The organism is Microbacterium sp. bgisy207 (genome assembly GCF_965345035.1).
In the GTDB taxonomy this organism is placed as follows: domain Bacteria; phylum Actinomycetota; class Actinomycetes; order Actinomycetales; family Microbacteriaceae; genus Microbacterium.
Window position 1 is genome coordinate 1 of sequence record NZ_CBDRMG010000006.1, and the last position, 55,736, is coordinate 55,736.

A 55,736-nucleotide genomic window follows, 5' to 3' on the forward strand; every position below is an offset into this window, starting at 1 on the left:
CCTAGGCCTCGATGACCAGCGGCACGATCATCGGGCGTCGTCGGAGCGACTGGTTGACCCAGCGCCCGATCGTGCGTCTGACGACCTGGGACAGCGCATGGTTGTCGCGTACGCCGGATTGCGCGGCATCCGCGAGCGCCGCCGCGATCTTCGGCTTCACGCTCTCGAACACGGCCGCGTCCTCCGCGAACCCGCGCGCGTGAATCTCGGGGCCCGAAATGATGCGGCCCGTCGCGGCATCGACGACCACGATCACGGAGATGAACCCCTCCTCGCCGAGGATCCGCCGATCCTTGAGGTCGGCATCCGTGATCTCGCCGACGCTGGAGCCGTCGACGTACACGAATCCCAGATCGAGTTGGCCGACGTTGCGCGCGACGCCGTCGCGCAGATCGATGACCGACCCGTTCTCGGCGACGATCGTGTTCTCGGCCGGAACGCCGGTCTGCTGCGCGAGCTGGGCGTTGGCCATGAGGTGTCGGTACTCACCGTGCACGGGCAGGACGTTGCGGGGCTTGAGGATGTTGTAGCAGTAGAGCAACTCCCCTGCTGCCGCGTGCCCCGACACGTGGACCTTCGCATTGGCCTTGTGCACGACGTTGGCGCCGAGCTTGGTGAGCCCGTCGATGACCCGGTAGACGGCGTTCTCGTTGCCGGGGATGAGGCTCGAGGCGAGGATGACGGTGTCTCCGGGCCCCGGCTCGATCTCGTGGTCGAGGTTGGCCATGCGCGAGAGCACCGCCATCGGCTCGCCCTGCGAACCGGTCGACATGTAGACGATCTGATCGTCGGGGAGGTTCCGCGCCTTCTTGTAGTCGATGAGCAGCCCGTCGGGCACATGCAGATAACCCAGTTCCTCGGCGATCGTCATGTTGCGCACCATGCTGCGCCCGAGCAGGGCGAGCCGGCGCCCGTGCGCGGCGGCGGCATCCATCACCTGCTGCACCCGATGGACGTGGCTCGAGAAGCTCGCGACGATCACACGCCGCGGCGCCTTGCCGATCACCTGGTCCAGGACCGGGCCGATGTCCTTCTCGAGCGGGGTGAACCCGGGGACGTCCGCATTGGTCGAGTCCACGAGGAACAGGTCGACACCCGCTTCGCCCAGCCGGGAGAACGCTCGCAGGTCGGTGAGCCTCCCATCCAGCGGGAGCTGATCCATCTTGAAGTCACCCGTTGCGAGCACCGTGCCGGCACTGGTGCGGATCGCGACGGCGAGCGCATCGGGAATGGAGTGGTTGACCGCGACGAACTCGAGCTCGAACGGTCCCAGCCTTTCGACCTGACCCTCTTTCACGGTCAGGGTGTACGGGCGCAGCCGGTGTTCCTTCAGCTTGGCTTCCGTGAGCGCGAGGGTCAGACCGGACCCGATGAGCGGGAGGTCCCCCTTGAGTTTGAGCAGATACGGAACGGCGCCGATGTGGTCCTCGTGACCGTGCGTGAGGACGACACCGACGATGTCGTCGAGGCGCGCCTTGAGCGGTTCGAAGTCGGGCAGGATGAGGTCGACTCCCGGCTGGTGCTCCTCGGGGAAGAGCACTCCGCAGTCCACGACGAGGATCTTGCCGTCGAGCTCGAAGATCGTCATGTTGCGGCCGACCTCGCCCAGGCCTCCCAACGGGATGACGCGAAGTGTTCCCCGCTCGAGCGGGGGCGGGGCCAGAACGGCGTTGGACATACGACTCCTATCGGCGCTGACGGTTCAGCGCGTGGTGCCCGAGACCTTGGGCAGAGCGCCGCCCGCGGCGGCATTGCGGTCGGGGCGGAAGTTGGAGAAATCGGCGCCGGGAACTCCCGAGACGAGCGCGAGTTCGTCCTCGATCTTGGCGGCCTCCCATTCCTCGGGCCCCACCAGGGGCAGGCGCACGCGGGGGCTGGTGATCCGGCCGAGCCCGTGCAGGATGTACTTCGCGGCCACGGTGCCCGGGACATGCGTCATGACAGCGCGCACGAGCGGCTCCAGTTGTCGATGCGCGGCGGTCGCCGCAGCGAGATCTCCGGCGTTGACGGCATCCACGATCACCCGGTACGGCTGGGCAGCGATGTTGGCCGTCACCCCGATCAGCCCCGTCGCCCCGATCGACAGGTGGGGCAGCACGTTCGCGTCGTCGCCGGAGAAGTACATCAGATCCGTCTGATTGAGCACGCGGCTCACCTCGCTGAAGTCGCCCTTGGCGTCCTTGATCGCGAGGATGTTCGGGTGCTTGGCCAAGCGGAGGATCGTCTCGTATTGGATGGGCACACCCGTGCGTCCCGGGATGTCGTAGAGGATCACCGGAAGGTCGGTGGCGTCGGCGACGAGGCGGAAGTGGGTGAGGATGCCGGCCTGCGTCGGCTTGTTGTAGTACGGGGTGACGATCATGATGCCGTCGGCGCCGACCTTCTCACTGGCCTTGTACAGCTCGATCGCGTGCGCCGTCTCGTTGGACCCGCCGCCGGTGATGATCGCCGCGCGGCCGGCCGCGACATCCTTGCCCACCTCGACGAGGCGTATCTTCTCGGCATCGGTGAGCGTCGAGGTCTCGCCGGTGGTCCCGGTGACCACGATGCCATCGGCCCCGGCGACGATCACGTCGTCGATGTGCTTCTCGACGGCAGGCCAGTCGACCTCGCCGTCGGCGGTCATCGGAGTGACCAGCGCGACCAGCACCTGCCCGAACGGGTTTGTCGAGTGCGTCATGGGTTCAGGCTATCGGTTCGTCATCCGCGGCAGCCCAGAGGTGGCGCCCACTCCCTCTAGCCTGGTGACATGGCGTGGCGTACCGAGTCCTCCCGATCCGTGTACGAGAACCGGTGGATCGCCGTCCGAGAGGACCGTGTCGCCGGGCCCGCGGGCGAGGGTATCTACGGCGTCGTGCGGATGCAGCATCCCGCGGTCTTCGTCATCGCCGTCGACGAGGACGACCGGGTCTGCCTGGTCACCCTCGACCGCTACCCGACCGGCAATCGATCGATCGAGGTTCCCGCCGGCGGTACCGACGGTGAGAGCCCGCGCGAGGCGGCGGAACGGGAACTGCGCGAGGAGACGGGGCTGCGAGCGCACGCGCTCACCGAGATCGGCTTCATGTACGCCCTCAATGGCATCGCCGACGCCCCCGAGCATGTGTTCCTCGCGACCGGGCTCGCGCCGGCACCGGGCGCCGACACCGCGGATCGCCAAGACGAGGGGATCGACGAGGTCTCGTGGGTGCCCTTCACCGAGGTGTTCGAGATGATCCGGGACGGCCGGATCACCGACGGCGAGACGATCGCCGCACTGATGTTCGCCGCGATCGAGCGGGGACGCGTGTCCTGAGGCGGCCGCCGGTCACCGTCCGCGACGGCCGACCGCTGCCGAGACGGATGCCGGGAGCACGCGGGCCACCGCGGTGATCGCCTTCCATCTGATCGAGGGGATGGACACCGCCTTGCCGCGCGCGGCATCGCGCAGCGACTGGGACACGACGTCGGAGGCATCGAGCCAGAGCCAGTCGGAGACCCCTTCCTTGCCCGGCGGGAGGCCCATCCGTTCGTGGAAGTTCGTGTGGGTGAAGCCGGGACACACCGCGGTCACGGTCACGCCCCGGGGCGCATAGGCGGCATTCGCCCACCGCGAGAACTCCACGACCCATCGTTTGGCGGCTCCGTAGGTCGAGCGGGGGGTGTACGCGGCAACGGAAGCGACGTTCACGATCCGCCCGTGCCCCCGGCTCAGCATCGGGCCGAGCGCAGCATGCATGAGGCGCATGGGCGCCTCGACGTGGAGCGCGAGGTGGCGCGCCTCGTCCTCGATGTCATTGCGCTCGAAGTCCAGCGGGAGCCCGAATCCCGCGTTGTTGACCAGCACCTCGATGGGACGGTCTGGCTCGGTGAGACGTCGCTCGACCTTTGCGCGCTGCCGCGGTGTGGTCAGATCCGCCGTGATGATCTCGGCTCGCACGCCGTGTCGCTCACGGATCTGCGCCGCGACCGCCTCGAGCGCGGCCGAGTCGCGTGCCACCAGAACGACGTCCGCGCCGCGCGCGGCCAGACGGCGGGCGTACTCCGCGCCGAGGCCCGAACTGGCCCCGGTCACGAGTGCGGTCTTCGGCATGCGTGCTGAGCCGGTCAGGGGGCGACGCGACCGCCGGCCACGAAGGCGGCGTGGGTCATCGGCATGAGCGTCGCCCACAGCTGTTCCATTTTCTCGGCGCACATCTCGATCTCCCGCTGCGGGAAGGACGGAAAGCGCGAACCCTCGACCTTGGTGCGTAGCGAGAGGAAGTTCATGAGGGAACGGGCGTTCATCGTCACATACATCGACGAGTAGGTGTTCAGCGGCAGCACGATCCGCGCCACCTCGCGCGCGACACCTGCGTCGAGCATCCGCTGGTAGGCGGCGAATGCGTGCACGGATGCCTCGCGCGTCGCTTCGTCGACCAGCGCCGTCTGCTCGGCGGTGCCGTCCACGAAGTCGTAGGCTCCCGGCTTTCCGACCTGCACCAGCTTGCGCTCGGGCGCGGGTACATAGAACACGGGCCGCAGTTCGCGGTAGCGTCCCGACTCCTCGTTGTAGGAGGCGATCCGGTGGCGCATGAACTCACGGAAGACGAAGATCGGCGCCTGCACGTAGAAGGTCATGGAGTTGTGCTCGAACGGAGACCCGTGTCGATCCCGCATGAGGTAGTTGATCAACCCTCGGTCGCGATCGGAGGCCTCCACGCCGGAAGCCGCGTCGCCGAGAGTCTGCTCCCCCAGGGTGGACACCCGCGCGGCGAAGAGGACGTCGGAATCTGCGGCGCTGGCTCGGACAAGCTCGACGGTCACGTCGCTGCGGAACTCGATGTCGGTCACGGCTCACACCCTACTCGCGCAGGCGGTTCCGCACCCGCCGCCGCCGGGCGCGTCTTGCGTCCTGTCGCGTCGCGTCATACTCCGTCACGCGCGCCGACCCGGCGACGACGTCGCCTAGTGTGGGATGCCGTGGAACCCGTCTCCGCCCTCCTGAGCGTGGCCGCGCTCGTCGCCGTCACCGCCGCAATCGGCGTGCTGCTGCGTGCACGACAGGGACGGATGCGACGCGACGTGCATCACGAGGTCGTCGACCCCGCACGGCTCGGCGCTGACAGACTCGGCGACGCCGCGACCCTCCTCCAGTTCAGCACCGAAATGTGCAGCAGATGCCCTGGCGTCCACCGCACGCTCGCCGAGATCGCCGCAGCCCACCCCGGCGTGCGGCACCTGGATGTCGACCTGACCCATCGGCCCGATATCGCCCGCCATTTCCATGTGCTGCAGACCCCCACGACTCTCGTGCTCGATCGGAACGGCGCCGTGCAGACGCGCTTCGGCGGCGTCCCGAACCGCCACGTCCTCGAGCTGGAACTGTCGCGACTGACCCGGGAGAACGCCAATGCCTGAGAACCCCCGCGGCATCGACCCTCGAGGTCCGCGCTTCGCGGCCGCCATCACCTCGGTCCTGCTGCTCGTCGACGTCTTCCTGGCACTGATCGGGGCGTCGGTCGCGGCATTCATCCTGCTCGCGGTGATCACCCTGCTGTTCGTGTGGGGCGTGGTGTCGCCGCGCACGGCGCCGTGGGGCGCGCTCTACCGCGCGGCCGTCCAGCCGCGACTCGCGCCTCCGGCCGAGCTCGAGGACCCGCGACCGCCTCGTTTCGCGCAGGGCGTCGGGCTGCTGGTCACCGCCGTCGGGATCGTCCTGTTCCTGGCGGGGGTGTCGTGGGGCGTCCTCGCCGCGGCGGCCGCTGCCTTCGTGGCGGCCTTCCTCAACGCCGCATTCGGGCTGTGCCTGGGGTGCGAGCTGTACCTCGTGCTGCAGCGCGCGGGGGTTCTGGGCCGTCGCCCTGCCGGCGCCGCGTGACGTGCGCATCCGGTCGCGGCACGAGTTTCGTCACGACGCTGCCGTCGCCTGCGAATCGCCGTTAGGCTGACCGCGGAAGCGCCCACCCGGGGTGCATGACGACCAGGGAGGTCCCCATGTCCGTGACGAGCGAAGCCACCACTGTCTGGAGCGGAAGCCTGACCGAGGGGTCGGGAACCGTCACATTCGACAGTTCGCATCTGGGCACCTTCGATGTCAACTGGAAGGCCCGGAGCGAGGGCTCCTCGACGGTGACGACGCCCGAGGAACTCATCGCGGCAGCGCACGCCTCGTGCTTCAGCATGGCCTTCTCGCACGAGCTCACCCAGAACGGCACCCCGCCGGAGTCGGTGCGTTGCTCAGCGGCGGTGACGTTCATCCCGGGCACCGGCATCACCGGGAGCCACCTGAACGTCCACGCATCGGTTCCCGGCCTCTCACAGGAGGACTTCGACCGCATCGCCAACGCAGCCAAGACCGGTTGCCCGGTCTCCGCTGCTCTCGCGGGCATCGAGATCACCCTCGAGGCCACGCTTGCCTGAGTCGCAGCTGCGACATGTCGTCATCGGCGGAGCGTCCGGCCTGATCGGCCGGGCGCTCGCCGAGAGCCTGCGCGCGGACGGGGTCCGCGTCACGACACTGGTCCGCACCCGCGAGACCGGCGCAGACGAGGCCGCCTGGCTCGTCGACTCCGACGTGCTCGACCCCGCCGTCCTGGCGGGCGCGGATGCTGTCGTCGGCCTCAACGGCGCGAGCATCGGCCGGTTCCCCTGGAGCCCCTCCTACAAGCACACGCTGCTGTGGTCGCGCATCACGCCGACGCGCGCGATAGCACGGGCGGTGCGCGAGCTGGGCGAGGATGCACCGCATTTCGTGTCCGCGTCGGCCGTCGGCTACTACGGTGCGAAGCCGCCGGGTGCCATCGGCGAGGACGCGCCGCGCGGAGACGGCTTCCTCGCCGATCTGTGCGGCGAGTGGGAAACCGCCGCGCACGGGGCGGGTGATGACGCGCGGGTCACGACGCTGCGGACCGCACCGATCATCCACCGAGACGGCGTTCTGAAGCCCCTGATCGCGCTCACCACGCTTGGACTCAGCGGTCCGATCGGGCGCGGGACACAGGTGTGGCCCTGGATCTCGCTGGATGACGAGGTGCGGGCGATCCGCCACATCCTGGACCATGGCATCGCCGGACCCGTGAACCTGTGCGGACCCACGCGCGCGTGCGCCAACGACATCGGCTTCGCCCTCGCCCGGGAGCTGAACCGGCCGTATCTGCTGCGCGCACCCGAGTGGGGACTGAAGCTCGTGCTCGGCTCCGACGCGACCGAGTCGCTGTTGACGACCGACGCCTACGTCATCCCCGAAGTTCTCGCGGCATCCGGGTTCGAATGGTCGCACGAAACCGCCGAGTCCGCCGTCCAGGCGGCCGTCGCGCGGGCCTGAGGCCCGCCCAGCTGCCTACCGCGAGGATCGCTCGCGTCGCTCGAGCCGAATCGCGGCGCGCACCGCGGCACGAGCGCGGCGTCTGTCCCCGGCCGCGTCGTAGACGACGCCGAGGCGGTACCACACCCGCCAGTCCCCCGGAGAGTCCTCCGCGTCGGCTTTGAACCGCGGGAACAACGCGTCCCCGTCCTCCCGCACGACCCGCCCACTGGGCCGAACCGCGACCAGGTCGTCCGGCACACCGCCCTCCGCCTCGAGGCGACGCCCCAACTGCTCGGCCCGCACGCCGAACCACAGCTCGCGGCCGAGCGCCCAGACGGCGATCACCGGCAGAACGACCAGCACCGCCCCCATCGCCACGCCGATCGGGTCGCCGCTGATCAACAGCAGCCACGCCCGCTGCGCGACGAGCGCGATGTACAGCAGCAGCAGCGCCGCCATCACCCCGACGGCGATGCGCGAACTCATGCGCCGGTGGCGCGGGCGACCTGCCCCGGCACGCCTCCCTCGTCGATGGACGCGGCGTCCGCGAACGCCGGCAGACGGATGCCGATGTCCAGGAAGCTGTCGAGGCCGACGACGATGCCCGGCTGCCTGCCCGCGTCGCGGTGTGCGACCACGCCGAGCACAAGACGGATGCCCGGCGCGTACGCCGCCGCGGGATCGACCGTGTCGTGCGTGACCGTCAGCGTCTCACCCGGCCCTGACAGCAGAACGCTTTGGCTCGCGATCACTCCGGGGCGCCGCAGCGAGTGGATCGGGATACTCGCCACCTGCTGACCCCGGGCTCGTTGATCCACGTGCGGTGCCGCGACAGGTCCGGCATCCTCCCGCGCAGCGGCGATGAGCTCGGCGGTGCGCACGGCCGTTCCGGACGGCGAATCGACCTTCGTTTCGCGGTGCGCTTCGATGATCTCGATCGAGGAGAAGAACGGAGCGGCGGCGGCGGACAGCGCCGAGCCGATCACCGAGCCCAGCGAGAAGTTCGGGATGAACACGGCCCGGATCCCCGCCTGGTCGATCTCCGGCCGGATGCGCGCGATCCGCTCGGCCGACCAGCCCGAGGTCCCCACGACGATGTCGATGCCACGCTCCGCGGCCGCCCGCACGACATCGGCCGAGACGGCGGGCGTGGACGCGTCCACGACGAGATCCGCGCCATCGAGCGCAGAGAACGGGGAACGCGAATCCAGCTCGGCGTGCACGGCGAACCCCGGTTCTGCCGCGACGACGTCACGGATGATCCCGCCGAGCTTTCCGGTGGCACCGACGATGGCGACGCGTGTGGTCATGGCCTCCAGCCTATCCGGGGCATTCGATGCCCCGGATAGGCGGTCCGATCAGAACGCGTACGATTCGGGCAGCCCCGTGCGGTCCTCGACGGGCAGGTGGGCGAGGTCGTTGTGCGAGAGCAGCGTCCACGGTCTCCCGTGCTTCTGCGCCAGCACCGTCAAGCCGCAGTTGGCCTGATTCAAGGTCATCCACTTCCACTCGGGAGCCTGGAGGACCTCCCGCACGAACCAGCCGATGACGAAGTTGTGGGTGACCAGCAACTCGTGCACCTCACCGGACTTGCGGACCAGGAAGGCGTTGACGGCGTCGGCCATCTGCGCTCGACCTGCTTCGATCTCCTCCTCGGTCACCGCACCGAAGAAGGGCTCGAACACCGACGGGGTCTCCTCGACCATGCCGGTGGGGACGCAATCGAACAGCAGCGCGGAGGGGGTCGGCGTCAGTGACGGCATGCGCTGGGCGATGACCCGCGCCGTCTCCGCCGCCCGGTCCAACGGCGAATGCCAGAGGGCATTGAAGGGAATCCCCGACAGCCGGTCGGCCAGCAATGACGCCTGCCGCGTTCCGCGGGGGGACAGGGGCCCGTCGACCAGGCCATGCTCGGCATCCAGGTGTTCACCGTGGCGAACGAGGTAGATGTAGTGGGTCACGGGGCCGCTTCCTCGACGTGCAGGGAACAGTCCTACCCTAACCGCTCGGGTTCGGCCGCAGGGGTCTCAGTCCGCAGCTCGCGCGATCTCGGCCAGCTGGGCGCGAGTGAGCCGCACTCCGACGCCTTGCACGAGCTCGTCCACTTGATGCGGGGCGTAGGCGTTGACGATCGGTGCGGTCACGATGCGCTGCGCGAGAAGCCATGCGACGGCAACTGACGCGTTGGTGACTCCGAGCTCTGCCGCGATCGCGTCCATCGCCTTGAGCGTCCGTGTGCCGCGACGATTGACGTTCGCCGTGATCTGCTTGGCCCGCACCGACAAGGGACCGTTCATGCGGTCGCGGTGCAGTCCCGACAAGAACCCGTGCTCGAGCGCATGAGAGGGCGTCACGGCCATCGACTGCGCGCTGGCTACGAGCCGCAGATCTCCGTCGAACTCATGCCGACGCAGCACATTGAACGGGACGTCCAGGACCGATATCCGCGGATACCCCGCCGAGCAGAGAATGCGCGCCTCGACCAGCTGCGCCGCCTGGTAGCCGATCGCCCCGATCGCGCGCACCTTGCCTGCACCGATCAGCCATTCGGCAGTCGCGAGCGTCTCCTCGACCGCCGTGGTGGAATCGGCGCGGGCGTCGAGGTAGAGCACGTCGATGCGATCCGTACCCAGGCGGGTGAGCGATGCCTCCGCGGCTCGAACGAGATCGACCGGTCCCAGGCCCGGGTGGTCGGGGTGAGCACCGACGCGGACGGCGAGCACGATGTCGTCGCGGATGCCGCGCTCGGCCATCCATCGACCGATGATGTGTTCGCTGCGTCCGCCGGAGAAACTGTCAGCGGTGTGGATCGCGTTGCCGCCCGCGCGCACATAGGTATCGAGGATCTCGTGGCTGGCCGCGGTGTCGACGGTCCACCCGAACTCCCCACCGCCGAGGATGAGCGGGAATACCGACATCCCCGTCTCGCCGAGAGCGACCCGGACGGTGGATCCGAGAGGCTGACCGAGCACGGGAATCGGAGCAGAAGGATGTGCGGGACTCACCGCTCCGGCTCCCGCGGTGACCGCGGCCCCAGTGCCGAAAACAGCCATTCCCTCACCCCCTTCACGGTATCCGCTGTGGTGAGCGACGGATGCCGACGCGCTCCCCGGCGCGTGTTTCGAGGTTACGGCGTACCGGCCGTCGCCAGGCGACGCCAGGCGACACAGGCGTGAATATTACATAACGCTTCGATCACGCCCGCACACGAGAACGCCCGCCCCGGGTCGGGGCGGGCGTTCTCGTCAGGGAATCAGCCTTCGGCCGGAGCCTCGGGACCGGGGTTGGCCGCGTCGCGACCCTCCTGGTCGGCTGCCTCCTCGAGCACCGGCTCGAGCGAGAGCTTGCCGCGGTCGTCGATCTTGGTGATCCGCACCAGCAGCTTCTGGCCCACGCCCAGGACGTCTTCGACGTTCTCCACGCGCTTGCCGCCGGCGAGCTTACGCACCTCGCTGACGTGCAGCAGGCCGTCCTTGCCGGGCAGCAGCGACACGAACGCACCGAACGTCGCGATCTTGACGACGGTTCCGAGGAACTGCTCGCCGACCTCGGGGTTGGTGGGGTTCGCGATCGCGTTGACCTGCGCACGAGCCGCCTCCGCCGAGGGGCCGTCGGTCGCGCCGATGTAGACGGTGCCGTCCTCCTCGATCGAGATGTCGGCGCCAGTGGCGTCCTGGATGGCGTTGATCGTCTTGCCCTTGGGGCCGATGAGCTCGCCGATCTTGTCGACGGGGATCTGGACGCTGATGACGCGCGGCGCGGTGGGCGCCATCTCGTCGGGGCCGTCGATGGCGGCGTTGATGACGTTCAGGATCGTCAGTCGTGCATCCTTGGCCTGCGTGAGCGCGGCCGACAGCACCGACGACGGGATGCCGTCGAGCTTCGTGTCCAGCTGGATCGCCGTGACGAACTCGCTCGTGCCCGCCACCTTGAAGTCCATGTCACCGAGCGCGTCCTCCGCACCCAGAATGTCGGTCAGCGCCGCGTAGCGGGTCTGACCGTCGACCTCGTCGGAGACCAGACCCATCGCGATCCCGGCGACGGGGGCGCGCAGCGGCACGCCCGCGTTCAGGAGCGAGAGGGTCGAGGCGCAGACCGAGCCCATCGACGTCGATCCGTTCGACCCGAGAGCCTCGGAGACCTGACGGATGGCGTACGGGAACTCCTCGCGCGGCGGCAGCACCGGCACGAGCGCACGCTCGGCCAAGAATCCGTGACCGATCTCGCGACGCTTGGGGCTGCCGACTCGGCCGGTCTCACCGGTCGAGTACGGCGGGAAGTTGTAGTGGTGCATGTAGCGCTTGCTCGTCGTGGGCGAGAGCGAGTCGATCTGCTGCTCCATCTTGAGCATGTTCAGCGTCGTGACCCCGAGGATCTGGGTCTCGCCGCGCTGGAAGATCGCCGAACCGTGCACGCGCGGAATCACCTGAACCTCGGCATCCAGCGGACGGATGTCGGCAAGCCCACGACCGTCGATACGCACGCCCTCGGTGAGGATACGGCCGCGCACGATCTTCTTCGTGACCGACTTGTAGGCAGCGGAGAACTCCGCCACGGCCGACTCGGGGAGCTCCCCCGCCTCGACGGCGGCGAGCAGCTCGGCCTTGACCGCGTCCTTCAGCTCGTCGTCGGCGTTCTGGCGCTCGACCTTGTCGGCGATCTGGTAGATCGGCACGAGCTTGTCGTACGCGCGCCCGGCGACGAAGTCGTAGGTCTCGTCAGCGTAGGCGGGGAAGACCGGGTAGGGCTGGATCTCCTTGGCCGCGGTGTTCGCAACGACGTTCTGCGCGGCGACGAGTTCCTTGATGAAGGGCTTGGAGGCTTCCAGTCCCTGCGCGACGATCTCTTCGCTGGGCTTGGTGGCCCCGCCCTTGATGAGGTTCCAGCTGTTCTCGGTGGCTTCTGCCTCGACCATCATGATCGCGACGTCGCCGTCAGGCAGCACGCGACCGGCGACGATCAGGTCGAAGACGGCATCCTCGAGCTGCTCGGCCTTCGGGAACGCGACCCACTGGTCCTGGTGCTCGCCATGCCCGGGGATGAGCGCGAGGCGGACGCCGGCGATCGGGCCCGAGAAGGGCAGACCCGAGATCTGGGTCGACAGTGATGCCGCGTTGATGGCCAGCGCATCGTAGAACTCGCCCGGAGCGATCGAGAGCACCGTGACGACGATCTGTACCTCGTTGCGCAGCCCCGACACGAAGGACGGGCGCAACGGCCGGTCGATGAGGCGGCACACCAGGATCGCCTCGGTGGAGGGGCGACCTTCGCGACGGAAGAACGACCCGGGGATCTTGCCCGCGGCGTAGGAGCGCTCTTCGACGTCCACCGTCAGGGGGAAGAAGTCGAAGCCCTCGCGAGGGTGCTTTCCGGCGCTCGTGGCCGACAACAGCATGGTCTCTTCGTCCAGGTAGGCGGCAACGGCGCCTTGAGCCTGCTGGGCCAGGCGTCCGGTCTCAAACCGGACGGTGCGGGTGCCGAAGCGGCCGTTGTCGAGGACGGCTTCGGCGGCGGTGATTTCAGGACCTTCCAAGAGGTCTCTCCTTCTTTGTTTCGACTCGCGTACCCGTGTGGCGCGCGAGCGCGTGCGAAGGAGCAGGAACAGGCAGTATCGAGCGCGCGACATATGACGCGTGATTCGCCTGCGCTGGCCACCAGTAGAAGACCACCCGGCGCACCGACGGGGAATCCACCACAGGGGACCAGCTTCCTGCCGGCCTGCTCCATGAAGCTCACTGTGAAGTTGAGCGGATGCCGTAAGGCAACCCGAACGATCTTATCAGGGCCGCGAACGCGGCAGCGGATCGGCAACCGGGCGCTGCGGGTCCGCGCCGGCGGAGGAGGCCGGAACCCGCGCGGTGCGGGCGGGCGTGGCGGGCGGCGCCGAGCGGCGGGAGATCGTCACGTAGTCGGCGTGCTTCGCCGTCATGCCGTCGCCGGCCGTGCGTCCGCGCAGACGCCGCCAGAGCCACGGAAGTGCGTCTCGCCGGATCCACCCCCGGGGATTGGGTTCGTCGTCGTCATGGAACGCCGAGTCGAGCGTGGCGAGTTCGTCGGCATACGGCACGCCCAGCGCCTCGGCGGCCCGGTACGCGACGAAGCGGTGCCCCTTCGAGCGCAGGTGCACCTTGTCGTCGGCCCACATTTCGAGCTCGCTGATCGCCGGCTGCGCTTCGAGATCCAGCAGCATGCAGCCCGTCTGCGCGGCGATGCGGCGGATCTCGGAGTTGTACACGGCAACGCGGCGGGCGAAGATCATCGCGGCGGGCCGCTTGGGCAGCATGATGCTCACCAGCAGCACATCGATACCTCGAGACCGCAACTCGACGATCGCCTTCTCCAGTCCGTGCGCGAGGGTCAGCGGATCGGCGCCACGGCTGACCAGGTCGTTGGCCCCCATGAACACCGACACGAGGTCGGGCGACATCTCGAGCGCGCGGGGAAGCTGCTCATCGAGCAGATCGCGAATCTTGCGGCTGCGCACCGCGAGGTTGGCGTAGCGGAACGGCTCGGCCGTGGCCGGCAGGGTCGCCTCCCGCGCACCCGCCAGCAGGTCGGCGAGGCGGTCGGCCCACCCGCGGTACTGTCCCTTCCGCATCCGCGATGTGTCACACAGCCCCTCCGTGATCGAGTCGCCGAGCGCGACGTAGCGGGACCAGCGCGGAGTTCCTTCGGTCGCGGGTGCGGGCGGAGCGGCAGGACGCGTCGCAGCGCGCGCGAACAGCGAGTCATCGATCGGACGCAGCATCCGCGCCTCCTCGTAGTGGCCGACGAGCTGACGTCCGAGGGCGTCCCACGTGCGATCGCGCACGGACTCCCGTGCGGCCGCTGCGAACGCGCGCCGCTTGGCGTCATCGCCCACGAGGTCGGACACCCGCGCACGCATGTCAGCAAGATCACCGGGACGGTACAGCCATCCGTCGACGCTGCTGCGCACGAGATCGACCGGGCCGCCTGTCCCGGTCGCCACGACCGGGACCCCTGCCGCGAGCGCTTCCTGGATCGTCTGACCGAAGGTCTCGCTCTCCCCGGGATGCACGAAGACATCGAACGAGGCCATCGCCTCGCCGAGCGCATCGCCGGAGAGGTGGCCGAGGAACACGGCGCGGGGCAGGGCACGTTCCAGCGCGGGGCGAGAGGGTCCATCGCCGACGATGACGAGTCGGGTACCGGGCAGATCGTGAAGCGCCGCCAGATCCTCAACTTGCTTCTCGGGGGCGAGGCGCCCGACGTACCCGATGATCGTCTCCCCCGGAGCCACGCGCTGACGCCAGGCACCACTTCGGCGCTCGGGGGTGAAGCGCACGGCATCCACTCCACGTCCCCACCGACGAAGACGATCGATACCGAGATCCTCGAGCTGCCTCATGCTCGCCGAGGACGGCACCAACGTCAGAGTCGACCGACGGTGAAGCCGGGTGAGGTGCGACTGGACGATCGATGTAGCAGCCGGCAGTCCGTACTTCTGCGCGTACGCGACGACATCCGTCTGGTAGACCGCGACGACCGGGACCCTGAGGGCGTCGGCAGCCGCCGTTCCCTGCCAGCCGAGAACGAAGGGCGAGGCGAGGTGCACAACATCGGGCCGAAACTCGCGCAGATGCGCGGCTAGTTTCGCGGCACGCGCGAACACGACACGCACCTGGGGGTAGGAGGGCAACGGCACCGAACGCAGCATCGCCGTGCGGGCCCCGTGCAGGTCGGCATCCACGTCACCGGCCTTGGGGGCGATGACGAGGGTCTCGTGTCCCTCGTTAGCGAGGTGACGAAGGATCTGGAGCACCGAGCCGGTGACCCCGTTCATGTGGGGGAGGAACGATTCCGCCAGTACCGCGACTCTCACGCATCCAGCGTGACGCGTGTGCGCGCGGCCGACGTGCCGACGCAGGCCCTGTCCCCGAGAGTTCACCGGATGCACGCATGCGCGTCACCGGACGTGCCCCGTTCGGTCCCCGTTCACCCTCGGGTGTTACCCAATGGGGGTGATCGATGAGGTGCTGACGCAGGTTGCCAGCAGCGTATGGGCCCTTCCCCTGATGTTCGCCCTCGTCCTGGCAGACAGCCTTCTGGTCATCGTTCCGGGAGAGGTCGCCGTGACCGCGTTCGGCGCCCTCGCGGTGACCGTGGGCTCTCCCCCGCTCGCGGGAGTCGTGCTGCTGGCCGCACTCGCGGCCTTCCTGGGCGACATGATCGTTTACATCATCGGGCGACGAGTGGGTCTCGAACGGTGGGCGTGGATGCGTGGGCGACGAGTGAGCGCCGCGATCGGGTGGGCGCACCGCCGTCTTCACCGGTCAAGCGCGACGGTCGTCTTCACCGCGCGGTTCATCCCGTTCGCCCGACTGGCCGTGAACCTCACCGCCGGCGCGGCGAGGCTCCCGGCGCCACGATATCTCGCCCTTGTGGCAGCGGCGGCGACCGGGTGGGCGATCTACCAGGCCGCGGTGGGCGCCATCGTCGGCCGGCTCGTCCCGGGCGGACCTGTCGTCGCGGTCCTCATCTCGATCGCTGTCGCGATCGTGCTCGGCGTGGCGATCGACCTCGTCGTGGCCCGGGTGTCCGCTTCGCGCGGCACGACTCCCCCCGCCTCCGCGGACTCCTCGGACTGAACTGCGCGACGCGGGGCCCGTGCGGGCGCGTGGCGTGCGCACGCCCCCTCATCCCCGGGTCGCGCCCGAATCACAGAGGAGACTCTTGTCATCTCACACATTCCCACGTAATCTCACACATACACAGATTTCGATGTCACGGACGACGTCGGGTGGGAGAGCACAGCACTCATGTACGCGACGGAGCGCCAGCAACGTATCGCCGGGATTGTCATCGACGAAGGCCGCGTCTCGGTCACCGGACTGTCGGCCCTGTTCGGCGTCGCGCAAGAGACGATCCGCCGTGACCTCGACCAGCTACAGGCCGATGGCGTGCTCCTGCGGGTGCACGGCGGCGCGGTGCCGGCAAGTCGCACCAGCTCTGCCGAGCAGAGCCTGGCAGCGCGCGAGGCCACCGCGACAGAGGCCAAGGAGCGAATCGCCGCCGCCGCGATCGACCTGATCCCCCGAGGGCTGGGCGGGGCCGTGCACATCGATGCCGGAACGACGGCGGCCAGGGCCGCTCGCCTGCTCGCGGTTCGCGAAGACGGAAACGCATCCCTCACGCTCATCACCAACTCGATCACCACTGCCGCGGCGCTGAGCCATCTGAGCGCTCCCGCCGTCCGCGTCATCGGTGGGAGGCTCCGCGCGCTCACAGCCGCCGCCGTCGGCGCCGGCGCCATCGAGCAGATCACGGGACTGCGGCCGGATGTCGCGATCATCGGCACCAACGCCGTGCATGCCGATTTCGGGCTCAGCACACCGGATGAGGCCGAGGCCGAGGTCAAACGCGCCGCCGTCAGCTCTGCCCGGCGGGTCATCGTCGTGGCCGATGCCTCCAAGCTCGGGGAGGAATCCCTCGTGCGATTCTGCTCCCTCGAAGACATCGACGCGCTCGTGACCGATGGCGAACCCGACCCCGAGCTTCGCGACGCCCTCCGCGCCGCCGACGTGGACCTGGTGCGGGCATGATCGTCACGGTCACGATCAACCCGAGCGTCGATCGCACCATTCAGCTTCCGTCTCGCCTGGAACGGGACGCGGTGATTCGCGCGACGGCCGTCACGTCGCAGGCAGCAGGCAAGGGTGTCAACGTCTCGCGAGCACTGCTGCAGGCATCCGTCGCCACGCGAGCCGTCGTCCGCGCCGACTATCACGACCCGTACGTGCGGGAACTCGTCGAGAGCGGGATGGCCGTCGTCGCCGTCGACCCCGCGGCCACGGTGCGCACCAACATCGCACTGGCCGAGCCCGACGGCACCACCACGAAGATCAATGAGCCCGGCTCGCCCCTGAGCACTGCGGCCGTGTCCGCGCTTCACGACGTCGTCGCAGCTGAGGCCCCGAGGGCGGACTGGATCGTCCTCGCCGGCTCCCTGCCACCCGGAGCGGACGTCGAGCTTCTCGCCGACCTTGCCCGGACCGCCCGGATCGCGGCCCCGCAGACGCGCATCGCAGTCGACACGTCGGGCCGGCCCCTGACCGCGCTGCGCAGCGCGGGCGTGCGCATCGATCTCATCAAGCCCAACCTCGAGGAGCTCGCCGAACTGACGGGGACCGAACCCCGCGCGCTCGAGGCCGACCCGCGAGCGGTCGCGCGCGCAGGCGACGCTCTGCGCGCGGACGGAATCGCCGCGGTCCTCGCGACGCTCGGCTCCGGCGGGGCAGTGCTGTCCACGGGCGAAGGAGCCTGGCACGCCACACACCCGCCCGTGCTCGCCCGCAGCACCGTCGGCGCCGGTGACTCCTCCCTCGCCGGCTACCTCATCGCCGATAGCGGCGGACATCCCGCCGCCGCGCGGCTGGCGCACGCGGTGGCCTACGGCGCCGCTGCGGTCGCCCTGCCGGGGACCACCATCCCCCGCCCCACAGACACCCGCCCTGACCAGGTCACGGTCACCGAACTACACCTGCCCGCCACGGTCGCCACGCCGTGACGTTCTTCGAAGGAGAGAACATGTCCATCATCATCACGGAGCTCGTCGCTCTCGACGTCGCCTTGGGGGCGACATCCGGCGACGTCATCGATGCGCTCAGCACGATCGTCGCCGGCGCGGGGCGAACCGCCGATGCCCACGCGCTCGCCGCGGACGCGCACGCCCGCGAGGCGCAGACGTCGACCGGGATGCCGGGAGGGATCGCGATCCCGCACTGCCGCACGGCCGCGGTGACCGAGCCGACACTCGCCTTCGCGCGGCTGTCCGATCCGGTCGACTTCGGCGACGACGACCCGAGTGATCTCGTGTTCTTCATCGCCGCACCGATCGGTGCCGACACCGACCACCTCGCGATCCTCTCCACGATCGCCCGAGCTCTGGTGCGCGAGGAGTTCGTGGCATCGCTGCGCGCGGCCACCTCGGCACCGGAGGTCGTCGCGCTGATCGACCAGGCTCTCTCGCCGGCTCCCGCCGTGAGCGCGGCTGCGCCGGAGGCATCCGACCAACGGCTCTTGGTCGCGGTGACCGCCTGCCCGACCGGCATCGCGCACACCTACATGGCCGCGGATGCCCTGGTCGCCGAGGCCAAGAAGCGCGGGATACGACTGGAGGTCGAGACCCAGGGCTCGAGCGGCTCGACAGCACTCGACCCCGCCGTCATCGCCGCGGCGGACGCGGTGATCTTCGCCGTGGACGTCGATGTGCGCGATCGCGCTCGCTTTGCCGGCAAACCGGTGGTTCAGGGCCCGGTCAAGCGCGGTGTCGAAGCTCCCGGGCAGATGATCGACGAAGCCCTCGCCGCCGCCGCAGACCCGTCGGCACCGCGCGTGTCCGCCGAGGCACGTCCTGCGCACGCCGACGCCGCGAGCGAACACGCGGGGCGCAAGCTGCAGCGCTGGCTGCTCACCGGCGTGAGCTACATGATCCCCTTCGTCGCCGGCGGCGGTCTGCTCATCGCCATCGGGTTCGGCCTCGCGGGCTATGACATCAACGAGACCGCCGGTGACATCGTGTCGTCGTCGTCGCTGTGGAACCTGCCCGACGGCGGGTTCTGGACCTACATCGGCGCCGTCGCCTTCGTGATCGGTGCCGCCTCCATGGGCTTCCTCGTTCCCGCCCTCGCGGGGTTCATCGCCTACGCCATGGCCGACAGGCCCGGCATCGCGCCCGGATTCGTCGTCGGCACGATTGCCGTCATGATGAACGCCGGGTTCCTCGGCGGCATCGTCGGCGGTCTCCTCGCGGGACTGGTCGCTGCCTCCCTCACCCGAATCCCGGCACCACGGTGGCTTCGCGGTCTGATGCCGGTGGTCATCATTCCGCTGCTGGCATCGATCGCGGCGTCCGGTGCCATGATCCTGTTCCTCGGCGGACCGATCGCGTGGCTCATGACGACGCTGACCGACTGGCTCAACAGCCTGACGGGCGTGGGCATCGTGCTTCTGGGCGTGATCCTCGGCCTCATGATGTGCTTCGACCTCGGCGGCCCGGTCAACAAGGTCGCCTACTCGTTCGCGGTGGCCGGACTCGGTGCCGCGTCGCTTGCCAACCAGGTTCCGCTGGAGATCATGGCGGCGGTCATGGCCTCGGGTATGGTGCCTCCGCTCGGACTGGCTCTGGCCTCCACGGTCCTTGCTCGCGCACAGTTCACGCCCGTCGAACGCGAGAACGGCGTCGCGGCGTGGCTGCTCGGCGCATCCTTCATCTCTGAGGGCGCCATCCCCTTCGCGGCAGCCGACCCGCTCCGCGTCATCCCGGCATCGATGCTCGGCGGCGCAGCCACCGGCGCACTGTCGATGGCCTTCGGAGTGACGTCGCAGGCGCCCCACGGTGGCCTGTTCGTGTGGTTCGCGATCGGCAACCTCCTCTGGTTCGTCCTGTCGATCGCCATCGGCGCGATCATCACGGCCCTTGCCGTCATCGGCTTCAAGCGCATCGGACGTCGGCCGAGCGCCGCGACGGTCGAGGCCGCCGGCGCCGCCGACGACACGGAGGCAAGCGGGGTGCTGGCCTCCGGCGCAGCACGGGCCTGAACTCGGATGGCGTCCTGGTCGTCGGGTGCGGCCAGGACGCCATCCGTCTCAGTGGGTCGTTTCGCTCGGCGCCACCCGGCCGAGCAGGCTTGCGAACGAACGCCCCTCGCCGAGGTAGGCGGCCGGGTCGAACGGATCGGTGACAGATTCGCGGGTCCGCCCGGCGATGGCGGTGACAAGTTCCCCCGCCGCGCGGTCGATGCGGGATCGAAGCGACGACGCGCCCTCGCCCGACCCGGCCCAGTCCTCGGGCGCCGCGAACACCGAGGTCGGTACCGGCTCGGCGCGAAGGTAGGCGAACAACGGGCGCATCGCGTACTCGAGCGCGAGGGAGTGTCGCGCAGATCCGCCGGTTGCGGCGAGGAGAACGGGCTTTCCCGTCAGCGCCCCCGGCTCCAGCACGTCGATGAACGACTTGAACAGTCCGGAGTAGCTGGACGAGAAGACGGGCGTCACGGCGATGACGGCGTCAGCCGACACGATCTGGTTGATGGCCGCCTCGAGCGCGGGCGGCGCGAAACCGGTGAGCAGGTTGTCGGTGATCTGGTGCGCGTGAGTGCGCACCTCGACGATGTCGACGGATGCGTCGATCCCGCGATCCGCGAGCCCGGCCACGGTGGCCGTCGCGAGGCGATCGGCCAGCATCCGGGTCGAGGAGGGCGTGGACAACCCCGCCGTGACGACGGCGACACGACGCTCAGACATGTCAGGCTCCCTTCCGGCTCGCGGCACGACCGAAGGCGGATCCGGCCGGTTCCGCGTCACGGTACGGAGACCCACCCGTCACGTTGTCGCCGCGATTGGGGCGGGGTCGCGCCTCCCGGGGACCACCGGCGGCGGCGACCCGAGCCGCGTGCGTCGGCGCGTCGGGCACCTCGGCGGGACGGTTCTCGGCGAGTTCCCGCCGGAGCACCGGGACGACCTCGCCGCCGAGGATGTCGAGCTGCTCGAGGACGGTCTTGAGGGGCAGTCCCGCATGGTCGATGAGGAACAGCTGACGCTGATAGTCACCGAAGGTCTCTCTCATGGCGGCGTAGCGGTCGATGACCTGCTGCGGAGAGCCGACGGTCAGGGGCGTCATCTCGGTGAAGTCCTCGAGGCTCGGACCATTGCCGTAGACCGGGGCCTTGTCGAAGTAGGGGCGGAACTCTCGCACCGCATCCTGTGAGTTCGCACGCATGAAGACCTGCCCGCCAAGACCCACGATCGCCTGCTCGGGCGTGCCGTGCCCGTAGTGGGCGAAACGCTGCCGGTACAGGGTGATGAGGCGCTGGAAGTGCTCCTTGGGCCAGAAGATGTTGTTGGCGAAGAAGCCGTCGCCGTAGTAAGCGGCCTGCTCGGCGATCTCCGGAGTGCGAATGGACCCGTGCCAGACGAACGGCGGCACCCCGTCGAGGGGACGCGGGGTAGATGTGAACCCCTGCAGTGCCGTCCGGAACTGTCCTTCCCAGTCGACCACATCCTCGCGCCAGAGCCGGTGCAGCAGGGCGTAGTTCTCGATCGCCAGCGACAGGCCCTGGCGGATGTCCTTGCCGAACCACGGGTAGACCGGACCCGTGTTGCCCCGGCCGAGCATGAGATCCATGCGGCCTCCCGCGATGTGCTGGAGCATCGCGTAGTCCTCGGCGATCTTGACCGGATCGTTCGTCGTGATGAGGGTCGTCGCGGTCGAGACGATCAGCCGCTGCGTGCGCGCGGCGATGGCCGCGAGCGCCGTCGTGGGAGAAGACGACCAGAACGGCGGGTTGTGGTGCTCCCCGAGGGCGAACACATCGAGTCCGACGTCCTCGGCGTGCGTGGCGATCGTGATCGTGTCACGGATGCGCTCCGCCTCACTCGGGGTGCGCCCGGTCGTGGGGTCCTCGGTGATGTCACTGACGGTGAAGATCCCGAATTGCATCTGGGTCATCGTGCTCTCCGCTCTCGGCCGCGGGGTCTGCGGCCGATCTATGCAAGTGAATGTATCCTCGTCAACGCAGGACGGGTCGATCTATTCCCCACCGTCGCCCATCGACGGTTCGGTGCCCGGCAGCGGCCCGTCGACCTCGGCGAACATCGCGAGCATGTCGCGGACGAGCTGGTGCGGAGCTGTCTCGCACGGACTGTGCCCTGTCTCGTACACGGCGACCTGCGCCCCGATGCGCTGGGCGTAGGCGACGTACTGCTCGGTCGGCCAGAGATCATGCGCGCCGGTGGCCACGAGCGTGGGCACCGATGCCGCGCGCACGGCGTCGGCGACATCCGGCATCCGCATCATGAGGCCCACGATGTCATCGACACTCTCGCGCCTGGTCAGAGCGAACCGCTCACGGACGAACGCGATTCGCTGGGGCGGCACCCGGTTCAGGTTGTTCCGGATGCCCCAGAGCATGAGTGAGGCACCACTTCGAGGCCCGGCCAGGCTGCTGAAGCGGCCGATCCGCTTGACCCCCCGGAAGACCTGGCCTGTCGCGGGAGGAGTGGACAGCAGGGTGAGGCTGGCGAACAGCTCGGGGCGACGCGAGAGCACGAGCTGCGAGACGAGTCCCGCGAATGAGTAGCCGAGCACATGCGCGGGTGCGGGTCCACTCTCGATCACCGCGGTGAGGTCGTCGATGAACAGTGGGTAGTCGTACCGCGCCCGCGGCGGACGGAGATTCTCGGGGCCGGCGTCGCGCGATTCGTACTGGCCCGCAAGATCGTACGCCTCGACACCGTATCCCGCCGCCGCCAGCAGCGGCAGCATCAGGGTGAAGTCCTCTTTGGATCCCGTCACGCCGGGAAAGAGCACAACCCGGCCCCGGGCACCGGTTCCGAGCGTCACGCGGGCCAGAGGGCCGCTCGGCGCCTCGAACTCGTCTCGCACGGTGCCCACCGGGAACACGCGCCAGTCCAGATCAGGAATCGCGGCGTCGCGTTCGCGAGCGTCATCGGTAAGCGTCATCGACGCCCGAGACTACTCCACGCGATCCGTTGCTGGCGGCATTCGGGCTACTCGAACAGCGCCGCACCGACATACGAACCCTCGCTCGGCGCCGGCGGAACCGCCCAGAGCCCCGACCCGATCGTCAGGAGGTACTCCATCATGAGGTCTGTCGCAACCGACCTCTGCACGGTGACGAACCGCTCGGGTGAGCGCACATAGGCCAGGAAGAACAGACCGGCGTCGAGCCTGCCGAGCGCCGTGTTCCCATCGACGTAGTTGTAGCCCCGGCGCAGCATCCGAATCCCGTCGTTGGCGTCGGGATGCGCGCGCGCCACGTGGGATGCGGGATCGATCGCGGGGATGCCGGATCCCGACACGGCGGTGAAGTCAGGAGGGGTGAACTCCTCTCCGCCACTCAAGGGGGCGCCGCTGCCCTTCGTGCGGCCGGTGATCTGCTCCTGCTCGGCCAAGCGGACCCGGTCCCACGTCTCGATCTTCATCGCGATCTTGCGGGCCACCAGATACGAGCCGCCGGCCAGCCATGCGGGACCGTCCTCGGTCGAGACCCACACGTGCTCGGCGAGGCCGTGCTCGTCGGTGGCGAGGAGGTTGGCGGTGCCGTCCTTGAACCCGAAGAGGTTTCGCGGGGTCTGCTGCTGCGCAGAGGTGCGGGATGTGCGGCCGAAGCCGAGTTGCGGCCAGCGCAAGCGCGCCCGACCGAACGCGATGCGACTGAGGTTGCGCACCGCGTGCACGGCGACCTGCGGGTCATCCGCACACGCCTGAATGCAGAGGTCTCCCCCGCTGTGGTCGGGGTCGAGGTCGTCACCCAGGAACGGCGGCAACGTCGCGAGTGCGGCGGGCGCCCGGTCGGCGAGCCCGAAACGATCGCTGCCGTCGGCCGCGCGGAACAGGGTGGGGCCGAACCCGAAGGTGATGGTGAGGTTGCTCGCGGGCAACCCGAGCGCCTCGCCGGTGTCATCCGGCGGCGCTTCGGGGGAGCCACCCACCGCCCCCGACGCACTCACCTCGAGGCCGAGCATCATCCGCGAGGCGGCGTAGCTCCAGTCCTGGAGCAGCTCGACGAGCTCTTCACGACTGGTCGTGTCCATGATGTCGAAGGCCGCGAAATGCAGATGGTCCTGCACGGGGGTCGTGATACCCGCCTGGTGCTCCCCGAAGAAGGGCTGCGTGTCGGCGCGGGGCGCCGCCGAGCCGTCCGAGGCGCGCCCGACCAGGGCGGCTCCGCCGACGCCGACCGCCACCCCCGCCGCGCCGGCGCCCAGCGCCAGGCCGAGCAGGCCGCGCCTACTCAGCCCCGCGGTGGCGTGCTGCTGCGATGCCGGATCGGTCATTCTCACTCCAGAACGGTCACTGTCAGCTGGGACAGCGGCTCTGCGAGGGCGTTGATCTGGTCCGACAGCGCACGCTTGTCCGCCTCGGTCAGCGCGCCGTACGCAACGAATCCGTCGCTGAGCGACCCGAATGCCGCCAGTTCCGCGTCCAACCGAGCGTAGCCGTCGTCGATCTGGGAGACGAGCTCCTGGCCGTCCGGACCGCTCGCGACCGCGAAGTCGCGCACGAGCGAGAAGGCCATCTTCGAACCCTCGACGTTGGCTGCGAAGTCGTACAGGTCCGTTCCCGACCACCAGTCCTCTTCGCCGCTGATCTTGCCGGTCGCGACCTCGTCGAGCAGCGCGATGGCACCGTTGGAGATGCCCGCGATGCCCTGCGATTCGAGCGTGTCGACGAACTCCTGGCCGTGCACGTAGTCGTAGAGCTCTTGCACGTCGGCGATGAGCAGGTCGCCGAAGTCGGCCCGCTGCTCGGGGGTGGACGGCGCCCAATCCTGCCAGGCCGGCGTCACGCCGTCGGAGTTGAGGGCATCGGATGCCGGGACCCACAGGTCCTTCTCGATGCGGTGGAAGCCCGTCCAGTCCAGTCCGTCGGCGACGGCGTCGACCTCGCGGAAGTCGATGCGCGGGTCGAGGTCGCCCAGCGCTTCGGCAACCGGTTCGATGCGCTCGTAGTACGCGCGCACCTGCGGGAACATCGCCCGGGCGGTCTCGTCGTCCCCCGCGACGTAGGCGGCGACGAACTCATCGACCGCGGGGACGAGCTGACCGACCTGGTCCTTGACGAACGCCGCGTACAGGTCGACGGCCTGCTGCTTGAGCTCGGCGTCGTCGCCATCCACCTCGACGGCCTCGCCCGTGACGGCGAAGGCGGCGCGGCCGACGCCCTCACCGACCATGCCCGGCTTGCACAGCGTGAAGTACTCCCCCGGTTGAGCGAGCACCGTCAGGGTGCGCGAGGCTCCCGGTGCAACGTTCTCGACCTCGCCGACGATGCGCAGCCCATCGCTGGCGAGCAGGTAGAACTCGGTGGTCTGCGATCCGGTGTTGGTCACCTCGAAGGTGAGGGTTCCGCTCGGCGCCGTCGGCGACGAGATCTCGCAGGCGTCATCGCTGGAGGTGACGGCGAGGGCACCGTCGCCCGACTGCTCGGAACGCGCGACGCAGCCGGCGAGGACGAGAGCCCCGGCGGCGGTCGCCGCGACGAAAGCGAGACTGCGCGAGAAAGTGGTCATTGTTCTCCTTGGTGTGCGAGGGGAGGGATCGTGCCGTGGGGCTCGAGAGCGGCATCCGCCGGCGCCGTGTTCGGGGCGGCCCGCGGAGGCGACGTCGGCGAAGCCCGGCGTGCACGAGTCACGAACACGGCGCCCACGATCGCGAGATACAGGACCCACGCGACCACTTGCAGCCAGCTCATGATCGGGGTGAAGCCGATCGTCGCCTGCAGGACCGCAGCGAGGGGGGTCCCCGGGCCGATGACGTGCGACAGGTCGAAAGCCCACCCGAAGGGGAAACCCGCCCAGCCGACCGCGACGGCGCCGCCGACCACCGGCGCGGCAGCCGTGAACGGACCGGGCAGCACGCCGGCCTCCTGCAGGTCATGCACCGCATAGGCGAGCACACCGGCAGCGACCACGATGAGGAACGCGCCGGTCCACGTGAAGAACACCCGCAGATTCATGCGCACGGCGCCGCGAGCGACCAGCCAGCCGAGAAGCGCAGCGAACAGGATGCCGAGCACGGCGCCCAGCAAAGACGCTGGCGCATCGCCGAAGGACTGCACCATCGACCACAACAGGAGCGTCGTCTCGACGCCTTCGCGCGCCACCGAGACGAAGCCGAGCACGACGACACCCCACAAGCCGCCCGCGGCGATCGCCCGATCGACGTTGGTCCGCAGTCCGCTCGCGAGCGTGCGGGCATGAGACTGCATCCAGAAGACCATCCAGGTCACCATCGCGACAGCCAGCAGCGACAACACGCCGCCGATGATCTCCTGGGCCTCGAAAGTGAGGGCGTAGGCGCCGAACGTGAAGAAGGCGCCCAGTCCGACCGCGAGCGCGATCGCCGCGAACACGCCCACCCACAGCCTGGGCAGCACGTCGCGCCGGCCCAGCTGCGTGAGATACGCGACGAGGATGCCGACCACGAGCGCCGCTTCGAGTCCTTCGCGCAGGCCGATGAGGAAGGTGGCGAACACGGCGGGCTCCGGCGAGACGTTGTGGGATGAAGATCGGTAAGGCTTACCTAATTACGGAGACTACTCGCGTCGGTGGTTCGCCGGCAACTCACGCGTGAGTGCCCCGGGCCGCCACCGACCAGACAACGACGAAGGGCCGCCCCACACCGTGGGACGACCCTTCGCGAAAGCGATATACGCGGGCGCTGCTTTATCGGCGCAGACCCAGGCGCTCGATCAGCTTGCGGTAGCGCTCGATGTCGATGTCCTGGAGGTAGCCGAGCAGACGACGGCGCTGACCGACGAGCAGGAACAGGCCACGACGCGAGTGGTGGTCGTGCTTATGCTCCTTGAGGTGCTCGGTAAGGTCCTTGATGCGCTGCGTCATGAGCGCGACCTGCACCTCGGGGGATCCGGTGTCACCGGGGTGCGTTGCGTACTCTTCGATGATCGCCTTCTTGGTCTCTGCTTCCAGTGCCATAGAACGATCCCCTCTCTCCTCGTTGCGCGGCGCCCGTCACCTGCTGTGCGAGCTCTCTTCATCCGCGGCCGATCGAACGGCAACCGAACAAGACTACCAGGGCTGGGATACCACGGCCACCCGCGACGGTAGGCTCTCCCCCGTGCGCCACACCGTCCACGTCAAACCGGGCAGTCGGAAAGGACCGCTGGTCATCGACGGCGACGGGACCTTGACCGTCTTCCTGCGCGAACGTGCGGTCGAGGGTGCCGCCAACGACGGCCTCGTCCGCGTGTTGGCGGAGCACTTCGGCGTCGCGTCCAGCCGGATCACGATCGTGCGGGGACACGCGGCGCGCGTCAAGCTCGTCGAGATCGACGCATGAGCGCACGCTCCGCGCGCGACGAACTGCTCGATCTGCGCCCCTTCCGCGCCAGCCCCGCGTTCGCCCGGCTCTGGATCGGCACAACGCTCGCGGGACTGGGCGGGCAACTGACCATCGTCGCCGTGATGTTGCACGTCTACGACCTCACCGCGAGCACGTTCGCTGTGTCGATGATCGCCGTCGTCGGGCTTGTGCCCATGGTCGTCGCAGGCCTCTACGGCGGCATGCTCGCCGATGCCTTCGACCGACGACTGGTCGCCCTCATCGCTGCGACCGTGACGTTCGCCTCCACGGCGCTGCTGGCCGCGCTTGCCTGGGCGCAGATGGAGACCGTCTGGTCGCTCTATGCCCTCAGCATCGTCAACTCCGCCGCGAACTCGGTCGTGCTCGCCACCCGGTCGGCGATCGTGCCGCGCCTGCTTCCCCGGCACCTGCTCCCCGCCGCTGCCGCGCTGCAGGGCATCACGGTGGGCATCATGGTCATGGCAGGCCCCGCACTGGCGGGGGTCCTCGTCGCGACTGTCGGGTACGCCTGGACGTACTCGGTCGATGTCGTGCTGATGACATCGCTGTTCCTGGGGCTGTGGACCCTTCCCCGCATCGTGCCCGAGGGCGCAATCGTGCGGCCCGGGCTGGAGTCGCTCAAGGACGGCGTGGCGTTCCTGCGACGGGCCGGGAACATCCGGCTGCAGTACATCCTGGACATCACCGCGATGACCTTCGGGCAGCCCTTGGCGCTTTTTCCCGCGATCGGAGCGGTGCTGCTCGGGGGTGGCCCGATCACGACCGGCATCCTGACCGCAGCCTTCGCAGCGGGGGCGTTCCTCTCGAGCCTGTTCTCGGGCCGCATCGGGCGATACCGCGCGCACGGCCTCGGGATCGAGCGTGCGATCCTCGTGTACGGCGCGGCGATCGTGCTGTTCGGCGCCGTCCTGCTGGCCGCCGCGCTCGGGATCGGAACACCGACAGATCTCGGCGAGACCTCGCCGAACCTCCTGCTGATCTCGATCGCGGTTCTCGTGCTGGCCGTTGCCGGCGGCGCCGACAACGTCAGCGCAATCTACCGCTCGACGATGATGCAGTCGGCAGTTCCCGACAGCATCCGGGGCAGGCTGCAGGGGATCTTCATCGTGGTCGTCGCGGGCGGGCCGCGTGTCGGCGCGCTCTACGCCGGGACGCTTGCGACCTTCACCACACTCTGGTTCCCGCCGCTGCTGGGCGGGCTGCTCATCCTCGCGATCGTCACGACGCTCGTACGACTGAGCCCCGGATTCCGCGCGTACGACGCCGACAATCCGGTTCCCTAGCAGGCAGTCCGAAAACAACAGCGGGACGGATGCCGCTGGCATCCGTCCCGCTGGGCGAGGCCTCAGTCGGCCTGCAGCGCACCCTGAAGGTCGAGCTCGATCGTCACGTCCTTGCCGACCAGGACCCCACCGGTCTCGAGGGCGGCGTTCCAGGTGAGGCCGAAGTCTTCGCGGTTGATGACGGTCTTGGCCGTTGCACCCGCCTTGTAGTTGCCCCACGGGTCGTTGCCGAAGCCACCGAACTCGACGGCGAACGTCACCGGCTTCGTGATGCCGCGGATGGTGAGGTCGCCGTCGACGAAGAAGTCGCCGTCCTCGACACGGACGCCGGTGGACACGAAGTCCATCGTCGGGTACTGCTCGGCGTCGAAGAAGTCAGCGGAACGGAGGTGGTTGTCACGTCCCTCATCCTTCGTGTCGACGGAGGCGACGTCGACCGATGCGGTCACGGTCGTCTCGAGCGGGTTCGCGGGAGTCACGAACGTCGCGCTCTTGACGCCGAAGGTGCCGCGCACCTTCGAGATCATCATGTGTCGAACGGTGAAGTGGACCTCGCTGTGCGACGCGTCCAACTGCCACGTACCCACGCGGTAGCCGGGGATCTCGACGGTCAGGGAATCGGTCATTGTCTCTCCTCGGAGCTATGTCGGAGTCGCCACACGGCGACATGACCCCCAACAGACGACCCCCTGACTCTATTCCCGTGAATGCGAATGTTCTCCTGTCTGTCACCGTCCCGTCACCGTGATGCGCGTGCAGACGACGGCGGCGGGTACCGAAGCACCCGCCGCCGTCGTGGTCGTTCTGCGCGAACGAGCGCCTCAGCCCACGGAGATCAGGTCGATGATGAAGATCAGCGTCTTTCCGCCGAGGAAGTGGCCACCTGCCGGACCGTATGCCAGATGCGGCGGGATGACCAGCTCGCGGCGTCCCCCCTCGCGCATGCCGGGGATGCCGTCCTGCCAGCCCTGGATCAGGCCGCGCAGGGGGAACTGGATGCTCTCACCGCGGTTCCACGACGAGTCGAACTCCTCGCCGGAGTCATACTCGACACCGACATAGTGCACGGTGACGCTGTCGCCCGGCTTCGCCTCCGCGCCCTCACCGACGATCAGGTCACGGATGACGAGGTCGGCGGGAGCAGGTCCCTGGGGCGCGTCGATGTCGGGCTTGGTGCGGTCATCAGTCATGCCCACCATCCCACCAGAGGCAGTCGCGACGCGCAATGCGACTCGCCCTTCCCCTCGAGCACGGGAGTGAGACCGAGCTCGCCCCACGGGTCGAGCGAGAGGTTACGAACTCCTGACGCCCGGGCTTTCGCCGGGTGCACGCGGGATCCGGGTGCCTATAGTGGGGCCCGTGGTGCGTCTGATGCTGGTCGAGGACGACCGGACCATGCGCGAAACCGTCGCCGCATACCTGACCCGCGCCGGCCATGAGGTGATCTCCGTCGGTGACGGGGCAGAAGCCGTCACGCGGTTCGCCGAGTCGCCCGTCGATCTCGTGCTGCTGGACCTGATGCTCCCGGGCATGAGCGGACTCGAGGTGACCCGGCGGCTCCGGGCCGTTCAGCGTGATCTGCCCCTGATCATGGTGACGGCCCGGGCTCAGGAGCACGAGAGAGTGCAGGGTCTGCTGGCAGGCGCCGACGACTACATCACGAAGCCCTACAGTCTGCGGGAGCTCGACCTGCGCATCCGATCGCTGCTGCGCCGGATCACCGCCGCAGGTCCCGAGCACCCCGACACGCTCGTCGACGGAGACCTGCGCGTCGAGGTCGCGGCCGGCCGGGCACTGCAAGACGGCGAACCGCTCTCCCTGACGGGGCGGGAATTCGATCTGCTGGTCTGGTTCTTGCAGCACCCGGCGGTGATCCACAGCCGGGAAGACCTCATCCGGGAAGTCTGGCGCTGGAACGTGGGCGATCCATCCACCGTGACGGTGCACGTGAGACGACTACGGGAGAAGATCGAGGTCGACCCCTCGCGGCCGACGCGGCTGGCGACGGTGTTCGGCAAGGGGTACCGCTGGGATCCGAGCGGGTCGACAGAGGCCGGATCATGACCCCCGACGAGAACGCCGTCGTCCTCTCGATCCTCACGACAGCGGGGGTGGGACTGGCCGGCACGGCGATCGTGGCCGCCCTCCCGCGGTCCAAGCCCATCGTCGCGGCCATCGCCGCGCCGTTCGTCGTCGTCGCCTCGCTCGGCGCGGGTGTTGCGGTGGCGACCCGGCAGATGCTGATCGACGACCACACGTCCCAGACGCTGCTCGTCGTCCTCGCCGCGTGCGCCCCGCTCGCACTGCTGGTGGGACTCGTGCTGGCCCGCCGAGCCCGGGCCGTCGAACGAGAGGCCGCCGCCGAACGCGCAGACCGGCAGCGCGCCCGCGAGGTCGAGGACTCACGACGCGAGACGATCCGCTGGCTCTCCCACGATCTGCGCACGCCCCTTGCCGGCATCCGCGCGTTGGCCGAGTCGGCGGCCGACGAGACCTCCCCCGACGACCCGCCCGCCCGCATTGTCCGCGAAGTCGACCGGCTCGACGCGATGGTCGACGACATCGTGGAGCTGTCGCGATTGCACACCGAACGCCGACGCGACATCACTGCCGCGTCGCTCGATGACCTCGTGTCGGATGCTGTCGCGTCGGTCTCCCCGCTCGCCGCGGCGGAAGGGGTCCGGATCGAGGCGAGGGCGCTGGGTGGTGACGTCATCGATGTCGAGGTGCGCGAGGTGACCCGTGCCGTCACGAACATCATCCGCAACGCCGTGCAGCACACCCCTGCGGGCGGGAGTGTGACGCTCACGACCGTCCGCGACGGAGACGACGCCGTGGTCTCGGTCACGGACGGATGCGGAGGCATCCCCGCCGACGATCTGCCCCACCTCCTCGAGCCAGGCTGGCGCGGCGACTCCGCTCGATCGGAACGGGGCATGGGCCTCGGGCTCGCAATCGTCGACGAGGTCGCGCGGGCGCACGGTGGTCGCGTGACGATCGAGGGCACCGCGCCGGCACCGGGCTGCACCGTCAGCCTGCGCCTGCCTGCGGCCACCGACCACTGACGGCTCGCACGTGTGGCACCGCGCGAGCCGGGAACTTCTTACGGTCCCATGACGAGTCGCCGCCTCCGCTGGAGCGACGGCGCACCCTCGCGTTGACTGATGCCGACAGACGATCTTTCGACCGAGCACCGGAGTCATCATGCGCCACTCATCCGTCACCGCCACCCTCGTCCTCATCGCAGGACTCGGCCTCACCGCGTGCGCCACGCCGGCCTCCACGGGCGCGGGCGCGACGCCGACACCGACTCATCTGGCCGAGGAGATGACCGAGGAGATGGCCACGAGCGAGCCGATGGACGATATGTCAGTCGACGCGATGGCAGCGGGCGCCTACCTCTCGCTCGAGGAGTACCAGAACCAGATGGCGGAGCGGGCCGACACGACGGTCGTGTACTTCTTCCACGCGGACTGGTGCCCGAGCTGCCGCGCAACCGACGAATCGTTGACCACCGCGGGGATCCCGGATGGCCTCACCGTCGTGAAGGTCGACTACGACACCGCCAACGATCTCAAACGCGAGTACGGGATCACCCAGCAGCACACGTTCGTCCAGGTCGATCGCGACGGGACACAGCTGGCCAAGTGGACCGGATCGGTGACCGGCGAGGACATCAAGGCGCAGGCGATCCAGGGATGATCACCGCCCTGGCAGGAGCGCTGCTGGCGGGGGCGTTGACGACACTGGCACCCTGCTCGCTCACCCTCCTGCCGATCATCGTCGGCGGCTCATTGCAGGGTGCATCGAATCGAGACGCGACCCGCCGCGCGGTCGTCATCACGCTGTCTCTGGGCGCGAGTGTCACGGCGTTCACGCTGCTTCTGCGGGCCACGACCGCGCTCATCGACATCCCCACGCAGGTGTGGCAGGTCGCCAGCGGCATCCTGCTCATCGTCCTGGGGCTGTTCTCGGTCTTTCCCGGCGCGTGGGATCGGATCACGCTCCGGACCGGACTGACCGGAGCATCGGCGCGGAACCTGGATGCGGCACACCGGCGCGGCGGCACCGTGGGCGCGATCCTCACCGGCGCCGCGCTCGGCCCCGTCTTCACCTCGTGCAGTCCGCTGTTCGCGTACGTGATCGTGACGGTGCTGCCCGCCGAGCCCGGCCGTGGTCTCGCTCTGCTTGCCGCCTATGTCGTCGGCCTCATGGCGGTTCTGCTCGTGATCGCGCTGGCCGGCCAGCGCGCCGTGCGCAGGATGCGGTGGGCGGCCGACCCGCATGGGTGGTTCCGCCGCGGGTTGGGCATCCTGTTCATCGTCATCGGCATCCTGATCGCCACCGGGGTGATGCAAGACATCGAGGCCTGGATCCTCACCTCCTCACCGATCGCGCCGTGGGAGATCGGCTCGGACATCGGACGGTGATCCCCGGTGCGGTCTCCCTCGCCGAGGGGTCTTGACAGGGCACGCAGGCAGAGAGAAGCTGTTATAGATCTACTCAGCGCCCGGATAGGACTCGCAGGCATCGCCGCGGCACCGGGCGCTGAGTCTTTGTCCGGCCGAGGACGGCTGTCGACGCTAGCGTGGATGAATGCGCTTCGCCCACGTCTCTTTTCCCGGGTCGGCCTCCCTTCAGCTCGTCACCGTGGACGATGGCGGTGCGGCCGTCGTCTCCGAGCTGTTCGACGGTGCCCCGGCAACACTCAACGACCTCATCGACGGCGGTGCGGAGATGCTCGAGCGGGTGAGGCTCGCCGCGGCCGACGCCGCGCGCGTCCCGCTGTCGGGCGCGGTGTTCGGGCCCGCCGTCCCCCAGCCTCCCGTGATCCTCGCGGTGGGTCTGAACTACGCAGCACACTCCAGCGAACTCGGCTTGAAGACCGACACTGCTCCGACAGTCTTCGTCCTCTGGCCGGGTTCTCTCGCGGGCCACGACGGAACGACGCGCTGGCCTAGGACACTCAGCGAGGCGGTGGACTACGAGGCGGAGCTGGGTGTGATCATCGGGCGACCCGCGAAAGACGTCACACCCGAGAATGCCCTCGATCACGTCTGGGGCTACACCGTCGTCAACGACATCACCGCCCGCGACATCCAGTTCGCCGAGGCGCAGTGGTCGCGGTGCAAGTCCTTCGACGGCTTCACTCCCGTGGGCCCGGTCGTCGTCACCGCTGACGAGATCACCGACCCGCAGGATCTCCACATATGGACGGTGCTGGACGGGCACACGCTGCAGGATGCATCCACGAGCCAGATGGTCCGCCCCGTCGCGACCCTGATCGCGCACCTTTCGGCATCAGCGACCTTGCTCCCGGGGACGTTGATCTCGACCGGCAGCCCCGGCGGCGCCGGCTATTCCCGCGACCCGCAGGTGTTCCTGCGTGATCGGTCGACCGTGACGGTGGGCGTAGAGGGCATCGGAGAACTGAGAACGCACTGCCGGATCATCGACTGATCCGGCAGTGCGTTCGGGCGGCTCGCGAACTCAGCCGCAGGTGATGGTGACCCCGTTCACCTCGTGCACGCCGGTGCCGAGCTCGGAGCACACGGCCAGCGCCGAGCCGAGCGAGCTGAACACGGCGATCGCGATGATGATCCCGATCACCATGAAGACGATCGAGAGGATGATCGCCCACAACGCGGGACCGTTCTTCGCTCCAGCCTTGCGGCTCTGGACCAGGGCGACGATCCCGAGGATGAGCCCGAGGAGCTGGAAGAAGAAGGCGAGGATGAGGGCGACGATGCCGAGCGTCTTGCCGGGCACGGCCGCGGTCGGAGCTCCTGCGGGCGCCTGCGGCGCAGGCTGGTAGGCGGATGAATCGGACATGGGCGACTCCTTGCGTCCATTGCGGGTGACGTTGGCCGCACATCATTGAGCGACTTTTCCGCAATCTAGCGGCATTTTCCCAGCTACCGCAATCTGCTTCCGTCGCGCTACAGATCGGTGTCGCCCGTGGGAGCGTTCTCGAAGCCCACGATGGGGATCGCGGCGGTGACGGCCTCGATCCCGGACAAGCGGGCCGGGGACAACTGCTTGTCTACCTCGGCCCGGGACATCAGACCTCCTTCGACGACGAGATCGGCGATGTTGCGCCCCGACGCCAGCGCCGACTTCGCGAGGGCGGCCGCCGCGGCGTAGCCGATGAACGGGGTCAGCGCCGTCACCACACCCACCGAGGCCCCGACGGTGGCAGCCAGTCGCTCGTGGTTGGCGGTGATCCCGTCGACGCAGTTGACACGCAGCGTGCGCATGGCGCGCCGCATCCACGTGATGGACTGGAAGATCGAGTGAGCGATGATCGGCTCGAAAGCGTTCAGCTGCAATTGCCCGCCCTCCACCGCCATCGTGACCGTGAGGTCAGCACCGGCGACCGCGAACGCCACCTGGTTGACCACCTCCGGGATGACGGGGTTCACCTTGCCGGGCATGATGCTCGATCCCGCCTGCCGGGGCGGCAGCGAAATCTCGCCGAGTCCGGCCTGCGGGCCCGAGGAAAGCAGACGAAGATCATTGGAGATCTTCGAGAGCTTGATCGCGTTGCGCTTGAGCGAGGCCGAGAACGACATGAACGCTCCGGTGTCGCTGGTCGACTCGACGAGGTCGGATGCGGTCTCCAGATCCAGCCCCGTGATGTGACGGAGGTGCCGGAGAACCGCGGCCGCGTAATCGGGGTGCGCGGTGATGCCCGTGCCGATGGCCGTCGCCCCGAGGTTCACCTCGAACAGCAGATGGGCGTTCTCTGTGAGCCGCTGATAGTCCTGACCCAGGGTGGTCGCGAAACCGTGGAACTCTTGCCCGAGAGTCATCGGAACGGCATCCTGCAACTGGGTGCGACCGACCTTGAGAACGTCGTGGAACTCGACAGCCTTGCGCAGGAACGATGTGCGCAGCATGTCGAGCTCTTCGAGGAGCGTCTTCAGGTCGAGGCTCAGTCCGATCTTGATGGCCGTGGGATAGACATCGTTGGTCGACTGGCTGCGGTTGGTGTCGTCGATGGGTGAGAGGAACGCGTAATCGCCGCGTGGGCGCCCGGCAAGCTCGAGAGCGATGTTGGTGATGACCTCGTTGGCGTTCATGTTCGTCGAGGTGCCCGCACCGCCTTGGACGACACCGACAACGAACTGGTCGTGGAACTCGCCGTCGATCACGAGCTGCGCCGCCCGGTCGATGAGCGTTGCCTTCTCGGGATCCAGCACCCCGATCTCGGCGTTGGCTCGAGCGGCAGCCTGCTTGACCATCGCGAGCCCCCGCACGAGGTCTGCATAGACCGAGATGGGGCGCTGTGAGATCGGGAAGTTCTCGAGCGCTCGGGCGGTGTGGATGCCCCAGTAGGCATCCGCGGGAATCTCCATCGAGCCGAGGGAGTCGGTCTCCGTGCGCGTGTGACCGGGCGTGTGGTGCGTCATTGTTCCTGCCGTTCAGGAGCGCTTGCGCGAGAATGCCTCGAGCCGCTCTTGGGGGGTGAGTGCCGCCATCCGTTCGACCCACTCCTCAGAGAAGTAGTCGCCGGTGTCGGCATCGACGACCGGCACGACCGCGTGCGTGATCGTCGTCTCGTACACGTGCACGAGGTGGAAGGACTGGCCGGCGTCCATGCCGTTGACCTCCCGCGGGGGCCGTGCGAGGTTCATGGTGTAACAGGTGGCTGCCGAGACCGAGACCGGGATCCCCGCGAAGGTCGCGCTCGTCGAGTAGTGCAGGTGGCCGGCGAGGATGCCGCGGACATCCGACCCCTCGAGGGCGTCGGCGAGCCGCTGCTGGTCGCGCAGCTCGAGGATGTCGAAAAACGGCAGGTGAGACGGAATCGGCGGATGGTGCATCGCCAGGAGCGTACCCAGCGGCGCGGGCACGGCGAGTTCCTCCCGCAGCCACGCCAGCTGTCCCTCGTCGAGGTCGCCGTGGTTCCAGCCGGGAACCGACGTGTCGAGAGCGATGAGCCTCAATCCATCGAGGTCCCAGACCCCCGTGACCGGATCCTGCGTCGGTTCGGTGTCCAGGAGCTGCGCACGCAGCGCCGGCCGCTCGTCGTGGTTGCCGGCGACCCAGACCAGGGGCGTGGACAGCTCGTCGGCCAGCGGCTCGAGGGCTGCGCGCAGCTCGCGGTAGGCCCCGGGCTCTCCCTGATCGGTGAGGTCGCCGGTCACGACGATCGCGTCCGGGCGGATGCCCAAGCCCCGCACCTTCTCCAGGGTCCGGTGGAGGTTCGCGGCCGTGTCGAACCGGCCCGAGAGCGGCCTGTTCGCGTCGAGGAAGTGAGTGTCGCTCAGATGCACGATCGTGCGAAGCGCAGGCGGGTACTGACCAAAACGCACGGGAGCGGCAGCCATGTCGCCAGCATACGTCGCGCCGGTGACGCAGCCCCCTCGACTAGCGTGGGTCGGGTGACCTCCGTCCCCCCTTCGCCCCGCGCGCTGCGCCGCCCCAGCCTCCGCTCCCATCACGGCGACGTCTTCGACGACGCCTATGAGTGGCTTCGCGCGAAGGACGACGCCGACGTCCGCAGCCATCTCGCGGCAGAGAACGCCTTCACTGAGGCGCGTACCGCCCACCTTGCCCCGCTGCGGGAGCAGATCTTCGAGGAGATCCGCTCCCGCACTCGGGAGACCGACATGTCGGTTCCGGTCCGCCGGGGACAGTGGTGGTACTACACGCGGTCCGTCGAGGGACAGCAGTACGGCATCCACTGTCGCGCACCGTTGGCTGCACCCGACGACTGGGACCCTCCGGCCCTGTCCCCCGAGGTCGAGGTGCCGGGCGAGCAGATCCTGCTCGATGCGAACCAGGAAGCCGAGGGCCACGACTTCTTCGCGCTCGGGAGTTTCGAGGTCTCCACCGATGCCACCCGACTCTTGTATGCCGTCGACACCGTCGGCGACGAGCGCTACACCGTCCGCGTACGGGATCTGACCACCGGTCAGATGCTCCCCGACGAGATCCCGAACACGTTCTCGGGAGCCACCTTCTCCCCCGACGGGCGCCATATCGTGTACACCACCGTCGATGACGCGTGGCGGCCCGACACCGTCTGGCTGCACACGCTCGGGTCCCCCACATCCGAGGACCGGACGCTGTTCCACGAGGCCGATGAGCGCTACTGGGTGGGCGCCGGATTCACCCGCAGCGACAGGTATCTGGTCATCGAACTCGGCTCCTCGATCACGTCCGAAGAGTGGCTCCTGGACGCGGATGACCTCGTCGGGGAGCCCCGCGTCGTGTGGCCCCGGCGGGAGGGTGTGGAGTACTCCAGTTCCCACGCGGTCGTGAACGGCGAGGACGTGCTGTACGTCATCCACAACGACGGCGCTCGCGACTTCGAGCTCGTCCGGGTGCGTGCCGACGACCCGCAGGGCGCTCGCGACATCGTCATCCCCCACCGCCCGGGGCAACGGCTCCTGGGCATGTCGACATTCCGCGACTGGGCGGTGCTGGCCTATCGCCGGGAGGGACTCGCGCGGCTCGCCACGTTCGACTACGCGAGCGCGACAGTCACGGAGATCCGCTTCGACGAGGAGCTGTACGACGCCGGCACGGCGGGCAATCCCGAGTGGGCACCGCCCATGATCCGGATCGCGTTCGGATCCTTCGTCACGCCATCGACGGTGCTCGACCTGGTGGTCGCGACCGATGAGCGTCGCATCCGCAAGCAGCAACCGGTGCTCGGCGGGTACGACGCCTCGGACTACGGGCAGCGCCGGGTCTGGGCGCTTGCCGATGACGGCGTCCGCATACCCGTCTCGATCGTGTGGCGCCGCTCGTTCGGCGAGCCGGGCGAGCACCCTCGTCCCCTGCACCTGTACGGTTACGGCTCCTACGAGCACTCGATCGACCCCGGATTCTCGATCGCGCGCCTATCCGAGCTCGATCGCGGCGTGATCTTCGCCGTCGCACACGTCCGGGGCGGCGGTGAGATGGGTCGCGGCTGGTACGAGGACGGCAAGCTGCTGAACAAGCGCAACACGTTCACCGACTTCGTCGCCGTCGCCCGCCACCTCATCGACAGCGGGTACACGGATGCCGATCACCTGGTCGCCGAAGGCGGTAGCGCCGGCGGGCTCCTGATGGGCGCTGTCGCGAACATCGCTCCCGAGCTGTTCGCCGGCATCCTCGCGGTCGTGCCGTTCGTGGATGCGCTCACGACGATCCTCGACCCGTCGCTGCCGCTGACGGTCATCGAGTGGGACGAGTGGGGCAACCCCCTGCATGATGCCGATGTCTACGCCTACATGAAGGGCTACACGCCGTACGAGAACGTGCGCGATGGGGTGCGCTACCCACGCATCCTCGCCGTGACCTCGCTCAACGACACGCGGGTCTTGTACGTCGAGCCGGCCAAGTGGGTGGCCCGACTACGCGACGTGGGCGCCGATGCGCTGCTGAAGTGCGAGATGTCGGCGGGGCACGGAGGCGTCAGCGGCCGGTACAACTCCTGGCGCGAGCGGGCCTACGAACTCGCGTGGATCTTCGACGTCCTCGGCGTCGCCGACGCCTGACCTCCCGCGCAGCGAGGGCTGGGGGCGAACGGCACCTCAGCCGAAGAGTGCGGCTGCCTCTTCGTAGCGGTACAGGGGAACGGTGTTGAGTTCGCCGAGCGCCTCTTCGAACGAGACCCGAACGATATCCGTTCCGCGCATGGCGACCATCTGGCCCCATGCCCCGTCGACGAGCGCATCGGCGGCGTGCAGGCCCAGTCGGGTCGCCAGAACACGGTCGAACGCCGAGGGCGATCCGCCGCGTTGGATGTGACCGAGAACCGTCGCGCGCGTTTCGATTCCCGTGATGCGCTCGATCTCGGGGGCGATGAGCTCGCCGATCCCCCCGAGGCGCGGACGGTTGAACGCGTCGAGACCCTTGTGGCTGTGCGCTTCATCCATTCCGGTGAGCGTGAATCCCTCCGAGACCACGACAAGCGGTGCGCGGCCGCGGTCGTGCGCGCTGGTCACCTGCTGGCAGATCTCGTCGATCGACATCGGCACCTCGGGAATGCAGATGACGTGCGCACCGGCGGCGATACCGGCGTGCAGGGCGATCCACCCGACGTGGCGTCCCATGACCTCCGCGACCATGCAGCGCTGGTGCGAGTCGCCGGTGGTGCGAAGACGGTCCATCGCGTCCGTGGCGATGTTGACGGCGGTGTCGAAGCCGAACGAGTAATCGGTCGCGCGAAGGTCGTTGTCGATCGTCTTCGGGACGCCGAGCACCTTGATGCCGTCCTTCCAGAGCCGGTCGGCGGCGGCGAGAGTCCCCTCCCCGCCGATCGCGAGGATGCCGTCGATCCCCGCATCCTCCAGTGTGCGTGTGATGTTCTCGGCGCCGCCGCGGGGGCCCTCGTACGGGTTGGTGCGGCTCGTTCCGAGGATCGTCCCGCCGACCTTCGACAGACCCTTCACGTCGTGGCGCGAGAGCGGAAAGAAGTCACCGTCGACGACACCGCGCCATCCGTCGCGGATGCCGACGAAGTCAAGACCGTACGACGTCGTCCCCTTGAGGACCACGCCGCGGATGACCGCGTTCAGTCCGGGGCAATCGCCGCCGCTGGTGAGGATGCCGATTCTCATGTGCCGTCCCTGTTGGAGTGTCCGGATGCAAGGTGGCGACGTTGCCTCCACCGACACTAGCGTCCGTATCCCGTGCCAGCCATCCCCATGCCGCCGTGATTACCCGGCGACGAGGCGAGCTGCCGCGATACGGCCTACTCGGTGTCGCCGAGCGCCTGACGAAGCAGGTGCATGAGCGCGGCGAGCTGGACCGAGTCGCTCGAGCCCGGATCCACCGCCTCACCGTCGAGGGCACGCAACGCGAGACCCTGTTTGGTGTCGATCAGTTCGGCGATCTTCGTATCGATCGTGTGAGCTGCGATGATCCGCCACGCCGTGACCGGCTCGTCCTGCCCGATGCGGTGGACCCGATCGATTGCCTGCGTCTGCTCGGCTGCCGTCCAGCTGAGCTCCGCGAGCACGACGTTCGAGGCAGCCTGCAGGTTCAGGCCCACACCTGCCGCGGTGAGCGAGCAGACCGCGATCGCGACATCCGCGTCCGCGTTGAACGCGTCGATCGCCTGCTGGCGCGCGGCGGTGGTCTGCTCCCCGCGGATCGAGACCGTCCGTAGTCCTGCCTGCGCGAAGTGACGCTCGGCGGCATCCATGACATCGATGTGCTTGGCGAAGAAGACGACTTTGCCGACCGATCGCTGCAGCTGAGCCGCGTAGTCGGCGGCAACGGTCGCCTTGGCCTGGCCGATGCGGCGCACCATCGTGAAGACGTTCTCGGATCCCGCGCCCGCAGCCTTCGACTCCTCGAGTTCACCCTCCGCAACGAGCCGGACGATGTCGCCGTCGATCTCGCCGGGCGCGAGCCCGCGGTCACCGCGAGCGTCGATGATCCGGCGGTACTTCGCAGCCAGCCGAGCGCCGAGCTCACGCTCGGCCTGGCGGATGGAGCGGCCGTACTCGTCGTCGAGTTCGACGGGAAGGTCGGCGATGAGCTTGTCGGGCAGGTCTGCCGCGACATCCTTCTTCTTGCGCCGCACGATGCCCATCGAGATGACGGCAGAGCGGGCCTCAGGGTAGAACGCCTTGTCCGCCGGGGTGAGACCCGTCTCGTCGAGCTTGGCCATCAGCTCCGGGCCGGGCTTCTCACCGGTCGTCCAGCCGAGGAAGCGCCAGATCGCGTCGAAGTCCTCGACATCGTTGATCAGCGGAGTTCCGGTGAGTGCCAGCAAGAGCGGGTCGCGCACCTGCTCCCGGATCCGACCGGCCAACGCAAGCACGTTCTGGGAGCGCTGCGACGTGAGGTTCTTGATGAAGTGGGCCTCGTCGACGACCATGCCCTTCAGGCCGATCGAGCCGAGCCACGACAGGTGTCGGTCAAGGATCTCGTAGTTGACGATGAAGACGTCGGCGAAAGCGTCAAGGTCCTCGCCGTCGCCCGAGATGACGGTCGCGCGACGCTGCGGCGTCCACCGCTCGACTTCGCGCGCCCAGTTCATCTTCACGACGTTGGGCACGACCGCCAGCAGCGGGTAGGCGCCGGCGACGGATGCCGCGAGCACCGACTGCGCGGTCTTTCCCAGGCCCGGCTCGTCGGCGAGGAGGAACGTGCGGTGGCCCTCACGCACGGACTCCAGGAAGCGGGACTGGTGCGGCATGATCTCGAGTCCCCGCGGCGAGAGCCTGTCGAACTCGGGAACCGGCGGCAGGTCCATCGATGCGGCAGCTCCGCCTGCACCGGTTTCGAACGCCTTGTACAGGGGACCCATCAGTTCCCAGCCGTCCAGGCGGCGCCGCGGCGTCTCCCGGGGAGCGCGCATCGTGAGGTCGGGGGCGAGGAACGGATGCGCCATCTGACGCGCCTCGATCGACGCGGGCACCACCTGTCGCTCCGCGAGCGCTGCGGGCACGACCTGCTGCGCGGGCGCCGGGGTGTCGGTGATGATCAGCTCGTCCGGAGGCAGCTCGGCACCGGACTCCAGCAACCAGTCACGGCGCATGCGGCGCGCGACCGGCGATGTCGCTTGATCGACCTCGAGCAGTTGGATGAGCGACGTATCCCGGGCGGCGGTCTTCGCCAGGATGGTCGCCACGCCGTCGAGTCGCTTGAGCAGCTCGACGCGAGCGGCATCCGTGATCGACGAGTCTGCCTTGACGCGCGCACGCTCCTCACGCACCAGGAACGCGATCACCTGGAACTTCACACGGTTGGTCGGCCCGAGTTTGCCGCGCTGGGCTTTGGCCTCGACCTCGCGCACCTTGCGGGCGAGGATCGGAATGATCGGGGCTTCGTCGTCGCGGCGCGCCGACGAGGACTTCTTGCGCCGCTGAGCGGCGGTTGCCGTGGCCGGCATGCTCCTCCTGAGCGTTCGTACATCTGTGACCGCCGCCCTGATGGCGGCGTATGAGCGTCTGGGACAGACGCGATCTCACTCGAACATCGACACCTGCGGCTCACAACAGCACGGGCACTCGCTTCGGCGAGCTGCGCGGTGTGACACGGCGTCCGCTCCATTCTAGCGCGAGTCGGAACCTCGCCAACGCGACGGGCCGTGGACGGCATCCGTGCGAGGTATCAGCTGCCGCTCACTGCCACAGCGTCGCGACGATATCCTCCGTATAACCGCTCGGTGCGAAGTCGACCCAGTGCGTGGCTACCCAGCCGCTGCCCTGCAGGTAATGGGTCTCACCGATGCGCACGATGTTGTCTTGCCGATCGATGGTCTGTTGCTCGATCCGGCACACCGTGCCGCCGGCAAGCGAATCGCAGGCCATTCCCGAGGCAGCGAAGGCCTCCCGCAGCGTGTCGGCCTCGGCTGCAGAGACCACGGAGACGTTCGTGACAAGACCCGGGGCCCCGGCCTCCCCCCAAGAGCAGCGGATCGTCGGAATACCGGATGCGAGGACCTCCAGTGCGTCGACGTTCTCGGTTGCGTAGATCGTGATGCCCGGGTCGTTCAAGGGCGGATTCGTCCGAGTCAGCTCATCGAGCATCGCCGGCGAGTAAAGGGCCTCGCACGACCCCGGCAGAGCGAAGTCCGCCGCGGCGGTCGGCGAGCTGGTCGGGGCGGATGTCGCACTCGGGCTCGACGCGCTGATCGACGCGGATGCTGTCGGTGTCGGTGTCTGGGCGGGAAGCGCATCGCACCCCGCGAGAACTGAGACGCCGACGACCAACATGGCGGCGGCGAGACCTCTCGACTGCATCCCTGCTCCTTGGACTCGGCGGCATGAGCGACGATACCCGGCCCCGGATGGCTCCGCTGTCCCCCGCGCCGCGCGATGCGTAGGCTGATGGCATGAGCCAGATCACCGAGGCGCAGCTTGCCGCCACGATCGACCACGCGATCCTCAAGCCCGAATTCACGCGGGACGACGTCGACGAACAGCTCGCGATCGCCCGCGAGTGGAACGTCTTCAGCGTGTGCGTACGCCCGTCCGACATCGCTCATGCCGTCGAGGTCCTCACCGATTCCGACGTGGCGGTGGGCACCGTGATCGGTTTTCCGCACGGCACCACCTCGACGGCCGCCAAGGTGGCAGAAACCCGCCAGGCCGCCCAGGACGGCGCGAGCGAGTTCGACATGGTGATCAACATCGGCGCGTTGCGTTCGGGCTTCGATGACGTCGTGCGTGACGACATCCGCGCCGTCGTCGCCGCTGCCGACGGCGCCGTGACCAAGGTGATCCTGGAGGTTTCGCTGCTCAACGACGAGCAGATCGAGCGAGGCTCACGGCTTGCCGAAGAGGCGGGCGCGACCTTCGTCAAGACCTCGACGGGCTTCGCCGGCGGCGGCGCGACGGTCGACACCGTGCGTCTGATGCGACGCTCCGTGGGTCCGCAGACGCAGGTCAAGGCATCCGGCGGGGTGCGCAGCCTGCAGGACGCGCTCGCGATGCTCGAGGCCGGTGCGACGCGGCTGGGAACCAGCGGCAGCGCAACCATCCTCGGCGAGCTCCGCGCGATCGAGGCGGGCGAGTCTGCCAGCGGCGCAGTCGACGAGTCGTCCTACTGATCAGTCGGGCGGCTGATCCCGCCCGAGGACTTCTCGCGTGCGTTCGACGTCATCGGCGATCTGCGCGACCAACGCGTCGACCCCCGCGAAGGCACCCATACCGCGGATCCGCTCGACGAAGCGGACTTCGACATGATGCCCGTAGAGGTCCAGATCGGTCTCGTCGAGCACGTAGGCCTCGACCTGTCGAGCCGAGACATCATCGAAAGTGGGATTCGTTCCGATACTGATCGCGGCCGGGTAGCGGGTTCCGGGGCGCAGGCCGCCGGCATCCGCCTCGTCCACGAGCCACCCCGCGTACACGCCGTCCGCCGGGACGAATCCCTCGAGGTCGTGACTGAGGTTCGCCGTCGGATACCCGATCTCTCGGCCCCGCTTGAGCCCGTGCACGACCTCTCCGACGACGGCGTGGTCGCGGCCGAGCAGCTTGCGCGCATCGCCCACGTGACCCGCGCTCAGCAGTTCGCGGATCCAGGTCGAGGAGACACGGCGACCGCCGTCGGCGGCCCGGACGTCATCGACGATGTCGACGTCGAATCCGTGTGCCCTCCCGAAGGACCGGAGCGTGTCCGCGGTACCGGCGCCCCCTCGCCCGAAGCGGAAATCGGAGCCGACGAGCACTGCGCGTGCCGCAAGTGCGTCCATGAGGACCGCACGGGCGAACTCCTCCGCCGTCAGCGACGCGAGGTGCTCGTCGAAGCGCAACACCAGGACGGCGTCCACGCCGGTATCGGAAAGCAGCCGCACCTTCTGGTGGACGCCGATGAGGCTCTCGGGGCACTTGTCCGGAGCAAGGAGCGCGAGCGGATTACGGTCGAAGGTGACTGCGACGACCTTGGCGCCCAGGGATACCGCCTCCACCTGGGCACGGTCGATGACCGCACGGTGGCCGGAATGCACACCGTCGAACTTGCCGATGACCACGACGCACGGACCGAAGTCCGACGGTACTTCGGCAGGGTCACGGAACACGATCATGAGGGGGCGAGTACCTCGGTCGGGGTCGAGAAGCGTGCAGGCCGGTGCGCCCAGAGCCACCACAGCCCGAGGAAGGGAAGCACGAGCGGAACGAACAGGTAGCCGATGTACCCGTCCGGTCCCAGCCCGCCGAAGTAGGACCACACGGACGGATGACCGAAGATGTCGGGGATCAGGTAGCTGAGCGTCCCGACGACGAGCACGCCTGCCAGTTCGAACGAGATCGCTATCCACGCGATCAGGTACCAGCCGCGTCGGCCCGCGAAGATCAAGGCGAGCGTGGCGATGATGTAGACCACCGCGGCGAGCGCCGACAGGGTGTAGGCCACCGGCGCCTCGTCGAACTCGCGGACGATCTGCACGAACGAGCGGCCGGTCGCAGCAAGAGCCATGATCAGGTAGACGATCACGAGGACCCGTCCGATTCCGGTCATGCGGGGTCGCGAAGGCGTAGTCATGGCGGCATTCATCCTACGTGCCCGCAGGGCCGGATTCGCGCCTCCAGGCTGCTGTGGGCGGACGAGCTCACGCGATCTGGACCGTCCAGATGACCTGCATCCGCCACACCATGACGGCCACGGACAGCGCCGCTATCCCCATGATGACGGTGCTCCAGCGGCTTCGCTCCAGGAGCGCCCAGATCACGGCCGCCGGCGGCAGGAGCGCCGCCGAGACCAGGTACACCCAGAACTCGAGGACGCTCCCGGTCGGGATGTTGCCCACGAACGGCGCCACGATCGCGACGACGACCTGCGCGACCAGGAGCAGTTCGAGCAGCGCGAGCGCGCCGACCGTGTAATCGCTCGGGCGACGGCCGACGAGCCCGAGGATGACACACAGCAACCCGCCGAGGACGGCGACCGCCACTTGCACATAGGTGAACCACAGGGTCATGAGCCCTCCGCCATGTTCATCGTGCTCTTGAGGTCATCGCCACGCCGCTCGAGGATGCCGACCAGCCGTCCGCCCGGGTCGATGGCCGCCCGTCCAGACGCCAGCCGGCCCGCGGCACCGAGGATTCGTTTTCCGTGTCGGAGGTCGCGCGCCTCGTCCTCGGTCACGGCAACAGGCCCGAGCACGGCGCTCGCGACAGCGGCCGCAGACAGCAGCCTGCCCGGATCCAAATCCTCGAGCCCGACGGCTTCGGTCACCGAGAAGGGGCCGATGCGCGTGCGCCGCAACGCCGTGAGGTGACCACCGACCTCGAGCGCGGCGCCCAGGTCGCGGGCGAGCGCCCGCACGTAGGTGCCGCTCGAGCAGTCGACGACGACATCGAGATCGATCACGGGTCGCTCGCCACCGGTTCCCTCCACGAGACGACGAGGAGAACGCGCCTGGAAACGCGACACCGTCACGGTGCGGGCAGCCAGGGCCACCTGCTCTCCGGAGCGCACGCGGTCATACGCTCGACGTCCGTCGACCTTGATCGCTGACACGGTACTCGGAACCTGCTCGATCGTGCCGGTGAGGGCGGCGATACCGGCCGCGATGTCGGCATCCGTGACTCCCTGGACGGGGACGGATGCCGTGACGGCGCCGTCCGCGTCGTCGGTGTCGGTCGACTCCCCCAGCCGGATCGTCGCCTCGTAGGTCTTGTCGAGACCGACCACGAATGTCAGCAGTCGCGTCGCGGCGCCGACACCGAGCACAAGCAGACCCGTCGCCATCGGATCGAGCGTGCCCGCGTGGCCGACCTTGCGGGTGCCCATCGCGCGGCGGGCGCGGGCGACGACGTCATGGCTGGTCATTCCACCGGGCTTGTCGACGAGCAGGATGCCGCTCGGATCGGTCATCGGACCACCTTCGGGTTCACGAGGTCGGCGGTGTCGACGACATCGGGTGCGCCGACCGGCTCCCGCACCAGCGTCACGGGAGGGGTGGCGGGCAGACACATGGATCCAGCCTATTCGGCCACCCCGTCCTCCTCCGCCTCCGGCTTCGCAGACCTGTCTGACCCCTGCGCGAGGCGGATCCGACGCAGCGCGGCCGGGGCGACCGAACCAAAATAGGCTGGGGCCGTGCATCCGTTCGCGACCGACCTCAACCGGTGGTTTCGAGAGAATGCGAGAGATCTCCCGTGGCGGGCCCCCGGCGTGGGGGCGTGGGCCATCCTCGTGAGCGAGTTCATGCTCCAGCAGACGCCGGTGAGTCGTGTGATCCCCCACCTGACGGCCTGGCTGGACCGCTGGCCGACTCCCGCCGCCCTCGCCGCGGCCTCACCAGCGGACGCCGTCACCCAGTGGGCGAACCTGGGGTATCCCCGCCGCGCGCTCTGGCTGCACCGCGCCGCAGAGGAGATCACCGAGCGCCACGACGGGGTGGTACCCCGTGACGTCGACCAGCTGTTGGCGCTGACCGGCATCGGGGACTACACGGCGCGGGCGGTGGCGGTGTTCGCCTACGGTGATCGGCATCCCGTCGTCGACACCAACACTCGCCGGGTGCTTGCCCGTGTCGTCGACGGATGCTCCCAGCCCGGCTCGCCCTCTCGGCGAGACCTCGAGGCGATGGCCGCGCTGCTGCCCGAGGATCATGCGGATGCCGCGCTGTTCAACGCGGCGGCGATGGAGTTGGGCGCGACGGTGTGCACGGCACGGCGGCCTCGCTGCGACGCGTGCCCCGTCGCATCCCGATGCGCGTGGCGCGAAGCCGGCTATCCGGACACCGGCGACAGTCGTCGCCGCCAAGCGAGATACGAGGGAAGCGACCGCCAGGTGCGCGGAGTGGTCCTCAAGGCGCTCCGCGACGCCGCGCCCTCCGCTGTGCCTGTTGACTCGCTTGCGGCGCAGTGGCCTGACCGGGTCCAGCGCGATCGTGCGATCGACTCGCTCGTCTCCGACGGTCTCATCGAGCTCGAGGATGACGTCGCCACTCTGCCGCGAGGCCGAAGGTCCCTATCCGAGGGCGTCCAGACCCATCTAGCGTCGACACCGTGAAGACGATCGTGGTCTACGAGTCGATGTTCGGGAACACGCGGGACATCGCCCGCGCCGTCGCCGAGGGACTGGCCGAGTGGTCGGATGTCTCGATCACGGATGTCGACGGCGCGCACAACGCCGTGCCGGAGGATGCCGCACTGGTCGTCGCGGGCGGCCCGACACACGCCTTCTCGATGACGCGCGAAGCGACCCGCCAGGACGCGGTCTCGCGCGGGGCAGTGGCGGCGACCACGCGAGGTCTGCGCGACTGGCTCGAGAACGTCACCGTCTCGAGACGTGTGCCCCTTGCCACGTTCGACACCCACGCCAAGCAGCGGTGGATCCCCGGCTCGGCGAGCAAGGCCGCGGCGAAGGAAGGGCGCTCGCGCGGCTTCGCACCGGTCGCATCCATCAGTTTCTTCGTGAGCGACGTCCAGGGTCCGCTCGTGGCCGGCGAACTGGAGCGCGCACGCCACTGGGGACGCTCCCTCCGGTCGAGGGTGCGTGCCTGAGGACCGTCAGTCCTCGTCCTCGGCGCCAGTACGCGGCGTCACGTACGGGTCGGCGTCACCGGCGTAGGTCGCGGACGCGGCAAGGCCCGCGACCGCGCTGTCCCGCTCGCGTGCCTCACGCAGCAGCTCCTCGATGTGGCCGGCGTCTTCAGCGAGGCCGTCATGGATGAACTCCAGCGTGGGCGTCAGCCGAACGCCGAGCTTGCGCCCCACCTCGCTGCGCAGCATCCCGGTCGCGGCGCGCAGCGCCTCGGCGGTCGCGGTGCGCTCCTCCTCGCTGCCCAGGACGGTGTAGAACACCGATGCGTGCTGCAGGTCACCCGTCACTCTCACGTCGGTGATGGTGACAAAGCCCATCCTCGGATCGCGCAGACCCTTCTCGAGCCGCTCGGCCACGAGCACCTTGATGCGGTCGGCCAAGCGGGCCTGACGTTCCCCAGTCATCTCATCTCTCCTTGCGCTTGCAGGACCGCCGAGATTCAGGATGCCCCGACCCGAGGGGGGACATCCTGAATCACAGCGTCCAGCGGCTCTCAGCCGCGAGGCTTCTCGACGAGCTCGGTCGTCTCGATCTCGTCGCCGACCTGGATGTCGTTGAACTTGCCGAGGCCGATACCGCACTCGTAGTCGGTGCGCACTTCGGTGACATCATCCTTGAACCGACGGAGCGACTCGATCGCAAGGCCGTCGGCGATGACGACACCCTCGCGGATGACGCGCGCCTTGGCGTTGCGGGTGATCGTGCCGCTGCGGACGATACATCCGGCGATGTTGCCGAACTTCGAGGAGCGGAACACCTCGCGGATCTCCGCCACACCCGACTGCACTTCTTCGAACTCCGGCTTGAGAAGACCCTTCAGGGACTGCTCCACGTCGTCGATCGCGTTGTAGATGACCGAGTAGAACCGGATGTCGACACCCTCGCGGGCAGCCCTCTCGCGCGCCTTCGAGTCCGGTCGCACGTTGAACCCGAGGATGATCGCGTTGTCGATCGTCGCGAGGTTCACGTCGGACTCGGTGATCGCGCCGACACCGCGGTGGATGATGCGCAGCTGCACCGAGTCGTCGACCTCGATCTTGAGGAGTGACTCCTCCAGCGCCTCGACGGCACCGGACACGTCGCCCTTGATGATGAGGTTGAGCGACTCGACCTTGCCCTCTTCGAGCGCACGGGTGAAGTCCTCGAGCGAGATCCGCTTGCGCGCCTTGGCCAGCTGAGCGTTGCGCTCGGCAGCCTCACGCTTCTCGGCGATCTGGCGGGCCATCCGGTCCTCGTCGGTGACGATGAACACGTCGCCGGCGCGAGGCACGGAGTTCAGACCCTGCACCTGGACCGGACGTGAGGGCGCTGCCTCCTCGACGGGGTCACCGTTCTCGTCGACCATGGCGCGGACGCGTCCGTATGCGGTTCCCGCAACGATCGCGTCGCCCACACGCAGCGTTCCGGACTGGATGAGGACGGTCGCCACCGATCCGCGGCCCTTGTCGAGCTTGGCTTCGATCGCCACACCGCGGGCGTCCTTGTTGGGGTTCGCGCGCAGGTCGAGCCCGGCATCCGCCGTCAGGAGCACGGCGTCCAGCAGATCCTGGATGCCGGTGCCCTGACGCGCCGATACGTCGACGAACATGACGTCGCCGCCGTACTCCTCAGCGACCAGTCCGTACTCGGTCAGCTGCTGGCGGACCTTCGCGGGGTTGGCGTCGGGCTTGTCGACCTTGTTGACGGCGACGACGATGGGCACCCCAGCGGCCTGCGCGTGGTTGAGCGCCTCCACCGTCTGGGGCATGATGCCGTCGTCGGCGGCGACCACGAGGATCGCGAGGTCGGTCACCTGCGCACCACGGGCACGCATGGCGGTGAACGCCTCGTGACCGGGGGTGTCGATGAAGGTGATCGCACGCTCGATGCCCTCGTGCTCGGTCCACACCTGGTACGCACCGATGTGCTGGGTGATCCCGCCGGCTTCGCCCGCCACGACGTTGGTCTGACGGATGGCGTCCAGAAGCCGCGTCTTTCCGTGGTCGACGTGACCCATGACGGTCACGACCGGGGGACGGATCTCGAGGTCCTCGTCGTCTTCCTCGGCAAGCTCCTGCTCGAGGTTCAGGCCGAATCCTTCGAGCAGCTCCTTGTCCTCATCCTCAGGAGAGACCATCTGGATCTTGTAGCCGAGCTCTTCACCGAGCACCTCGAAGGTGGCTTCGTCCAGCGACTCGGTGGCCGTGGCCATCTCGCCGAGGTTGAAGAGGATCGTCACGAGGGTGCCGGGCTGCACGGTGTAGCCGCGGATCGCTTCGAGCTTGTCGGCGAAGTCCGAGATCGACGCGCCCCGGCGCAGGCGAATGATCTCGCCGTTGCCCTTCTGGACGTTGACGCCGCCGACCTGCGGGGCATCCCGCATCTCGAATTCTTGACGCTTTGCCCGACGCGACTTGCGCTGCTTGGACTTGCCGCCGCCCTTACCGAAGGCACCTGCGGTGCCTCCGCCGGGGCCACGACCGCGCCCGCCACCGCCGGGGCGGGCGGGGAATCCACCGCCGCCACCGGGTGCGCCGGGACGAGCAAAACCGCCGCCACCACCACCGGGACGACCGGGTCCGCCGGGACGCTGCTGGAACGGAGCGCCGGGACGACCGCCGCCGCCGGGACGACCAGCGCCACCGGGACGACCGGGCGCGCCGGGACGACCGGGTGCGCCGGGGCGCGGAGCCTGCGGCCTCGGGATGTTGGCGGGCGTCGGACGCTGGCCCATACCCTGCTGCGAGGCGAACGGATTGTTACCCGGACGCGGACCGGCAGGCCGCTGACCCATGCCCTGCTGCGAGGCGAACGGGTTGTTGCCCGGACGCGGCGCCCCACCGGGACGCGGAGCCTGCGGGGTCGGCGCGGCCGACCCGCCCGTCGATGCGGGACTCGCGGGGGTCGGCGAACTCGGCGGTGTGGGCGATGCCGGGGCCGGCGTCGCGGCGGGCTCGGCAGCAGCCGGAGCCTCGGGCTTCTCCGCCGGCTGCGGGGTCGGACGCGGCCCCGGGGTCGCGGAGGGCCGCGCGGGGGTCGAACGACCGGATGCCGCACCCGGACGCGGGGCAGGGCGGGCGCCGCTCTTGCTCGAGGGGGCCGGCGCGCCGCTGGCGGGCGCCCCCTGGGAGGCGTCAGCCGCCTGTCCTTCGAATGCCGCGCGGAGCTTCCGCGCGACGGGAGGCTCAATCGTCGAAGAAGGGCTCTTGACGAACTCGCCGAGCTCCTTCAGCTTCGCGAGAGCCACTTTGCTGTCGATGCCGAGTTCGGATGCGATCTCGTGCACGCGTGGTTTTGCCACAGTTCTCCTGTCTGGGGCCCACCCAGACAGGGCGGACCGCTAGTTGCGGACGGGTCTCATTTCGAGCCGTTCACTTCGTGTCCATTGCCATTCAGCCGTTTCTCGTTCAGCCGTTTCGTGAGCGCTTGCGAATCCAGGGGTCCGGGTGCGCGAAGCGCGCGTACAAAAGCTCGACGCTTCAGTGCCGCGTCGATGCATTCCCGCTTCGGATGCACCCACGCGCCCCGCCCCGGCGCCGACGCTCGCTCGTCCCAGACGAGCGAGGAATCGATGGCTACGACGCGAAGAAGCGCCGACCGGGCAGCACGCGTGCGGCAACCGACGCACGTTCGTACGGCTTCCATCCTACACCTGCCCCCTGCGGCCGGCCCACGCGGGACGCTGCCCGTCAGGACTCGTCGAGGATGCTGTCGGGCTGGATGTCGATCTTCGCGCCCGTGAGCTTCGCCGCCAGTCGCGCGTTCTGCCCCTCCTTGCCGATGGCGAGGGAGAGCTGGTAGTCGGGCACGAGGGCGCGCACCGCCTTGGTCTTCGCATCGAGCACGAAGCTGGAGGTGACCTTCGCCGGCGACAGCGCATTCCCCACGAAGGTCGCAAGATCCGGGCTGTAGTCGACGATGTCGATCTTCTCGCCGCCGAGCTCTTCGGTGACGGCGCGGACGCGCCGCCCCAATTCCCCGATGCACGCGCCCTTGGCATTGATGGACGGATCGTTCGCCTTCACCGCGATCTTGCTGCGATGCCCTGCTTCTCGCGCGAGCGAGACGATCTCGACCAGCCCCGCGGGGATTTCGGGAACCTCCAGGGCGAAGAGCTTGCGCACAAGCCCCGGATGGGTCCGCGAGACGGTGATCGACGGGCCCTTTGTCCCCTTCGAGACCGACGTCACGTACACACGCAGACGCGAGCCGTGCGCGTAGTCCTCGCCGGGTACCTGCTCCTCCGGGGGCAGGATCGCCTCCACGGTCCCCAGGTCGACATGCACCATCCGCGGGTTCGGCCCCTGCTGGACGACCCCCGCGACGATATCGCCCTCCTTCCCACGGAACTCCCCGAGCACAGCGTCATCGGCGATATCGCGCAGTCGCTGGCTGATCACCTGCTTGGCAGCGAACGCGGCGATGCGCCCGAAGTCCTCGGGAGTCGTCTCCTCCTCGCCGATGACGACGCCCTCATCGTCCAGAAGCGGCACGAAGATCGCAACGTGACCGGTCTTGCGGTCCAGTTGCGCACGCGCTCCCTCGGGAGCCTCCCCGCTGGGCGAGGTGTGCTTGGCATAGGCGGTCAGGATCGCCTGCTCGATGATGCGAACGAGTTCGTCGAACGGAATGTCCTTCTCCCGCTCGACCGTTCTGAGCAGCGTCAGATCGATATCCATCGTGACCTCCCTATTCAGCTCTACCCGTCGCGAGTCGCATCGCGCGGAATCATCCCACGCTACCCGATCGCCCGCGCGCGCGTCCCGTGGTGCTCGCCCATTCGATCCCGGAACCGACATACTGAACCCGTGGATGCCGTCAACGCCCTCATCGTCGAGTGGGGCGATCTGCTCTGGACCTGGGTGGTCCTGCCGATCGTCGTGGGACTGGGGCTGTACTTCACCGTCCGGTCCGGCGTCGTGCAGATCCGGCTCTTCCCCGAGATGTTCCGCACGCTCACCGACAAGACGCCTCGGACGGCGGATGGCGCACCCCAGTCCGTCTCCTCGTTCCAGGCCTTCACGATCTCCGCCGCCTCGCGCGTCGGTGTCGGCAACATCGCCGGCGTGGGCACGGCGATCGCGCTCGGCGGCCCAGGAGCGGTGTTCTGGATGTGGCTCATGGCCCTCGTCGGTGCGTCCTCGAGCTTCATCGAGTCCTCGCTCGCGCAGCTGTTCAAAGTGCGCGACGCGGAGGGGGGCTTTCGTGGCGGACCCGCCTACTACATGCAACGCGGGCTTCGCGCACGGTGGATGGGGGTCCTGTTCGCCATCATCCTTCTCATCTGCTTCCCGTTCGCTTTCTCGTCCTTGCAGGCCAACACGATCGCCGACACGGTGTCGTCGAGCTTCGGCGCTGACGCCACGTGGGCGGGGCCGGTCGCGGGCGTCGTGGTCGCTCTCTTGACCGCGCTCGTGGTGTTCGGCGGCATCCGTCGCATCGCCTCGGTCACCCAGACGCTCGTGCCGCTGATGGCCCTGGCCTACCTGCTGCTCGGGCTCGCCGTCGTGGCGATCCATATCGAGCAGCTGCCGGTGGTGTTCGCCGAGATCTTCACCCAGGCGTGGGGCCTGAACGAAGTGGTGGGCGCGACGTTCGGGTACATCGTGCTCACGGGAGTCCGCCGCGGCATGTTCTCGAACGAGGCCGGCCTCGGTTCGGCGCCGAACGCGGGGGCGAGCGCGGCCGTGACGCATCCGGTCAAGCAGGGGCTGGTGCAGTCCCTCGGCGTCTACTTCGACACGTTCCTGGTCTGCTCCATCACGGCGTTCATCATCCTGGTGTCCGTGCCCGATCTGGCCGGCGCTTCCCGAGGCATCGCCCTGACGCAGGGTGCGCTCGTCGCGACGCTGGGCGAGTGGTCGAACATCGCCTTGAGCATCATCATCTTCCTCCTGGCGTTCTCGTCGATCCTCGGCAGCTACTACTACGGCCAGTCCAACATCGAGTTCATCACCACCCGTCGCGGCATCCTGCCCGCCTACCGGGTCGCTGTCGTCCTCGCGGTCCTCGCGGGATCGTTGGCCTCGGCAGACCTGGTCTGGAGCTTCGCCGACGGGGTCATGGGGGTGATGGCGCTCATCAACCTGGTGGCCATCGCGCTCCTGTCGGGCATCGCCTTCCGGCTGCTGCGCGACTACACGCGCCAGCGACGAGAAGGACGTGATCCGGTGTTCACGCGAGATCTGCTCCCGGGAGTCTCGGGTATCGAGTGCTGGGAGGACGAGCTCACCGTCACCGGCCCGCTCGATATCGTCACGAAGAGGCGACAGTCGCAGAAACACCGCGATCACCTGCACGGGGCGCGGCCATGACGCGCGGACGGGTAGCGCTCACCCTTTCCGCGCTCGTCGTCTCGCTCGGTCTCACCCTGTCGGGCTGCTCGCTGATCGGCTTCCCGGACCTCGCCACGGTCGACCAGACCAGGGATATCGCCGGATTCGGCGAGCAGGCCGACGGTGAGATCTACACCGAGGAGGACGAAGATCTCGGCATCGTCGAGGTCTACACGGTCGAGCCCGACGCGTCGCTCTCCCCCACCGCGGACGAGACGACCGAGTCGGTGTGGGACATGTTCGTGAGGATCGTGACGCCCGAGGTCGCCGGCAGCGTCATCCGTGACTTCCGGGTGGGCGAGTCCGAATCGAGTGACACGCTGGCGTACGTCATCCAGACCGACGACCCCGCGCAGTGGACGCTCGTCGTGAACCTCGCGTACGCGTCGGACGAGGATCTCCTGCTCTCGACGCTGATCCACGAGTACGCGCACATCTTGAGCCTGTCGCCGGGACAGACCGATCCGGATTCCTGGAGCTGCGACACCCTCCAGCTGGATGAGGGGTGCGCAGAACCCGATTCCGCGCTCTGGGAGTTCGACCAGGAGTTCTGGGCCGGCTACGGCTCGGACGCGCCCGATCCGGGCAACGCGGATGCCGACGTTGCGTACGAGTTCTACCTTGCGCACGAGGACGATTTCGTCAGCGACTACGCGGCGACGAACGTCGTCGAGGACTTCGCCGAAAGCTTCATGACCTTCGTCCTCGAGCCGGAGCCAGACAGCGACACCATGGTCGCCCGGAAGCTCCTCTTCTTCTGGGATCGGCCGGAGTATCTCGCCATCCGTGATCACGTTCGGGCCGAGTTCGGTCTCTGAGGCCCGCCGCGGCGGGATAGGGGCACCCGCGGACGCTGTCAATCCCCTCGCGCCCCACCATCCGTCGTCGCACCCTGGGTGCCATGACGGAAGTGACAGGAACCGAAGCCCTCAGCCGCGCCCAGGAACTCGTCGAGGAGATCGACGTCGCGATGCTCACGACGCGCGACGAGAACGGCAACCTCGTGAGCCGGCCGATGAGCACGCGGCGGATGGACGGCACCGGAGA

Annotated in this window: 56 protein-coding genes (1 of these 56 running past the window's edge); 23 read left to right on the plus strand and 33 right to left on the minus strand. The window is 68.6% G+C overall.

From position 1 onward, the window contains the following. Position 1 precedes the first annotated feature (1 nt). Positions 2–1,678, minus strand: coding sequence for a ribonuclease J (locus ACSGC5_RS06845; protein ID WP_434969903.1), 1,677 nt, complete (start codon positions 1,676–1,678; stop codon positions 2–4). Between the two features lie 24 nt (positions 1,679–1,702). Further along, positions 1,703–2,680, minus strand: a complete 978-nt coding sequence (gene dapA / locus ACSGC5_RS06850; RefSeq protein WP_434969904.1) for a 4-hydroxy-tetrahydrodipicolinate synthase — start codon at positions 2,678–2,680, stop codon at positions 1,703–1,705. Positions 2,681–2,749: 69 nt separating this feature from the next. Here dapA and ACSGC5_RS06855 point away from each other — a divergent pair, with 69 nt between their 5' ends. Then, positions 2,750–3,295: an NUDIX domain-containing protein gene (locus ACSGC5_RS06855; RefSeq protein ID WP_434969905.1), complete on the plus strand. Its 546-nt coding sequence runs from the start codon at positions 2,750–2,752 to the stop codon at positions 3,293–3,295. Positions 3,296–3,307: 12 nt separating this feature from the next. Here ACSGC5_RS06855 and ACSGC5_RS06860 read toward each other — a convergent pair whose 3' ends face one another. After that, positions 3,308–4,072 (minus strand): SDR family NAD(P)-dependent oxidoreductase, encoded by a 765-nt coding sequence (locus ACSGC5_RS06860; protein WP_434969906.1) that lies wholly within the window; start codon positions 4,070–4,072, stop codon positions 3,308–3,310. A 14-nt stretch (positions 4,073–4,086) separates the two neighbouring features. Beyond that, positions 4,087–4,812, minus strand: a complete 726-nt coding sequence (gene thyX, locus ACSGC5_RS06865; RefSeq protein WP_434969907.1) for an FAD-dependent thymidylate synthase — start codon at positions 4,810–4,812, stop codon at positions 4,087–4,089. A 129-nt stretch (positions 4,813–4,941) separates the two neighbouring features. Here thyX and ACSGC5_RS06870 point away from each other — a divergent pair, with 129 nt between their 5' ends. The 4 genes from ACSGC5_RS06870 (at position 4,942) to ACSGC5_RS06885 (ending at position 7,285) form a co-directional block, all read left to right on the plus strand. Then, complete coding sequence (locus ACSGC5_RS06870) at positions 4,942–5,379, plus strand: TlpA family protein disulfide reductase (RefSeq protein ID WP_434969908.1); 438 nt, start codon at positions 4,942–4,944, stop codon at positions 5,377–5,379. After that, positions 5,372–5,839 (plus strand): DUF4395 domain-containing protein, encoded by a 468-nt coding sequence (locus ACSGC5_RS06875; RefSeq protein WP_434969909.1) that lies wholly within the window; start codon positions 5,372–5,374, stop codon positions 5,837–5,839. Before ACSGC5_RS06870 ends, ACSGC5_RS06875 begins: the two co-directional genes overlap by 8 nt. A gap of 116 nt (positions 5,840–5,955) precedes the next feature. Next, positions 5,956–6,381, plus strand: a complete 426-nt coding sequence (locus ACSGC5_RS06880; RefSeq protein WP_434969910.1) for an OsmC family peroxiredoxin — start codon at positions 5,956–5,958, stop codon at positions 6,379–6,381. Further along, a complete protein-coding gene (locus tag ACSGC5_RS06885; protein ID WP_434969911.1) occupies positions 6,374–7,285 on the plus strand; it encodes a TIGR01777 family oxidoreductase in 912 nt (303 codons plus the stop codon). Before ACSGC5_RS06880 ends, ACSGC5_RS06885 begins: the two co-directional genes overlap by 8 nt. 15 nt (positions 7,286–7,300) lie before the next feature. On the opposite strand, the gene ACSGC5_RS06890 is transcribed toward ACSGC5_RS06885, so the two are convergent. From ACSGC5_RS06890 to ACSGC5_RS06915, 6 genes are all read right to left on the minus strand, one after another. Further along, positions 7,301–7,753, minus strand: a complete 453-nt coding sequence (locus tag ACSGC5_RS06890; protein WP_434969912.1) for a hypothetical protein — start codon at positions 7,751–7,753, stop codon at positions 7,301–7,303. Beyond that, positions 7,750–8,577, minus strand: a complete 828-nt coding sequence (gene dapB, locus ACSGC5_RS06895) for a 4-hydroxy-tetrahydrodipicolinate reductase (protein WP_434969913.1) — start codon at positions 8,575–8,577, stop codon at positions 7,750–7,752. The genes ACSGC5_RS06890 and dapB overlap by 4 nt, the downstream gene beginning before the upstream one ends. Before the next feature lie 48 nt (positions 8,578–8,625). Next, positions 8,626–9,228: a histidine phosphatase family protein gene (locus ACSGC5_RS06900; RefSeq protein ID WP_434969914.1), complete on the minus strand. Its 603-nt coding sequence runs from the start codon at positions 9,226–9,228 to the stop codon at positions 8,626–8,628. 66 nt (positions 9,229–9,294) lie between these two features. Beyond that, positions 9,295–10,320 (minus strand): aldo/keto reductase, encoded by a 1,026-nt coding sequence (locus ACSGC5_RS06905; protein ID WP_434969915.1) that lies wholly within the window; start codon positions 10,318–10,320, stop codon positions 9,295–9,297. Between the two features lie 200 nt (positions 10,321–10,520). Next, entirely contained in the window at positions 10,521–12,800 is a 2,280-nt protein-coding gene (locus tag ACSGC5_RS06910; RefSeq protein ID WP_434969916.1) for a polyribonucleotide nucleotidyltransferase, read from the minus strand. Between the two features lie 246 nt (positions 12,801–13,046). After that, positions 13,047–15,110 carry a GDSL-type esterase/lipase family protein gene (locus ACSGC5_RS06915; RefSeq protein WP_434969917.1) on the minus strand — a complete coding sequence of 688 codons (2,064 nt, stop codon included), beginning with the start codon at positions 15,108–15,110 and terminating at the stop codon, positions 13,047–13,049. A 133-nt stretch (positions 15,111–15,243) separates the two neighbouring features. Between ACSGC5_RS06915 and ACSGC5_RS06920 the strand changes: the two genes are divergently transcribed. From ACSGC5_RS06920 to ACSGC5_RS06935, 4 genes are all read left to right on the plus strand, one after another. Beyond that, a complete protein-coding gene (locus ACSGC5_RS06920) occupies positions 15,244–15,876 on the plus strand; it encodes a DedA family protein (RefSeq protein ID WP_434969918.1) in 633 nt (210 codons plus the stop codon). 171 nt (positions 15,877–16,047) lie between these two features. Next, positions 16,048–16,830, plus strand: a complete 783-nt coding sequence (locus ACSGC5_RS06925; protein WP_434969919.1) for a DeoR/GlpR family DNA-binding transcription regulator — start codon at positions 16,048–16,050, stop codon at positions 16,828–16,830. Continuing rightward, a complete protein-coding gene (locus ACSGC5_RS06930; RefSeq protein ID WP_434969920.1) occupies positions 16,827–17,795 on the plus strand; it encodes a 1-phosphofructokinase family hexose kinase in 969 nt (322 codons plus the stop codon). Before ACSGC5_RS06925 ends, ACSGC5_RS06930 begins: the two co-directional genes overlap by 4 nt. Positions 17,796–17,815: 20 nt before the next feature. After that, positions 17,816–19,828, plus strand: a complete 2,013-nt coding sequence (locus ACSGC5_RS06935; RefSeq protein WP_434969921.1) for a PTS fructose transporter subunit IIABC — start codon at positions 17,816–17,818, stop codon at positions 19,826–19,828. Positions 19,829–19,876: 48 nt separating this feature from the next. On the opposite strand, the gene ACSGC5_RS06940 is transcribed toward ACSGC5_RS06935, so the two are convergent. From ACSGC5_RS06940 to rpsO, 7 genes are all read right to left on the minus strand, one after another. Continuing rightward, positions 19,877–20,533, minus strand: a complete 657-nt coding sequence (locus ACSGC5_RS06940; RefSeq protein ID WP_434969922.1) for an FMN reductase — start codon at positions 20,531–20,533, stop codon at positions 19,877–19,879. 1 nt (position 20,534) lies between these two features. After that, positions 20,535–21,728, minus strand: coding sequence for an LLM class flavin-dependent oxidoreductase (locus tag ACSGC5_RS06945; protein ID WP_434970089.1), 1,194 nt, complete (start codon positions 21,726–21,728; stop codon positions 20,535–20,537). Between the two features lie 90 nt (positions 21,729–21,818). Continuing rightward, a complete protein-coding gene (locus tag ACSGC5_RS06950) occupies positions 21,819–22,751 on the minus strand; it encodes an alpha/beta fold hydrolase (RefSeq protein ID WP_434969923.1) in 933 nt (310 codons plus the stop codon). A 47-nt stretch (positions 22,752–22,798) separates the two neighbouring features. Continuing rightward, on the minus strand, positions 22,799–24,088 hold the full coding sequence (gene efeB, locus ACSGC5_RS06955; protein WP_434970090.1) for an iron uptake transporter deferrochelatase/peroxidase subunit: 1,290 nt from the start codon (positions 24,086–24,088) through the stop codon (positions 22,799–22,801). 2 nt (positions 24,089–24,090) lie between these two features. Then, positions 24,091–25,323 (minus strand): iron uptake system protein EfeO, encoded by a 1,233-nt coding sequence (efeO, locus tag ACSGC5_RS06960; protein ID WP_434969924.1) that lies wholly within the window; start codon positions 25,321–25,323, stop codon positions 24,091–24,093. Further along, positions 25,320–26,288 carry an iron uptake transporter permease EfeU gene (efeU, locus tag ACSGC5_RS06965; protein ID WP_434969925.1) on the minus strand — a complete coding sequence of 323 codons (969 nt, stop codon included), beginning with the start codon at positions 26,286–26,288 and terminating at the stop codon, positions 25,320–25,322. The genes efeO and efeU overlap by 4 nt, the downstream gene beginning before the upstream one ends. A gap of 190 nt (positions 26,289–26,478) precedes the next feature. Then, positions 26,479–26,748, minus strand: coding sequence for a 30S ribosomal protein S15 (gene rpsO, locus ACSGC5_RS06970; RefSeq protein WP_228177722.1), 270 nt, complete (start codon positions 26,746–26,748; stop codon positions 26,479–26,481). A gap of 142 nt (positions 26,749–26,890) precedes the next feature. Between rpsO and ACSGC5_RS06975 the strand changes: the two genes are divergently transcribed. Together ACSGC5_RS06975 and ACSGC5_RS06980 are read left to right on the plus strand one after the other, a co-directional pair. After that, a complete protein-coding gene (locus ACSGC5_RS06975) occupies positions 26,891–27,112 on the plus strand; it encodes a DUF167 domain-containing protein (protein WP_434969926.1) in 222 nt (73 codons plus the stop codon). Then, positions 27,109–28,419, plus strand: coding sequence for an MFS transporter (locus ACSGC5_RS06980; RefSeq protein WP_434969927.1), 1,311 nt, complete (start codon positions 27,109–27,111; stop codon positions 28,417–28,419). Before ACSGC5_RS06975 ends, ACSGC5_RS06980 begins: the two co-directional genes overlap by 4 nt. A gap of 62 nt (positions 28,420–28,481) precedes the next feature. On the opposite strand, the gene ACSGC5_RS06985 is transcribed toward ACSGC5_RS06980, so the two are convergent. Further along, positions 28,482–29,045: a YceI family protein gene (locus tag ACSGC5_RS06985; RefSeq protein WP_434969928.1), complete on the minus strand. Its 564-nt coding sequence runs from the start codon at positions 29,043–29,045 to the stop codon at positions 28,482–28,484. A gap of 195 nt (positions 29,046–29,240) precedes the next feature. Next, entirely contained in the window at positions 29,241–29,609 is a 369-nt protein-coding gene (locus ACSGC5_RS06990; protein WP_434969929.1) for an FKBP-type peptidyl-prolyl cis-trans isomerase, read from the minus strand. A gap of 169 nt (positions 29,610–29,778) precedes the next feature. Between ACSGC5_RS06990 and ACSGC5_RS06995 the strand changes: the two genes are divergently transcribed. From ACSGC5_RS06995 to ACSGC5_RS07015, 5 genes are all read left to right on the plus strand, one after another. Continuing rightward, positions 29,779–30,483 (plus strand): response regulator transcription factor, encoded by a 705-nt coding sequence (locus ACSGC5_RS06995; protein WP_434969930.1) that lies wholly within the window; start codon positions 29,779–29,781, stop codon positions 30,481–30,483. Further along, on the plus strand, positions 30,480–31,484 hold the full coding sequence (locus ACSGC5_RS07000) for a sensor histidine kinase (RefSeq protein ID WP_434969931.1): 1,005 nt from the start codon (positions 30,480–30,482) through the stop codon (positions 31,482–31,484). Before ACSGC5_RS06995 ends, ACSGC5_RS07000 begins: the two co-directional genes overlap by 4 nt. Positions 31,485–31,623: 139 nt before the next feature. Next, positions 31,624–32,121 (plus strand): thioredoxin family protein, encoded by a 498-nt coding sequence (locus ACSGC5_RS07005; protein ID WP_434969932.1) that lies wholly within the window; start codon positions 31,624–31,626, stop codon positions 32,119–32,121. Next, positions 32,118–32,849, plus strand: coding sequence for a cytochrome c biogenesis CcdA family protein (locus tag ACSGC5_RS07010; protein WP_434969933.1), 732 nt, complete (start codon positions 32,118–32,120; stop codon positions 32,847–32,849). The genes ACSGC5_RS07005 and ACSGC5_RS07010 overlap by 4 nt, the downstream gene beginning before the upstream one ends. A 166-nt stretch (positions 32,850–33,015) precedes the next feature. Continuing rightward, entirely contained in the window at positions 33,016–33,879 is an 864-nt protein-coding gene (locus tag ACSGC5_RS07015; RefSeq protein WP_434969934.1) for a fumarylacetoacetate hydrolase family protein, read from the plus strand. Between the two features lie 30 nt (positions 33,880–33,909). Here the strand turns inward: ACSGC5_RS07015 and ACSGC5_RS07020 are convergent, their stop codons facing one another. The 3 genes from ACSGC5_RS07020 to ACSGC5_RS07030 all read right to left on the minus strand — a co-directional run bounded on the left by ACSGC5_RS07020 (position 33,910) and on the right by ACSGC5_RS07030 (position 36,752). Further along, positions 33,910–34,251, minus strand: coding sequence for a DUF4190 domain-containing protein (locus ACSGC5_RS07020; RefSeq protein WP_434969935.1), 342 nt, complete (start codon positions 34,249–34,251; stop codon positions 33,910–33,912). Between the two features lie 107 nt (positions 34,252–34,358). Continuing rightward, positions 34,359–35,831, minus strand: coding sequence for an aspartate ammonia-lyase (locus tag ACSGC5_RS07025; protein ID WP_434969936.1), 1,473 nt, complete (start codon positions 35,829–35,831; stop codon positions 34,359–34,361). A 12-nt stretch (positions 35,832–35,843) separates the two neighbouring features. Continuing rightward, positions 35,844–36,752 carry a phosphodiesterase gene (locus tag ACSGC5_RS07030; protein WP_434969937.1) on the minus strand — a complete coding sequence of 303 codons (909 nt, stop codon included), beginning with the start codon at positions 36,750–36,752 and terminating at the stop codon, positions 35,844–35,846. Between the two features lie 54 nt (positions 36,753–36,806). On the opposite strand from ACSGC5_RS07030, the gene ACSGC5_RS07035 reads away from it, so the two are divergent. Beyond that, positions 36,807–38,915, plus strand: coding sequence for a S9 family peptidase (locus ACSGC5_RS07035; protein WP_434969938.1), 2,109 nt, complete (start codon positions 36,807–36,809; stop codon positions 38,913–38,915). Between the two features lie 36 nt (positions 38,916–38,951). Here ACSGC5_RS07035 and ACSGC5_RS07040 read toward each other — a convergent pair whose 3' ends face one another. The 3 genes from ACSGC5_RS07040 to ACSGC5_RS07050 all read right to left on the minus strand — a co-directional run bounded on the left by ACSGC5_RS07040 (position 38,952) and on the right by ACSGC5_RS07050 (position 43,118). Beyond that, a complete protein-coding gene (locus tag ACSGC5_RS07040) occupies positions 38,952–39,980 on the minus strand; it encodes a 6-phosphofructokinase (protein ID WP_434969939.1) in 1,029 nt (342 codons plus the stop codon). Between the two features lie 134 nt (positions 39,981–40,114). Then, positions 40,115–42,265 carry a DEAD/DEAH box helicase gene (locus ACSGC5_RS07045; RefSeq protein ID WP_434969940.1) on the minus strand — a complete coding sequence of 717 codons (2,151 nt, stop codon included), beginning with the start codon at positions 42,263–42,265 and terminating at the stop codon, positions 40,115–40,117. Positions 42,266–42,497: 232 nt separating this feature from the next. Continuing rightward, a complete protein-coding gene (locus ACSGC5_RS07050) occupies positions 42,498–43,118 on the minus strand; it encodes a hypothetical protein (RefSeq protein ID WP_434969941.1) in 621 nt (206 codons plus the stop codon). Between the two features lie 92 nt (positions 43,119–43,210). On the opposite strand from ACSGC5_RS07050, the gene deoC reads away from it, so the two are divergent. Beyond that, positions 43,211–43,927: a deoxyribose-phosphate aldolase gene (gene deoC / locus ACSGC5_RS07055; protein ID WP_434969942.1), complete on the plus strand. Its 717-nt coding sequence runs from the start codon at positions 43,211–43,213 to the stop codon at positions 43,925–43,927. On the opposite strand, the gene ACSGC5_RS07060 is transcribed toward deoC, so the two are convergent. From ACSGC5_RS07060 to truB, 4 genes are all read right to left on the minus strand, one after another. Beyond that, on the minus strand, positions 43,928–44,905 hold the full coding sequence (locus ACSGC5_RS07060; protein WP_434969943.1) for a bifunctional riboflavin kinase/FAD synthetase: 978 nt from the start codon (positions 44,903–44,905) through the stop codon (positions 43,928–43,930). It lies immediately after the preceding gene. After that, positions 44,902–45,363: a hypothetical protein gene (locus ACSGC5_RS07065; RefSeq protein ID WP_434969944.1), complete on the minus strand. Its 462-nt coding sequence runs from the start codon at positions 45,361–45,363 to the stop codon at positions 44,902–44,904. The genes ACSGC5_RS07060 and ACSGC5_RS07065 overlap by 4 nt, the downstream gene beginning before the upstream one ends. Positions 45,364–45,430: 67 nt before the next feature. Continuing rightward, positions 45,431–45,799, minus strand: a complete 369-nt coding sequence (locus tag ACSGC5_RS07070) for a hypothetical protein (RefSeq protein WP_434969945.1) — start codon at positions 45,797–45,799, stop codon at positions 45,431–45,433. Continuing rightward, positions 45,796–46,698: a tRNA pseudouridine(55) synthase TruB gene (gene truB / locus ACSGC5_RS07075; protein ID WP_434969946.1), complete on the minus strand. Its 903-nt coding sequence runs from the start codon at positions 46,696–46,698 to the stop codon at positions 45,796–45,798. Before truB ends, ACSGC5_RS07070 begins: the two co-directional genes overlap by 4 nt. A gap of 225 nt (positions 46,699–46,923) precedes the next feature. On the opposite strand from truB, the gene ACSGC5_RS07080 reads away from it, so the two are divergent. Both ACSGC5_RS07080 and ACSGC5_RS07085 read left to right on the plus strand, forming a co-directional pair. After that, a complete protein-coding gene (locus ACSGC5_RS07080; RefSeq protein WP_434969947.1) occupies positions 46,924–47,841 on the plus strand; it encodes an A/G-specific adenine glycosylase in 918 nt (305 codons plus the stop codon). After that, positions 47,838–48,335 carry a flavodoxin family protein gene (locus ACSGC5_RS07085; protein WP_434969948.1) on the plus strand — a complete coding sequence of 166 codons (498 nt, stop codon included), beginning with the start codon at positions 47,838–47,840 and terminating at the stop codon, positions 48,333–48,335. The genes ACSGC5_RS07080 and ACSGC5_RS07085 overlap by 4 nt, the downstream gene beginning before the upstream one ends. Positions 48,336–48,341: 6 nt before the next feature. Here ACSGC5_RS07085 and rbfA read toward each other — a convergent pair whose 3' ends face one another. From rbfA to nusA, 4 genes are all read right to left on the minus strand, one after another. Then, positions 48,342–48,779, minus strand: coding sequence for a 30S ribosome-binding factor RbfA (gene rbfA, locus ACSGC5_RS07090; RefSeq protein ID WP_434969949.1), 438 nt, complete (start codon positions 48,777–48,779; stop codon positions 48,342–48,344). An 89-nt stretch (positions 48,780–48,868) separates the two neighbouring features. Next, positions 48,869–51,655 (minus strand): translation initiation factor IF-2, encoded by a 2,787-nt coding sequence (gene infB, locus ACSGC5_RS07095; RefSeq protein WP_434969950.1) that lies wholly within the window; start codon positions 51,653–51,655, stop codon positions 48,869–48,871. 56 nt (positions 51,656–51,711) lie between these two features. Next, a complete protein-coding gene (locus ACSGC5_RS07100; protein ID WP_434969951.1) occupies positions 51,712–51,999 on the minus strand; it encodes a YlxR family protein in 288 nt (95 codons plus the stop codon). A gap of 44 nt (positions 52,000–52,043) precedes the next feature. Then, the gene (gene nusA, locus ACSGC5_RS07105; protein ID WP_434969952.1) at positions 52,044–53,033 is read right to left on the minus strand and encodes a transcription termination factor NusA; all 990 of its coding nucleotides are present in this window, start codon (positions 53,031–53,033) and stop codon (positions 52,044–52,046) included. 129 nt (positions 53,034–53,162) lie between these two features. Here nusA and ACSGC5_RS07110 point away from each other — a divergent pair, with 129 nt between their 5' ends. The 3 genes from ACSGC5_RS07110 to ACSGC5_RS07120 all read left to right on the plus strand — a co-directional run. Further along, positions 53,163–54,668 carry an alanine/glycine:cation symporter family protein gene (locus ACSGC5_RS07110; RefSeq protein ID WP_434969953.1) on the plus strand — a complete coding sequence of 502 codons (1,506 nt, stop codon included), beginning with the start codon at positions 53,163–53,165 and terminating at the stop codon, positions 54,666–54,668. Continuing rightward, positions 54,665–55,507, plus strand: a complete 843-nt coding sequence (locus ACSGC5_RS07115) for an NADH:ubiquinone oxidoreductase subunit 4 (chain M) (protein WP_434969954.1) — start codon at positions 54,665–54,667, stop codon at positions 55,505–55,507. Before ACSGC5_RS07110 ends, ACSGC5_RS07115 begins: the two co-directional genes overlap by 4 nt. Before the next feature lie 83 nt (positions 55,508–55,590). Next, positions 55,591–55,736, plus strand: the 5' end (the start) of a protein-coding gene (locus ACSGC5_RS07120; protein ID WP_434969955.1) for a pyridoxamine 5'-phosphate oxidase family protein. Its footprint extends 358 nt past the window's final position; 146 of the gene's 504 nt are visible here — the first part of the coding sequence; the start codon lies at positions 55,591–55,593; its stop codon lies beyond the right edge, outside the window.

Bases quoted from the DNA above. Each gene is read 5' to 3' on its own strand.
- ACSGC5_RS06985 (WP_434969928.1), bottom strand. From the start codon at position 29,045: ATGACCGATTCCCTGACCGTCGAGATCCCCGGCTACCGCGTGGGTACG.
- ACSGC5_RS06940 (WP_434969922.1), bottom strand. From the start codon at position 20,533: ATGTCTGAGCGTCGTGTCGCCGTCGTCACGGCGGGGTTGTCCACGCCC.
- ACSGC5_RS06880 (WP_434969910.1), top strand. From the start codon at position 5,956: ATGTCCGTGACGAGCGAAGCCACCACTGTCTGGAGCGGAAGCCTGACC.
- ACSGC5_RS07010 (WP_434969933.1), top strand. From the start codon at position 32,118: ATGATCACCGCCCTGGCAGGAGCGCTGCTGGCGGGGGCGTTGACGACA.
- dapB (WP_434969913.1), bottom strand. From the start codon at position 8,577: ATGACCACACGCGTCGCCATCGTCGGTGCCACCGGAAAGCTCGGCGGG.
- rpsO (WP_228177722.1), bottom strand. From the start codon at position 26,748: ATGGCACTGGAAGCAGAGACCAAGAAGGCGATCATCGAAGAGTACGCA.
- ACSGC5_RS06905 (WP_434969915.1), bottom strand. From the start codon at position 10,320: ATGGCTGTTTTCGGCACTGGGGCCGCGGTCACCGCGGGAGCCGGAGCG.
- ACSGC5_RS07025 (WP_434969936.1), bottom strand. From the start codon at position 35,831: ATGACGCACCACACGCCCGGTCACACGCGCACGGAGACCGACTCCCTC.
- ACSGC5_RS06845 (WP_434969903.1), bottom strand. From the start codon at position 1,678: ATGTCCAACGCCGTTCTGGCCCCGCCCCCGCTCGAGCGGGGAACACTT.
- ACSGC5_RS07000 (WP_434969931.1), top strand. From the start codon at position 30,480: ATGACCCCCGACGAGAACGCCGTCGTCCTCTCGATCCTCACGACAGCG.
- ACSGC5_RS07100 (WP_434969951.1), bottom strand. From the start codon at position 51,999: ATGGAAGCCGTACGAACGTGCGTCGGTTGCCGCACGCGTGCTGCCCGG.
- ACSGC5_RS07065 (WP_434969944.1), bottom strand. From the start codon at position 45,363: ATGACTACGCCTTCGCGACCCCGCATGACCGGAATCGGACGGGTCCTC.
- ACSGC5_RS07045 (WP_434969940.1), bottom strand. From the start codon at position 42,265: ATGCCGGCCACGGCAACCGCCGCTCAGCGGCGCAAGAAGTCCTCGTCG.
- ACSGC5_RS07015 (WP_434969934.1), top strand. From the start codon at position 33,016: ATGCGCTTCGCCCACGTCTCTTTTCCCGGGTCGGCCTCCCTTCAGCTC.
- ACSGC5_RS06875 (WP_434969909.1), top strand. From the start codon at position 5,372: ATGCCTGAGAACCCCCGCGGCATCGACCCTCGAGGTCCGCGCTTCGCG.
- ACSGC5_RS06950 (WP_434969923.1), bottom strand. From the start codon at position 22,751: ATGACGCTTACCGATGACGCTCGCGAACGCGACGCCGCGATTCCTGAT.
- ACSGC5_RS07115 (WP_434969954.1), top strand. From the start codon at position 54,665: ATGACGCGCGGACGGGTAGCGCTCACCCTTTCCGCGCTCGTCGTCTCG.
- ACSGC5_RS06860 (WP_434969906.1), bottom strand. From the start codon at position 4,072: ATGCCGAAGACCGCACTCGTGACCGGGGCCAGTTCGGGCCTCGGCGCG.
- ACSGC5_RS06945 (WP_434970089.1), bottom strand. From the start codon at position 21,728: ATGCAATTCGGGATCTTCACCGTCAGTGACATCACCGAGGACCCCACG.
- ACSGC5_RS07050 (WP_434969941.1), bottom strand. From the start codon at position 43,118: ATGCAGTCGAGAGGTCTCGCCGCCGCCATGTTGGTCGTCGGCGTCTCA.
- dapA (WP_434969904.1), bottom strand. From the start codon at position 2,680: ATGACGCACTCGACAAACCCGTTCGGGCAGGTGCTGGTCGCGCTGGTC.
- ACSGC5_RS06920 (WP_434969918.1), top strand. From the start codon at position 15,244: ATGGGGGTGATCGATGAGGTGCTGACGCAGGTTGCCAGCAGCGTATGG.
- ACSGC5_RS07070 (WP_434969945.1), bottom strand. From the start codon at position 45,799: ATGACCCTGTGGTTCACCTATGTGCAAGTGGCGGTCGCCGTCCTCGGC.
- ACSGC5_RS06930 (WP_434969920.1), top strand. From the start codon at position 16,827: ATGATCGTCACGGTCACGATCAACCCGAGCGTCGATCGCACCATTCAG.
- efeB (WP_434970090.1), bottom strand. From the start codon at position 24,088: ATGACCGATCCGGCATCGCAGCAGCACGCCACCGCGGGGCTGAGTAGG.
- nusA (WP_434969952.1), bottom strand. From the start codon at position 53,033: ATGGATATCGATCTGACGCTGCTCAGAACGGTCGAGCGGGAGAAGGAC.
- ACSGC5_RS06925 (WP_434969919.1), top strand. From the start codon at position 16,048: ATGTACGCGACGGAGCGCCAGCAACGTATCGCCGGGATTGTCATCGAC.
- ACSGC5_RS07030 (WP_434969937.1), bottom strand. From the start codon at position 36,752: ATGGCTGCCGCTCCCGTGCGTTTTGGTCAGTACCCGCCTGCGCTTCGC.
- efeO (WP_434969924.1), bottom strand. From the start codon at position 25,323: ATGACCACTTTCTCGCGCAGTCTCGCTTTCGTCGCGGCGACCGCCGCC.
- ACSGC5_RS06980 (WP_434969927.1), top strand. From the start codon at position 27,109: ATGAGCGCACGCTCCGCGCGCGACGAACTGCTCGATCTGCGCCCCTTC.
- ACSGC5_RS07020 (WP_434969935.1), bottom strand. From the start codon at position 34,251: ATGTCCGATTCATCCGCCTACCAGCCTGCGCCGCAGGCGCCCGCAGGA.
- ACSGC5_RS07040 (WP_434969939.1), bottom strand. From the start codon at position 39,980: ATGAGAATCGGCATCCTCACCAGCGGCGGCGATTGCCCCGGACTGAAC.
- ACSGC5_RS06990 (WP_434969929.1), bottom strand. From the start codon at position 29,609: ATGACTGATGACCGCACCAAGCCCGACATCGACGCGCCCCAGGGACCT.
- truB (WP_434969946.1), bottom strand. From the start codon at position 46,698: ATGACCGATCCGAGCGGCATCCTGCTCGTCGACAAGCCCGGTGGAATG.
- deoC (WP_434969942.1), top strand. From the start codon at position 43,211: ATGAGCCAGATCACCGAGGCGCAGCTTGCCGCCACGATCGACCACGCG.
- ACSGC5_RS07060 (WP_434969943.1), bottom strand. From the start codon at position 44,905: ATGATCGTGTTCCGTGACCCTGCCGAAGTACCGTCGGACTTCGGTCCG.
- ACSGC5_RS06855 (WP_434969905.1), top strand. From the start codon at position 2,750: ATGGCGTGGCGTACCGAGTCCTCCCGATCCGTGTACGAGAACCGGTGG.
- ACSGC5_RS06935 (WP_434969921.1), top strand. From the start codon at position 17,816: ATGTCCATCATCATCACGGAGCTCGTCGCTCTCGACGTCGCCTTGGGG.
- ACSGC5_RS07005 (WP_434969932.1), top strand. From the start codon at position 31,624: ATGCGCCACTCATCCGTCACCGCCACCCTCGTCCTCATCGCAGGACTC.
- rbfA (WP_434969949.1), bottom strand. From the start codon at position 48,779: ATGACTGGGGAACGTCAGGCCCGCTTGGCCGACCGCATCAAGGTGCTC.
- ACSGC5_RS06890 (WP_434969912.1), bottom strand. From the start codon at position 7,753: ATGAGTTCGCGCATCGCCGTCGGGGTGATGGCGGCGCTGCTGCTGCTG.